Annotated in this window: 37 protein-coding genes, 1 tRNA gene and 1 pseudogene (1 of these 39 only partly in view); 11 read left to right on the top strand and 28 right to left on the bottom strand. The window is 35.9% G+C overall.

From position 1 onward, the window contains the following. Nucleotides 1–856: T9SS type A sorting domain-containing protein (locus FNW52_RS15685; protein ID WP_143378374.1), on the top strand; the 856-nt coding region annotated here is incomplete at its 5' end. A gap of 177 nt (nt 857–1,033) precedes the next feature. Here FNW52_RS15685 and FNW52_RS15680 read toward each other — a convergent pair. Together FNW52_RS15680 and FNW52_RS15675 are read right to left on the bottom strand one after the other, a co-directional pair. Then, nucleotides 1,034–8,365: a LamG-like jellyroll fold domain-containing protein gene (locus tag FNW52_RS15680; RefSeq protein WP_143378373.1), complete on the bottom strand. Its 7,332-nt coding sequence runs from the start codon at nt 8,363–8,365 to the stop codon at nt 1,034–1,036. A 368-nt stretch (nt 8,366–8,733) separates the two neighbouring features. Next, complete coding sequence (locus FNW52_RS15675; protein ID WP_143378372.1) at nt 8,734–12,063, bottom strand: T9SS sorting signal type C domain-containing protein; 3,330 nt, start codon at nt 12,061–12,063, stop codon at nt 8,734–8,736. Between the two features lie 693 nt (nt 12,064–12,756). Here FNW52_RS15675 and FNW52_RS15670 point away from each other — a divergent pair. Beyond that, nucleotides 12,757–13,230: a regulatory protein RecX gene (locus FNW52_RS15670; protein WP_143378371.1), complete on the top strand. Its 474-nt coding sequence runs from the start codon at nt 12,757–12,759 to the stop codon at nt 13,228–13,230. A gap of 150 nt (nt 13,231–13,380) precedes the next feature. Here FNW52_RS15670 and FNW52_RS15665 read toward each other — a convergent pair whose 3' ends face one another. The 9 genes from FNW52_RS15665 to FNW52_RS15625 form a co-directional block, all read right to left on the bottom strand. Beyond that, the gene (locus FNW52_RS15665; protein ID WP_143378370.1) at nt 13,381–14,565 is read right to left on the bottom strand and encodes a beta-ketoacyl synthase N-terminal-like domain-containing protein; all 1,185 of its coding nucleotides are present in this window, start codon (nt 14,563–14,565) and stop codon (nt 13,381–13,383) included. Between the two features lie 63 nt (nt 14,566–14,628). Next, on the bottom strand, nt 14,629–15,900 hold the full coding sequence (gene bioA, locus FNW52_RS15660; protein ID WP_143378369.1) for an adenosylmethionine--8-amino-7-oxononanoate transaminase: 1,272 nt from the start codon (nt 15,898–15,900) through the stop codon (nt 14,629–14,631). A 121-nt stretch (nt 15,901–16,021) separates the two neighbouring features. Beyond that, nucleotides 16,022–16,636 (bottom strand): dethiobiotin synthase, encoded by a 615-nt coding sequence (gene bioD, locus FNW52_RS15655; protein ID WP_143378368.1) that lies wholly within the window; start codon nt 16,634–16,636, stop codon nt 16,022–16,024. A gap of 238 nt (nt 16,637–16,874) precedes the next feature. After that, complete coding sequence (locus FNW52_RS15650) at nt 16,875–17,483, bottom strand: hypothetical protein (protein ID WP_143378367.1); 609 nt, start codon at nt 17,481–17,483, stop codon at nt 16,875–16,877. Then, entirely contained in the window at nt 17,473–17,973 is a 501-nt protein-coding gene (locus FNW52_RS15645) for an RNA polymerase sigma factor (protein ID WP_370511571.1), read from the bottom strand. The genes FNW52_RS15650 and FNW52_RS15645 overlap by 11 nt, the downstream gene beginning before the upstream one ends. Nucleotides 17,974–17,980: 7 nt before the next feature. Then, entirely contained in the window at nt 17,981–18,838 is an 858-nt protein-coding gene (locus tag FNW52_RS15640; RefSeq protein WP_143378365.1) for a TraB/GumN family protein, read from the bottom strand. Between the two features lie 95 nt (nt 18,839–18,933). After that, a complete protein-coding gene (locus tag FNW52_RS15635; RefSeq protein ID WP_143378364.1) occupies nt 18,934–20,154 on the bottom strand; it encodes a pyridoxal phosphate-dependent aminotransferase family protein in 1,221 nt (406 codons plus the stop codon). A gap of 483 nt (nt 20,155–20,637) precedes the next feature. Beyond that, nucleotides 20,638–21,249 (bottom strand): 50S ribosomal protein L25/general stress protein Ctc, encoded by a 612-nt coding sequence (locus FNW52_RS15630; protein WP_143378363.1) that lies wholly within the window; start codon nt 21,247–21,249, stop codon nt 20,638–20,640. Nucleotides 21,250–21,422: 173 nt separating this feature from the next. Further along, nucleotides 21,423–22,364: a ribose-phosphate pyrophosphokinase gene (locus FNW52_RS15625; protein ID WP_116760291.1), complete on the bottom strand. Its 942-nt coding sequence runs from the start codon at nt 22,362–22,364 to the stop codon at nt 21,423–21,425. Between the two features lie 289 nt (nt 22,365–22,653). Here FNW52_RS15625 and FNW52_RS15620 point away from each other — a divergent pair. Further along, nucleotides 22,654–22,733, top strand: a tRNA-Leu gene (locus FNW52_RS15620). 138 nt (nt 22,734–22,871) lie between these two features. Here FNW52_RS15620 and FNW52_RS15615 read toward each other — a convergent pair. The 6 genes from FNW52_RS15615 to FNW52_RS15590 form a co-directional block, all read right to left on the bottom strand. Then, nucleotides 22,872–23,447, bottom strand: a complete 576-nt coding sequence (locus FNW52_RS15615) for a hypothetical protein (protein WP_143378362.1) — start codon at nt 23,445–23,447, stop codon at nt 22,872–22,874. A 474-nt stretch (nt 23,448–23,921) separates the two neighbouring features. Beyond that, the gene (locus tag FNW52_RS15610; protein WP_143378361.1) at nt 23,922–25,934 is read right to left on the bottom strand and encodes a hypothetical protein; all 2,013 of its coding nucleotides are present in this window, start codon (nt 25,932–25,934) and stop codon (nt 23,922–23,924) included. 83 nt (nt 25,935–26,017) lie between these two features. Then, nucleotides 26,018–27,454 carry a hypothetical protein gene (locus tag FNW52_RS15605; protein WP_143378360.1) on the bottom strand — a complete coding sequence of 479 codons (1,437 nt, stop codon included), beginning with the start codon at nt 27,452–27,454 and terminating at the stop codon, nt 26,018–26,020. 248 nt (nt 27,455–27,702) lie between these two features. After that, the gene (locus FNW52_RS15600; RefSeq protein ID WP_143378359.1) at nt 27,703–29,403 is read right to left on the bottom strand and encodes a RagB/SusD family nutrient uptake outer membrane protein; all 1,701 of its coding nucleotides are present in this window, start codon (nt 29,401–29,403) and stop codon (nt 27,703–27,705) included. 46 nt (nt 29,404–29,449) lie between these two features. Beyond that, on the bottom strand, nt 29,450–32,701 hold the full coding sequence (locus FNW52_RS15595) for a TonB-dependent receptor (RefSeq protein ID WP_143378358.1): 3,252 nt from the start codon (nt 32,699–32,701) through the stop codon (nt 29,450–29,452). 1,050 nt (nt 32,702–33,751) lie between these two features. Further along, nucleotides 33,752–34,750, bottom strand: a complete 999-nt coding sequence (locus FNW52_RS15590; protein WP_143378357.1) for a GntR family transcriptional regulator — start codon at nt 34,748–34,750, stop codon at nt 33,752–33,754. Nucleotides 34,751–34,984: 234 nt separating this feature from the next. On the opposite strand from FNW52_RS15590, the gene FNW52_RS15585 reads away from it, so the two are divergent. The 6 genes from FNW52_RS15585 to FNW52_RS15560 all read left to right on the top strand — a co-directional run bounded on the left by FNW52_RS15585 (nt 34,985) and on the right by FNW52_RS15560 (nt 43,467). Then, entirely contained in the window at nt 34,985–36,034 is a 1,050-nt protein-coding gene (locus FNW52_RS15585; RefSeq protein WP_143378356.1) for an aldose epimerase family protein, read from the top strand. 35 nt (nt 36,035–36,069) lie between these two features. Beyond that, on the top strand, nt 36,070–38,268 hold the full coding sequence (locus tag FNW52_RS15580; protein ID WP_143378355.1) for an alpha-galactosidase: 2,199 nt from the start codon (nt 36,070–36,072) through the stop codon (nt 38,266–38,268). A gap of 219 nt (nt 38,269–38,487) precedes the next feature. Continuing rightward, nucleotides 38,488–39,660, top strand: coding sequence for a galactokinase (gene galK / locus FNW52_RS15575; RefSeq protein WP_143378354.1), 1,173 nt, complete (start codon nt 38,488–38,490; stop codon nt 39,658–39,660). After that, nucleotides 39,661–40,713 (top strand): UDP-glucose--hexose-1-phosphate uridylyltransferase, encoded by a 1,053-nt coding sequence (locus FNW52_RS15570; protein ID WP_143378353.1) that lies wholly within the window; start codon nt 39,661–39,663, stop codon nt 40,711–40,713. It begins immediately after the preceding gene. Beyond that, nucleotides 40,710–41,726: a UDP-glucose 4-epimerase GalE gene (gene galE, locus FNW52_RS15565; protein WP_143378352.1), complete on the top strand. Its 1,017-nt coding sequence runs from the start codon at nt 40,710–40,712 to the stop codon at nt 41,724–41,726. The genes FNW52_RS15570 and galE overlap by 4 nt, the downstream gene beginning before the upstream one ends. Nucleotides 41,727–41,778: 52 nt before the next feature. Beyond that, entirely contained in the window at nt 41,779–43,467 is a 1,689-nt protein-coding gene (locus tag FNW52_RS15560) for a sodium/sugar symporter (protein WP_143378351.1), read from the top strand. Between the two features lie 57 nt (nt 43,468–43,524). Here the strand turns inward: FNW52_RS15560 and FNW52_RS21325 are convergent. Continuing rightward, nucleotides 43,525–43,629 (bottom strand): annotated as a pseudogene (locus tag FNW52_RS21325) (LexA family protein); the annotation flags it as partial. Between the two features lie 350 nt (nt 43,630–43,979). Between FNW52_RS21325 and FNW52_RS15550 the strand changes: the two are divergent. After that, a complete protein-coding gene (locus tag FNW52_RS15550) occupies nt 43,980–45,395 on the top strand; it encodes an aminopeptidase P family protein (protein ID WP_143378350.1) in 1,416 nt (471 codons plus the stop codon). Between the two features lie 175 nt (nt 45,396–45,570). Next, a complete protein-coding gene (locus FNW52_RS15545) occupies nt 45,571–46,611 on the top strand; it encodes a M43 family zinc metalloprotease (protein ID WP_143378349.1) in 1,041 nt (346 codons plus the stop codon). A gap of 350 nt (nt 46,612–46,961) precedes the next feature. Here the strand turns inward: FNW52_RS15545 and FNW52_RS15540 are convergent, their stop codons facing one another. The 10 genes from FNW52_RS15540 to FNW52_RS15495 all read right to left on the bottom strand — a co-directional run. After that, nucleotides 46,962–47,300: a hypothetical protein gene (locus FNW52_RS15540; RefSeq protein ID WP_143378348.1), complete on the bottom strand. Its 339-nt coding sequence runs from the start codon at nt 47,298–47,300 to the stop codon at nt 46,962–46,964. Nucleotides 47,301–47,648: 348 nt separating this feature from the next. Beyond that, entirely contained in the window at nt 47,649–49,019 is a 1,371-nt protein-coding gene (locus FNW52_RS15535; RefSeq protein ID WP_143378347.1) for an NADH-quinone oxidoreductase subunit N, read from the bottom strand. A 192-nt stretch (nt 49,020–49,211) separates the two neighbouring features. Further along, the gene (locus FNW52_RS15530) at nt 49,212–50,651 is read right to left on the bottom strand and encodes a NuoM family protein (protein ID WP_143378346.1); all 1,440 of its coding nucleotides are present in this window, start codon (nt 50,649–50,651) and stop codon (nt 49,212–49,214) included. Nucleotides 50,652–50,659: 8 nt separating this feature from the next. Next, on the bottom strand, nt 50,660–52,549 hold the full coding sequence (gene nuoL, locus FNW52_RS15525; protein ID WP_143378345.1) for an NADH-quinone oxidoreductase subunit L: 1,890 nt from the start codon (nt 52,547–52,549) through the stop codon (nt 50,660–50,662). Nucleotides 52,550–52,555: 6 nt separating this feature from the next. Beyond that, a complete protein-coding gene (gene nuoK, locus FNW52_RS15520) occupies nt 52,556–52,876 on the bottom strand; it encodes an NADH-quinone oxidoreductase subunit NuoK (protein WP_116763998.1) in 321 nt (106 codons plus the stop codon). Continuing rightward, nucleotides 52,876–53,385, bottom strand: a complete 510-nt coding sequence (locus FNW52_RS15515) for an NADH-quinone oxidoreductase subunit J (RefSeq protein WP_116763997.1) — start codon at nt 53,383–53,385, stop codon at nt 52,876–52,878. The genes nuoK and FNW52_RS15515 overlap by 1 nt, the downstream gene beginning before the upstream one ends. Continuing rightward, a complete protein-coding gene (locus FNW52_RS15510; RefSeq protein WP_143378344.1) occupies nt 53,385–53,930 on the bottom strand; it encodes an NADH-quinone oxidoreductase subunit I in 546 nt (181 codons plus the stop codon). Before FNW52_RS15510 ends, FNW52_RS15515 begins: the two co-directional genes overlap by 1 nt. Before the next feature lie 201 nt (nt 53,931–54,131). Further along, entirely contained in the window at nt 54,132–54,653 is a 522-nt protein-coding gene (locus tag FNW52_RS15505; RefSeq protein ID WP_143378343.1) for an ORF6N domain-containing protein, read from the bottom strand. A gap of 347 nt (nt 54,654–55,000) precedes the next feature. Next, nucleotides 55,001–56,053: an NADH-quinone oxidoreductase subunit NuoH gene (nuoH, locus tag FNW52_RS15500; protein ID WP_143378342.1), complete on the bottom strand. Its 1,053-nt coding sequence runs from the start codon at nt 56,051–56,053 to the stop codon at nt 55,001–55,003. Nucleotides 56,054–56,056: 3 nt separating this feature from the next. Further along, nucleotides 56,057–56,195, bottom strand: partial view of a 2Fe-2S iron-sulfur cluster-binding protein gene (locus tag FNW52_RS15495; protein WP_143378341.1) — the final stretch only. Its footprint extends 887 nt past the window's final position; only the last 139 of its 1,026 coding nucleotides appear in the window; its start codon lies beyond the right edge, outside the window; the stop codon is at nt 56,057–56,059.

The following is a 56,195-nucleotide window of genomic DNA, read 5'->3' as shown; positions in this document are numbered from 1 at the left end:
AGTAGGCACACCAACTGGAATAAGAAGTGACGCAAAATTACTTACGGAACTTTATCCAGTGGGAATCACAACAATCACTTGGAATGTAAGTGATGCCAACGCAAATGCGGCGGTTGCAGTAACTCAAACGGTAACGGTTAGCGATAATGTATCGCCAACGGTTTTAACTCAAGACATCACAGTTGGCCTAGATCCTAATGGAAATGTATCGATAACAGCGGATCAAATCAATCACGGAAGTTCTGATGCTTGCGGAATTGCTTCGGTAATTGTTAGTCCAACTAATTTTGATTGCACCAATGTGGGGCCAAACACCGTTATTTTGACAGTAACAGATGTTCATGGAAATGTATCAACAGCGACTGCAATAGTTACTGTAAATTCATTAAGCATCAATACAATTACCCGTAATTTAGATACTTTAACAGCTGATGAAGCTGGTGCTACAACGTACCAATGGATGACTTATAATGGTGCTATTTATGCAAATATCCCTAACGAAACGAATCAATCTTTGAGTGTAAAAGCAGCAGGATCATACGCAGTAGACATTACCAAAAATGGTTGTACCCAAAGAAGTGTTGTTTTTGACATGACTACATTAGGGAACGCAGCTTTCGAATTTAAATCAAATCTAAGTGTATATCCTAATCCGTTTAACGATGACATTTCTATCACTATTGATTCTAATGCAAAAGTGGAGATTTATACGATTTTGGGAGAAACAATTTATGCCAAAAAAATTAATTCAGGCACTACCCAATTGGATTTAGGGAACCATGCAAGCGGCATGTATTTAATAAAAGCAACCAACGAAAACAACCAATCGAAGATGGTTAAAGTAATTAAAAAATAAGTTATATTATTAGCTTTTTATTGGATGAAACTTATAGAGATACATTTGCTGATCTTCCTTTATTTTCAAAACTGACACGTAATCTCCAATAAGTTCCACAAAAAGTTAGGCATAAAAAAATCCCATTCTGATGATTCAGAATGGGATTTATAAATTTAGGCTTGCTCTATTTTTTCCTTAAAAAACGATTTCTTTGGTAATCCACTTACCATTGATTAACTGAGTTAAAACTATTAAAAATTGATCGCTTGAATCCAAATTATAGATAACAAATTCATTTTTATTTACATGTTCATTTTGATAAAGCAATCTACCTCTCAAATCATAAACCATAACCGTTCCGATAGTTTCATCAAATGAATTAATTTTTATTTGATGATCCTTTACAGATACGACTACCGCTCTTCCTTTATTTTCAAAACCATCTATACCTAATGTAGTACCTCCTCCTATATTTGGATCCGTTACCACCGGAGTAGTCACAACCGGAGTAGTTACAACTGGAATAGTCACGATAGGATCTGTTACCACTGGAGTAGTCACTATTGGATCAGTTACAACTGGAGTAGTCACAACTGGATCGACCACTACAACTGAATTATCCGTATAACGTAACACAAAACGATCATTGAATACCCCTTTAAGAGTAGAAAAAGAGTAAGCGCCATTCTTCAAGTTGTGAATAACATTGGTAACCTTATCTTCAACAAAAACCGTTTGGCTAGCCAAAACTCCATCTACTTTATCGATACTTATCGCAAACGTTCCTTCAACAGTCGTTTTATATCCTAATGGTACTTTATCCGTTTTTTCAAAAGGCAAAGCACGCCCTTGAATTACTAAATTCTTACTGTCATTAATACTGTAAAAATCGATGTATTTATTGCCATCAAAACTTTCCCCATCAAAAGCAATATCATTTCCAAGAGTGGCTCCAGTAACGTAACCTACTAATGTTTGTTTGAAAGCTCCTTTGTCATTGGTTAAATTTAACCAAACTCGGTGTTTCACTATAGCTGTGTTTTTAGAGTTGGTTCCTTTAAAGAATTGGGCGTTACTATTGGCAACACCTACTCGCATGCTATTGTTAAAAGTAACATTCCCAGTAAAGCCTGCCCCTCTTTTTGTTACTGTAAAAAAAGATTGACCAGCTGCTATATTGCCACTTGGCGCTAGACCTCCACTAGCCGCTGGTAAAGTATTCACTCCACCAACTCCATTATAAGAAGCATAATCTGTAGAAGAATACACTAAATTTGAAATGGCTGTATTGTGCGTCCAGAAATAAATCGTTCCATCAATTTCTTTATTGTTTGCTGCTAAAAAGTCATCTGCGCTCATCGCGGAAGGATACGGATTCCCGATTAAGTTACCATCTCCATTAGTTGTGCCAATTGACAATGAATAAGCCCCATTATTAGGAACTCCTTTAAATTGTACTGGTTGTGCATAAGGAAAACTGACCATCTCACCATTAGGCCAAGGAAGACCTCCATTATCTTTTGGCGTTCTTATAATATATCCTTTTCCAACTACCATTGGCGTAACCCCTGGTTCTATTTTCCACGAATTATTTACATAACTAAAATATTTATCCCATAAAGTGTTTGGCGATAATACATTCAGTTTTTGTCCAACAACAGGCGAAGACCAATAGGTATAATCGAAGTTCTTCATGGCTTTCGCATTACGCTTATAGACAATATTACCCGTATTGCTAGCTGCATCATTGACCTGTACCAAACTTGCATTGTTCTCGAAAGTTAACGTGCTCGTAGGGTCTACATTCAGTCCGTTTTCAACCTTTAAAATAGCGGTGTCGTTTGTTCCACCTGGAACACCAACCACCACATTTACTCCTGGATTGATTTTACAAGAACAAGCGTTTAATTGTGTTGTTATGGTAAAAGGACCATTAAAAACAACTATATCAGTCGCTGTTGGCGGTGTAGTGTCTAACGTTTTAGACCATTTTGTTCCATCCCAAGTATTGGTAATTGGTGCATTGATTGAAACTGGAGTTCCCAATGAAATACATCCAGAACCGTTTTTTACCGTTACCGAATAAGCCCCAACTATCACTCCCGTAAATACTCCAGAAGAATTAGAGTAATCTAATCCATCTATACTATAATTCATTCCCGTTGGTACTGTAACCGTAATAGTTCCTGTTGGCACCACACAAGTAGGCTGAGCCGTAGCCGATGTTGTTGGAGCAGCTGGTAAAGATATAATCGTAACACTTACAGGATTTGAAGTAACTGGAGAGCCACAACTACCCGTAACTACTACAGTGTAACTACCTATATCTGTTGCGGTAGGATTTGTCAAAGTTAGAGTAGCAGTTCCTTGTCCGCTAATTACTCCTCCATTTAGGACCGCAGACCCGTCTTTTTGCCATGAATAAATCAATCCGTTTCCAGTAGCCGCAACAGTTATACTTTGCGTTCCTACTCCTGAACAAGTTGCTGCTGGAGCTACAATAGGACTGCTTATAGTAGCAGCATTTGCAGCATTTACTGTCCAAGACCCCGATTTTGGACATCCTTTTAAAGATGTTGTTAAATTATAAGTCCCAGGCAATAGTCCCGTTAAATTTATCGAACTAGAGCTAAATCCGGCAGGTACAGAGGTCCAACTGTACACATAAGGATCTGTCCAAACAGGCAGAGTGTCTCCTTTTAATGTACCTTGCGGAGCTGGAATTCCTACAGATGAAACCGTTGTTCCTACTCCCTCGCTTAAACTATAACCGGCAAGTAATCCAACTTGTTTTGTATTATATGCTACAAATCCTGTAGCTAATCCCTGTAACTCTTCAGCGGATAGCGCACGACTCCAAAAACCTAAATTAAAAACCTCTCCCGACAATCCTACTCCTCCAGCATCCATAACTCCCCAACCTATTTTAGTTGAATAATTTGTATCAGTACCGTAATTCCCAGTTGCTCCACCCCCTGTAGCCCGCAAAGCACCATCTATATAAAACTGCAAGTTTGTTCCATTCCCCACTACTGCAATATGATGCCAAGCATTATCCGTTGGGTAACTACTCAAAGGCATATCCACTTGTCCGCCACCTGCTGTCCAACATCTTAAATTATTTGCTTCAAAACCAAATTCTACTACATCGTTTTGTCCAAACAATGACATTCTGTTTATATACTTACTCTTGTCGAATTTTATCCAACCTTCGGCTGTAAATTGGGCTTTATTAGATAATAATGGTGTGCCAAAATCTACATGAGAATCTATTGGAGTGATAGAACCAGAATTAGCATTCGTATTAGTAAACTTTAATGAAGCTGGATTTAGCGCATTAGTAATTGTTATAGCACCTGTCGCATCAGTTGGACACAAAGCATCCGTAACAGTCGCAGTTGGATCTGGCGGCATACTATAAAATAACACACTCGTATAGGCAGCAGTGATAGTTGCAAGACAAGTATTAGCATCCGTTACCGAAACCAAAGTATAGGGGGTTGTCGTAGTTGGTGTTGGACTAATTAAAATAGACGAACCGCTGTTATAGTTAGTAACCACTGTATTTACTCCCGTTATCTCATTCTTGTAAACTACAGTAAATGGCCCTGTACCACCAGTAACAGTTACCACTAAGTTAACCGCTGCTGTTGTCGTATTACAAACACTATCACTACTACCAATTACAGCAGTATAAGAAGTACAAGCATTTGAGGCTACATTTATAATTCCAGTAACCCCAACTGTAGAAACAAAATAGGTAGCAGTTTTATTAGTTGCAGCCGAAGCTGTACCTCCCCAACTTCCAACTACCGCAATGGTATTCCCTAGAGTAAGTTTTTGTACTGTGTGGATAAAAGTTACCAAATTGGCAATCACTCCTGAACGAATAGTAAGATTATTAGTGACAGCAGTTCCAACTCCAAATGTCTTAGTGTTACCTCCTGAAAGCAGTAAATTGTAATAATTCAGGTTAATGGATCCTAAATTTTGTGGGTTAGTACTATTGAATTCAACTGTACTTGTACTAGCTGTGAATGTACCGCCAGCACCAGCAACATTACCGCCAATTTTTAACACACTAGACCCTCCGTCTAAAGTCCCGGCAGATCTAGTCCAATTTCCTGCAAACGTATGGGTTAATCCCGCACCTAAATTTAGTGTGCCTGAACCGTTTATAGTTAAACCCGTTCCAGAAATATTACCTACAAAAGTTGCTATTCCACTCGTTTTAGTCATAGAAACCGTACCTGTTGTGATAAATCCAGCAATATTTTGAGTTCCTGTACCCTCAACTGTTATATTTGAACTTCCAGCTGAAAAAGCACTTAAACTTCCACTTACAAAGCTGCCGCCTAAATTTAAATTTAAATTATTAGAATTTAAAGTAGCTCCATTACTAATAATTAGTGGCGCATTTAATCCCATTACTTTTGCCGTATTCATAGTAATGGCTCCTGTATTTGATATTGCTACCCCTCCTGTTGCAGAAAAAGTTGCTGGCCACTCTGGTCCTGCTGTTCTTACCGTAGTAGTATAATACCTCAAAAGAGCGGCTGCAGCATAAGTAGGCGCTGCAGTAGCCGTAGCTGTTTCCTCCATAGAAAGAACTTCATTAACCGTAACTCCTGTTGTTGTTTTTGCTCCACTTCCTGATAATGTTAAGTATGAGTAAGTAGTAGCTTTTACGGTTTGCGCTCCCGCTCTATTATAATTTACTATATTTCCAACTGATGTTGCAGTAAGCGTACTAATTAAACAAGTCCCTCCAATAGTTAGTGTCTTTCCTGCTGCATTCGTTAGTATTCCTGTTCCAGAAAGCGCGGTAGAAACAGAAAGGACTCCGTTATTAGTATAGCTACCAGTCACAGACATAGTAGGTATTGATATTGAACTAGATCCACTACCGCTAATGTTTTTTACGCCACCAGTAAAAGCATGAATACCTGTTGTATTGGTTGCCGCTGAATAGGTTCCGTTATTTATTAAATTTCCTGCAAAATTTATTGCAGCTATAGCCGTTTCATTCCAATTACCACCAGGATTAATAGTTACATCTCCAGTAAATGTTTTAGTACCACCATCCCCAAGGATTAGTGTTCCAGTAACAGAGGTCGTCCCTGTAAATGTTTTGGTGCCGGTACCTCCAAGCGTAAATGTTCCTACCACTGCTGTTGTACCTGTAACTACAAGTGTATTAGCCGCTGTTGTTGTCAAATTTGCTCCTATGGCAACATTAAGATTTCCACTAATGGTAACCCCAACGTTCATCGTTGTAGTGCCAGAATTGATATTCAAATTAGAAAATGTTGTTGCCGTAATCCCTCCAATAGCTTGCGCTCCAACTCCAACAAAACTAAGTGTACTAGCAGCTCCAGCTGTTAAGGTCCCGTTTTTTGTAAAATCTCCGCTTATGTTTAATAAAGTGGTTGCGCTATTTGCTAATGTTAAAGTAGCCAAAGCATTAATCGTTATATTTTTGCAAAGAGCTGTAGTTGCAGTAGCAATAGTTGGCTGGTTCGGCGTTCCTGTTGGTATCACAACATCTGTTGATGCTGTAGGGATTCCTCCACACCAGTTGGATGCTGTATTCCAATCTGTACTGGTAGTACCTGTCCAATATCCCGCTGTACAAGTAGTCGTAGAAACATTTATTACTCCTGTCGTTGCTGCAAAAAAAGTATTATTTTTATTTAAAGCTGTCGAAGTTGTACTTCCCCAAGTTCCTGAAGATGTAGTAGAAAGACCAAGAGTTAAAGAATTTGCTGGATGTATAAATCCAGTTCCTAAATTAGCACTTACTCCTGTAGCTATAGTCAAATTCCCTCCAATAATTGTTGTTCCGCCAAATGTTTTTATACCAGTCCCCGCAAGATTTAGGTTATTATAGGTGCCATCTGCAACAGTTTGTGCTCCACCACGATCGTACTGTACCGTTCCAGTACCAGCCCAATTTTTCCCCGAAGGAATTGGATTTGCAGTTGCATTTTGTGTTCGTATAGTTCCTGCATTCGCAATTGTAGTAAGCGAACCTAACAACTGATTCGTGCCCATATTTAAGGTTCCTCCCGCTGTCGTATTCAATGTTCCGTTTACCGTTAATATTCCAGCAGTTTGTATTCCGCTAGTATTACCAAAAGTAAGATTATTATAAGTACCTGTTACTATGGTCTGTGCTCCAATTGATTGATCATACTGTACTGTTCCTGACCATGTTAGTCCCGAAGGTAATGGAGTTCCAGTTGCATTTTGTGTTCGTATAGTTCCCGTATTGGTAATTATTGCAGTAGGCCCTACCAATAATTGATTGGCAGCCATATTCAAAGTCCCTCCCGCAGTAGTAGTCAATATACCGTTTACTGTTAAATTCCCAGCAGCAGTTTGTGTTCCGCTAGAATTACTCATAGTAAGATTACTATAACTATTACTCTTTATAGTTTGCGCTACACCATTATAATTTACTGTATTACCAGCAAATGTTGCAGTAAGCCCTGTAATAGGTACGGTTGCAGCACTAATATTCAACTGACTTGTAGCCGTTGCGTTATTAAAAGCTGTAATAGTCCCCGAACTGGCAAGATTAACCGTTCCTCCCGCATTATTGGTAATCCCGGCAAATGTCCCAGAGCCATTAAGATTAAGCGTCCCTGTATTGGTGAAATTTGCAGCCATAGTACTAATTGCTCCCACTCCATTTATAATTGCTGTTCCTGCATTTGTAAAAGTCGTAATTGAGGAAGTCCCACTAATAATAAGTGTCTTTCCTGCTGCGTTAGTCAACGTACCTGTACCAGCAAGTCCCGCCGAAACAGTAAGCGTGCCATTATTTGTAAGAACAGTAGGAACTGTAACTGTCAGATTTGGTATAACCAATGTTCCTGTTAACGATTGAACAAGAGTTGTGTTAAATAACTGTACTCCTATACCCGCATTAAAAGTGCCATTGTTTATAATTCCTCCTTTAAAAGTTATTCCAGAATTTCCTGTATTATTCCAAAGCCCCCCAGGATTTATCGTAACTGACCCTGTATATTGTTTAGCCCCTGTAAGATTATTATGGATCAAAGTCCCTGTTACTGAAGTAGCATTTGTAACTGTCATTGTAAAACCTCCCACTACCAAAGTTGCTCCTGATTCTATGTTCAATAATGTACATGTAGCACCATCAGCAGTTGTGGTAACAGTGTAACCGCTCTTAATGAAAACCGTATCACCCAACGGTCCCCCTGCGGGAACACTCGCGCCAGGAGCGCCTCCAGGAGTTGCAGACCAAGTTGCTGTGCTATTCCAATTACCACTCGCAACAGAATATCTATTAGCTGCAAATACCTGATTAAAAGAGCCAAGCATTAAAAACAAAACAATTAAAAGATGTTTTAATTTATCGTTCAACACACTTTCAAATCTAATAGTTGTATTCATCCTACAAACACGAATGTTTCTTTGTAAAAATCGCACTATTATTTCTTGCAAAGTATTCATCTGGGAAGAAAAAAAATCAACAACACTAAGTATAATTCTATTCATATTCTTGGGGGAATTTTGAGGTATTTAGTCGTATAATTTTAATAAAGTGAAAAGTTTATTTAAAAAAGCATACTATAATCTATGCGCTTTTTGTAAAAAATAATTCGCTTTTCTACACTATATCTTGTCATGCTAATGCAAAAACAGGTATTTATACGTGCCAAAAATAAACATTAAAAAATTATTTCATCTATAAGTTTCAAAAATCGCGCATTAATCTTCGCTAAATAACTGAAATTCATTCTTTTTGTAGGTTTTGGATTCTAAAAAAAAATCATCATAAATTGAACAGCCCCCAAAAAGTTAGATACTATTTGGAGGCTGTTCAAAAATTGAAAATTAGGTTTTTTTAAGGAACACCTAATTAGTTAAAAAACTATTTCAATGGTAAACCATTCATCATTTTTAAGCAAGGTTTGCACTATTAAAAATTGTTCGCTGGAATTAAAATCAGGAATGCTAAATTCATTGCTATTCACATTTTCTTTTTTATATAGTAGTCTTCCATTCAAATCATAAATCATAAGTTTATCCATTATTTCATTAAATGAATTGATTTTTATTTGGTGATTTTGAACAGAAACAATCACTGGTCTGTCTAAAATAGCAGTATTAAGAACACTTGCAAGAATAACATTATCTGTGAATCGCAATACAAAACGATCATTAAATGTTCCTATGGAGGTAGAAAAAGAATAAGGCCCTTTTTTAAGATCCACAACAACCCCTTTTACTTTGTCTTCCACAAATACGCTTTCATATGCCAAAATTCCATCTACTTGATCGATACTTATCTCAAAAGTTCCTTCGATAGTCGTTTTATATCCTAATGGCACTTTATCCGTTTTATCAAAAGGCAAAGCACGCCCTTGAATCACAAAATTCTTTTTATCATTAACACTATAAAAATCGATATATTTATTGCTATCCAAACTCACCCCATCAAAGGCAGAATCAAACCCATTGGTTGCTCCTGTAACGTACCCCACTAACATTTGCTTGAAAGCCCCTTCGGTATTGGTTAAGTTTAACCAAACACGATGCTTTTCTATGGGAACAGCTTTTGATTGAGTCCCTTTAAAAAATTGAGAGTTTTTATTTACTAGACTTACCCGCATACTGTTATTGAAAACTACAGGCCCAGCTCCGCCGGTACTTTCCGCGAAAAAAGATTGCCCGGCCGCTATATTTCCTGATGGAATATTATTATTTGCCCCTCCTGTACTACCACTTGGAGCGGCAAAGGTTCCAACTCCTCCTAAATAATTATAGGAAGCAAAATCTGTTCCAGAATATCTACCGTTGGCAATAGCCGTATTGTGCGTCCAAAAATAAATCGTCCCTCCTAATCTTGAATTATTGATACTGTTTTCTAATAAAAAGGCATCTGCACTCATGGCGCATGGATATGGATTTCCGATCAGATTGTTATATCCCACAGGGTCAATTGGCAACGAGTAAACTCCATTATTGGGAACTCCTACAAATTGAACGGATTGTATATAAGTTGCTCCTGTCCAATATTCCCCGTTAGGATACGTAATATCGGGCTTTGGAACTCTAATAATATACCCTTTCCCTGCAATCATTGTGCTTAGCCCGTCTAATTGAGTTACCCAATTATTTAGGGAATAACTAAAATACTTATCCCGTAAGGTGTTTGGAGATAAAGCTTGAAGCGTTTGCCCTGCGACCGGTGAGGACCAATAGGTATAGTCGTAGTTCTTCATGGGTGTTGTATTGCGTTTATAAATGATAGTTCCTGTATTGACAGCTGCATCATTTACCTGTACCAAACTCGCATTGTTCTCAAAAGTCAAAGTTCCAGTTCCTGCAACGGCCAATCCATTTTCTAATGTCATAACGGTACCAGAATCAACCTGAACAGCGATTCCTGAATTTATTTGACAAGAACAGGCGTTTAAACTAGAGGACAAAGTTGCATTTCCAGTAAAAATAATTTTTTTGCTACTATCAGGCATACCATTATCCCAACTACTACCATCTGAGGTTTTAGTAATAGTTACGGAAGCAGTTCCTACATTTGAGTTTGCGCTTACTGCACCACAGCCATTTACTGTTCTAGCTCTTACATAATAGGTTACTCCAGGAGTCAAGCCGTTTACAACCACTGAAGGAGTAGGTGTTGGGGCAACAGATATATCTTGATAACCTGATATAAAAGTTCCAAATAAAGGATCTAAAGAAACATCAAATTTATAATTGGCGGTATTCGCAACTGCAGCCCAAGTTCCAGTAACCACAGTTTGATTACACGCTAAAACAATATCGGTCAAAACTGGAGCAACAGGTATTCCGGATTCAACTATCATTGTCACAACATTTGCGGTTGCTGGACTTCCCGTTAAACAGGGAGTCGCATTCGATGTCATAACACAAGTTACATAATCACCGTTTGCTAAAGCTGAGTTTGTGTAAGTTGCTGAATCTGTTCCAACACTTCCTCCATTCAGTTTCCATTGATAGAACGGAGTTGTCCCGCCATTGCTTGGAGTAGCCGTAAAAATAACCGATGTTCCTGGGCAAATCGCTCCAGATGGAGAAGCATCAATACTTACACTGGCCGCTAAACTTGGATTCACTGCCATTATCACAACATTTGATGTAGCTGGATTTCCTGTTATACAAGGAGCATTTGATGTCATATCACAAGTTACATTAGCGCCGTTTGCTAAAGCTGAGTTTGTGTAAGTTGCTGAATTTGTTCCAACATTTCCACCATTCAATTTCCATTGATAAGCCGGAGTTGCCCCTCCATTGGTTGGAGTAGCTGTAAAAGTAACCGATGTTCCTGAGCAAATCGCTCCTGATGAGGAAGCCGCAATGCTTACACTCGCTGGTAAATTAGGATTTACCGTTGCTACAATTGCTTTTCTAGGTGTTGTATACCCAAAACTGTAAGTAGCTTCAACATAATATGTCGTAGTTGTAGATATTACGGAGGTAGTATATGGATTTGAGCTTGAAATTGATGAACCACCACTCGGAACTGTGTACCAATTAATAGCTGTTACTCCTGATGAGGGGAGGGGAGTTGCTGTAATCACAAAACTTCCAGATTCGCAAACAGCTGTTGGCGATATTGAAGCATTAACAACATAATAACCACCATTATTTATTAGATCACTAAAAGTATATTCTGCCGGTGGACTTCCTGTACCAGTACAATATGCTAAAGCAAGACCCCCAATCGAAATTTCAATATTATTATTACAGGTCCCACTTCCGGGTGTTGGTAGGCCACCTATTCCAACTTGAATAGTTGCATTTGCTGGCAATGCCAAAGTAACTTTATTATGAAAATCAATATTGGCATAAGGAGTAAGACCAGCAGTAACTATAATACTTTGTGTATTAATTGTAAAAAGACCACCGTCTTTTCCTCCGTCCAAAACTAATGTACCACTAATTGTAAGTGAGCTCATTGTAGTTGTCAAATCAGCCGTACCCATTGTTATAGTATCACCTGACTGAATAAGAACAGCACCCGTACCTACTATTTGTCCAGGATAATTTGTTGCAGGCACCCAAGCAGAACCATTATAATACAACCAACTAGAAATGCTGGTCCAGTTTCCAGTTGTATTTACATTGGATTGATAGTCCCCTAAAACTGACCCAAATGCAGTATTCGTAAAGAAGCCACATAAAAATATTGAAAGTAAGAGTGTTTTCATAAAGGAAATTTTACGTTAAATAAAGTAATTTTTCTTACAACAAAATAATAGTATCATGTTAAAGTTACATGATACTATTAAAAATGAACCATTAAATCGTCAAATTACTTTTATTTTCGTCAAATGGTATGTAGTCTGATTATCAGCATTTTAACACTGTCGAAAAGAAAAGAAATATACATCTTAATAAAAACACAACTGTAAGATTCTTCTCTTTTGAAATAATAATTTTTTTCTTTTTAAATAAAAAAACTTAAATTTCAATTTTCAGCAACAAAACCAATGTATGAAATGAGGATGTTCGTAAATTGGCCGCAATTGAAAATACTTCGTCAGTTCGCCCATTGGCTCGGGTCATAGAATACCAAAATAAAATAGTAGCCGATGAAACAAACACCAATGCTAATATGCGAAACGGAGTTCGATGACTGCAATAAAACATAAACGGTCATCAATTACATATGACCGATAAAAAAATATTAACATATGAAATCCCCATGACTGAAGTTGTCGCAAACACCAATGAAGATCTGGCGATACCATATTCCAACAAAAACAATATTATCTACATATGAAATCCCTATTAACAACAAGTTTGTGCATACAAACACCGATAAATAAAAAGGCGACCCGAACGATAGCGAACTGGCGAAGCATAACATATATGCCCTCTAATAAATAAATTTCACATATATGAAAGACATTTTCTCCATCAAAGAAGCCAAATTAAAAATAGAACATTTTTGTGCCTATCAAGAGCGGTGCCACGAAGAAGTGGTTTCTAAATTATGGAGTATGAAATTGGACCAAAACGAAATCGACGAAGTTATCGTGCATCTTATCGAGCACAATTTTCTCAACGAAGCCCGATTCGCCTGTAGTTTTGCCAGAGGAAAACACCGCATCAAGAATTGGGGTAAAATCCGAATTACCAATGAATTGAAAATGCGTAAAATTGGTCAAAACCTCATTAATCTTGCCCTAAAAGAAATCACTCCCGAAGAATACTTAGAAACATTTGAGAATTTAGCCGTAAGAAATTGGAAATCCATACCTGAGAATAACATACTCAAAAAACGAAAGAAATTTTGCGATTATATGTTAAGACGAGGATTTGAGAGCAATTTGATTTACGATAAAGTACGGGAATTGGAGAATGAGAAATAATCGATTCTTTTTTAGCCATATATGAAATGTAAGTTCATATAAAAGGATACTATAAAACTTCTATGTCTTTATATTTCTTACACTTGCACTGAGCGAAGTCGAAGTGTGGTTAAGCTTTAGACGATGTGTTTGCCTGCAACACCCCAACTTTTATAAACTTAAAAGCACACTTACTGCATTACCGCCAAAACCAACTGCATTGACTAAGACCTTCTTGATTACCTTGTCAGGGTTTGAAACCCTGACAGGGTAATCAAGAAAAGGAACTCCGATGAACTGATTGTGTTGCATCATCAAAATAGCCATTTCTATACTCAAAATTCCTGAGGCGCCAAAAGTGTGTCCAATTTTCCATTTATTGGTGGTCAATAAAGGCAAGCTTTCGCCAAAGACTTTCTGGATAGCTACATATTCTGTTAAATCTCCTTTTATCGTTCCGGGCGCATGCATTACGATGGCATCGACATCAGAAACATCTATATTTTGTAACGCCATTTTCATCGATTTCTGAAAACAAGTCGCTTCTGCCGAAATAGAAATGTTGTGTTCTAAAATCTCTGTAGCATAACCAATACCTTCAATAAAAGCGATAGCATTTTCTTTTTTTCCTATTTCGAGACAACACACTCCTGCTCCTTCTCCCAAAATCATCGAGCTTTGTTTTTTATCCAAATCCAAGGCTCTATTGGGATATTCATCAAGCTCAGGTTGATCCTTTTTTTTCTTGTAGTAAATTTTCAAGGCTCGCATTTGTCCGATGGTAAAATCGGTCAAGGGAGCTTCACTTCCTCCCACCAAAAACTTATCAGACATACCCGCTCTTAACCATGCTACCCCGTTGAGTACAGAGTGTAAAGCCGTAGAACAAGTGATAGAATGCGAAATTTCGGGTCCAGTGCTTTGCAAATCATGCGCTACCCACGAAGAAATATTTCCCAGAGTGGTGGTGGGCGAAGCCAAAGTTTGCGCCTTACCTGTTTCTAAGTATTCTTGATAATGTTTTTCGAATAAATCGGTTGCCCCACGAGAAGAACCTATGTTAATTCCAAAAACAGCGTCTTTTGTCCAACCTGCTTTTTCTATGGCTTTGCGAGAAGCGACCATCGCATACAGAACTGATTTGTCTAAGGCTTTGTATTTAATATCCGATTGCCGTAAAGCTTCAACTTCTGCGATGGAAAAAGAATCGAGAGTGGCAACCAAAGTAGTTGCATGATCTAAATAATGTTCCGAAAAACAAGTGTTTTCCGAAAGGTAATTTTCCCAAATGCTTTTTGATGAATTTCCTAATGGCGAAATAGAAGCTATGGCTGTTATGGAGATAGTTTGTGGCAATTTTATATTAATTACAAACCCGACTGGTTAAAAAAATCTGTCGGGTTTAATTTGTTAGCAAATTTAAACTATTTCAAGAGCGTTTAGCACTACTTCATACACTTTTTGCAATTGCTCATCGGTAATCACATAAGGTGGCAAAATATATACGATATTCCCAACAGGACGTAGAATCACTCCGTTTTCAATAAAAAAATCATAGAGGGTATTGCGCAAACTACCATAATAACTGGCAGAAGATGCGGTTTTTATTTCTAAAGCAAAAATAACACCCAGTACTCTTGTGGTCGTAACCATAGGATGATTCTCCACACGCTTTTTAAAATCCAAATGGTTGGAATTTATCCGAACCAAATTATGTTGCATTTCTTCTGTTTCCAGTAAAGTCAAACTGGCCAAAGCCGCCGCACAACCCGTAGGATTTGCCGTAAAAGTATGTCCGTGAAAAAGCGCTTTATTGACATCCTCATCATAAAAAGCATCAAAAAGATCTTGAGTAAAAGTCGTTATCGCCATAGGAATGGTTCCTCCGGTCAACGCTTTAGACAAACACATCATATCTGGCTTTTGGGTCAAATAATCACAGGCAAAATTTCTTCCTGTTTTACCAAAGCCCGTCATCACTTCATCGGCAATTGTGAGGACATTGTGCTCTTGACAAATCTTGAGCAACTCATCCAAAGCCTCAGGTTCATACATGACCATTCCCGCTGCGCCTTGCACCAGGGGCTCAAATATAAATCCGGCGCAATTCTCACTTTCAACAGCTTTATTCAAGGCGTCAAAACTCAGTTGTTCTTGCCCTTTTACAGGCACTGGAATCCGAATCACATCAATTAACATCCCTTGAAAGGATTCGGTAAAAAATGAAATTCCACTAGCGGCCATAGCTCCAAAAGTATCGCCATGAAATGCATTTTCGAAAGCAATTATCGTCGTTTTTTTGGTTCCTTTATTAAAAAAACTTTGCAAAGCGACCTTGATGGCAATTTCGACAGCGGTAGAACCATTATCCGAAAAAAAGAGTTTCTTTTGATTATTAGGCAAAATATCCATCAGTTTCTCCGCCAAAACTATAGCAGGTTCATGTGTGAATCCGCCAAACAAAACGTGCTCTAATGTAGTTAGTTGCTTGTAAATCGCATCGGCAATAAATTGGTTCGAATGCCCATAGGGATTAACCCACCAAGAAGCAATGGCGTCTATATATTCTTTTTGGTTTTCGTCCCAAAGCAAAGCGCCTTCTCCTCTTGTTATCGCAATAGGAAGCGCTGCCGTTTTATGTTGTGTATAAGGATGCCAAAGATATTGGCTGTCTCTTTCTGTTAATGTCATGAGATTTTAGATTGTTGATTAACGATTATTGATTTCAGATTTGATATTGGCATTACTATTGAATTAAAATTTTCTATTACCATTGAAATTGAAATTGTTATTGCAATTGCCATTGCAATTGCTATTGCAAAAGATGCTCTCGAAACCGATCCGCATATTCTTTAATCACATTTTTATCAAAATAAGGCTCTTGCTCAATTCGCCCAATGCATTTGATTCCTGTTTTATTCAAAATAATAGATTCCGTTGATTTGTTTTCATCGCCCGAAAAAATAATTCCAGCGATCTCTATTTTACGATTATGCAAGGCCTCAATAGTGAGCAACGTATGATTAATACTTCCCAAATAATGTCTTGAAACCACTATGACTTTATAATCGGGTTGGATTAAATCGATAACACAATCGGTATCATTCAGCGGAACAAAAACACCTCCTGCACCTTCTATAACCAAATGATTTTGGGTAGGTGGTTCTTTTATTTGATGCAAATCAATAACAACGCCATCCATTGACGCTGCAAGATGCGGACTAGCGGGTGTGTGAAGCAAATAAGCATTGGTGTGAATTATTGTTGCTGCATTAGAAATCAATGATTTGATTTTATGACTATCGGAATTCTCGACATCGCCAGCTTGAATGGGTTTCCAGTAATCAGCCTGCAAAGCTTCGACAATAATAGCGGAGGCAATGGTTTTACCCACATCGGTTCCAATTCCTGTAATAAATAGTTTCATATTTTGATAATATTGTTTTTGTTGGAATATGGTATCGCCAGATCTTCATTGGCATTTACGACAGCTTTTGTCATGGCGATTTCATATTTTTCATGTTTCAAAAAGATTCACAGTGTAAAAAGGAGTTTCACAAAAATTTAAAACTTTTGCTTTGTGAATCTTTGCGTAATAGCTAATTTCAAAACACAAAAATACCAATAAAAACAACAAACCCATCATTACGACGGGTTCTGTTTTATTACTCTTCTTTTAATTCGTCTAGAACTTTCCTGATTTCTTTGGCGTATTTCCCGTAGAAATAGTGTACCCACCATTCGAGAGCTACCCCCATAAATAAAATTGAAAATGTAACAATTGAAAATGTAGTTACCAAAAATGGAGTGCTATTTAGCCCTTTTGTAAAAAAATCTGGTGTTACATAATACATAAACCCTATTAAAAACAATATCACAAAGGGGATTAAAGCAAACCCGAAGGTTTTATACAGCTCCATATTCAACCGAATGTCAAAATAGGTTTCATACAAACTGTCTTTGGTGCTTAAAGTGGTCTTTCCTAATCTTCTGTAAAACACATATAATTTTACCAAATAATAGATGCAAACTGCCACAAATATGGAAAATAGCAAATAAAACGGAGGTATTGCATTGGCAGGAAAGCTATAAAAAAAAGGAACAAATCCGATGAGTATAATCGAAAGTATTTGATAGAAAAATTCATTTCTCAAATTTTTTTTGATTTTTTCCAAAGGCATATTTGCCGAATTTATTTTATCTAAATGGCTAGGAAGAATCACATTTTCTGTTTTTTCGTTCTTCCAAGCGGATTGTATATCGTTAAAGTCCATAACCTTGCTTTTTTATGATTTCTTTTAATTTTTCTTTTGCTCTGTTCAATTTAACCCTTGCATTTCCTTCTGAAATACCTAGATTGACTCCAATTTCTTTATGCGAAAATCCCTCGAGTTGATAAAATATAATTGCTTTGTCAATTTTATCCAATTCCTGTACGGCTTTATAAAAATGATTCAACTGATTTTCTTTGTGATCGGAATCGCTTTCTTCCTCTTTTATGTTTTCTGATGCTATTGCATACTTGTCAACTTTTCGTTTTTCTTTTCTCAAAAAAACGATCGAAGTATTAATAGCTACACGATACATCCAAGTCGAAAATTGGCTTTCCCCTTTAAAACTATCATAAGCTTTCCACAATTGCAGTACAATTTCTTGAAACAAATCCTGCTGATCGTCCGGATTATCCATATACATCTTAGAAACCTTGTAGAGTATTCCTTTGTGTTGCTCAATACGGTTTAAAAACTCTTGTTCTTTCGCTATCAAAATTTTAGTTCATTATAGGTTTTACAGTGTATCCTGATTTTTTTAATAAATTGACAACTCCAAGTTCTCCTGCTAGGTGTGCAGACCCTACCGCAAAGAAAACACTCTCTTTTTGCATCATAGCGGGCATAATTTTTGACCAATTTAGATTTCGATTATCCAATATTATTTTTTTAGTATCATCAGACATTAATTCTTTGTCTGTTATCTCTGCATAAATACTTTTTATATCTTCATTACTATAATCCTTAACCAGTTTAATACACATCTCCGAATTGATATGCTTCATATAGGAAATCAATTCATCATCTGTATATGATTTGCTTAAGAAATCCATTTGGTTAGCAGCTTTTTCGAGCCCTACAATTGGTTTGTTACTTTCTTTGGCTTTGTTTATAAATTCCATTTCAAAAAATTTCAAATCGGAACATCCAAACGATTTCACAAACAGTAAACTCATTACAGTCTCGAGCGTGTAATTATCGACTTGTGCCAATGAAACTCCACCACTTTTAGTCAATACTTCTTCTAATAGTACTAGTTGTTTTGCAGTTAGCTTTTTAGACAAGGGTTCTTTACCAACAGCCAATTGTTGCAGTATTGCTATTTCATCAGGATCAGCCATATTAACCTCTAAAGCCAATTTTGATGTTTTCGAGAAAGCTTCCAGAGCTTTTTGTTTCAATACAAAGTCTTTTCCGCATATCATGTGAACGGTTCCTAAAAGGTAAGAAGGCTTTGTCAATCCGTTTCCCGATACTTCCCATAATACTGAATTTTTACTTTTTGAAGTTTGTGCATTTGTCGAAAAACTAAATGCGAATACCGTAACTGCTACAATTGATTTGAATACATTTTTCATGATTTACTTGTTTTTTTTGATTGATGATTGAAGTGATTTTATTACGACACGTAAGTAATAAAACAATCAAAACGTTACAAAAAAAGTTGTTTTTTTTAAAGAAGTGAGGAAAAACAAGCTATCAGAGATGAAATTTCTTCTTTTGAATTGAAGCTATGAATACAAAAACGCAAACGTTCCTGACCTTCCGGAACTGTAGGAGAAAGTATCGCTTTGACGTCAAACCCTTTTTGCTGAAGAGAACTAGCAATGTTTTTTACTTTTTCATTTCCGGGAATGATGGCACTTTGGATAGCCGATTTACTACGTATAAAAAGTGGACTTACATACAACATCTTTTTGACCTGATTAAAAAAGACAATATTCTCCCGAAGCAATTCGAGTGCCTTTTTATCTTTTTCTAAATGATAATACCCCGTTAAAACAGTAGCTACCGAATGAGGCGAAAGTCCAGTGGTATAAATAAAACTTCGAGCAAAATTTACGAGATAAGACTTTAATTCATTCGAACCCAAAACCACTGCTCCATGACAACCCAAACCTTTTCCAAAAGTCATAATTCGGGCAAATATTTTGTCTTGCAATTGCAAATACTGAATTAGTCCTTCGCCTTTTTCTCCAAAAACTCCGAGAGCATGAGCTTCATCGACCACTAAATAGCAGTTGTATTTTTCTGAAACGGCAACCAATTCTCCCATATTCGGACAATCACCATCCATCGAGAAAACAGATTCAGTTACAATATAAATTACTCCAGCATTATTATTGCCATTGATATTGATATTGTTTTTGCTATTGTCATTGCTATTGAAATTGCTATTGAAATTGCCATTGAAATTGCCATTGAAATTGATTACCTTCTTTTCTAAATCTTCAAAATCATTGTGTTTGAATTTAAAAGCTTTGGCATTCGTCAATTGAATTCCGTCCCGAATAGAAGCGTGACACAACTCATCATACAAAATCAAATCGCCTTTTTGAGGAACAGCACTAAAGAAACCTACATTGGCATCATAGCCTGAATTAAACAACAAAGCCGACTCCGATTGATGAAATTCAGCAATATAATTTTCAGTTTCGGTATATAAAGAGTGATTGCCTGAGAGTAATCGCGATCCAGTAGCCCCATTCTTTTTTATATTATGATCTACTAAAAATTGATGGGTCTCATCGAAAATCACTTCCGATTTGGAAAAACCAATGTAATCATTCGAAGCAAAATCTACCAAGTTATTGGGCTGCGGAAGTGTCCTTAGCGCATTATTTTGCTTACGGGTTTTGAGTTTGTCGGAGAGGTTTTTGGGAAAATCTTTCATATAGTTCAAAAATAAGAAATAAAAATTCATTGCTAATGAAAATAAATTATTGTTATTTATACCATTTGGGCTTTAAATTTACTGTGATAAATTAATCTAACTGTATGAGTCAGTTCCGATCTATCGGAAGAGTGTTTTATTAAAAAAATGCAATAGCTTTTTTTAATAAAATGTATCGAAAACCCTAACACTGTAAGCTTCTCGGTACTCCCGAAAGCTTTCGGGATTGAATAGTAAAGCTTTCGTGTTACTATTCAAAACTACTCGAAGAGACGGGGTATTTTTTATACCAGTAAAATCGAAGATAAAATGGGATTAATCCTTTATTATCGTTTTGCGTTAATAGATTTATGCATTTGCATTGCATTAATTTAAAAATCATAAAAAAATTAAATTTAAAAAAATTAGCCACACAATTTATGATTGAACCAAAAAAAAGCACCAGTTGTGAAACTGATGCTTTTGATATAGATTGAAAAAGTATTATTTTTTCTTTTTTCCAGCAGGAGCTTTTGCTGCTTTTGCTGCTTCTTGAGCTGCTTTCATAGCCGCACGAGAGATCTTCACTTGACAAATTACTGTATTGTCTGGGTGCATGATTTTGAAGTTTTCAGCAGGCACTTTAGTAACGTATAATTTGTTACCCATGTCTAATGGAGTAATGTCAGCTTCAACGAAATCTGGAAGATTTTTTGGTAAAGCTCTTACTTTTAATTTACGGTTGTTCAAACGTAAATCTCCACCTGCCATAACTCCTTTTGAGTTACCAATGATTTTTACTGGAACTTCCATAGTGATTTCTTTGTCATCAAAAATTTGAAAGAAGTCAATATGTAAAATTTTGTCAGATACCGGGTGAACTTGAATATCTTGTAAAATTGCGTCGAATGTTTTACCGTTTCCAAGTTCAATCACAACTGTGTGCGCGTTTGGAGTGTAAACCAAGTTCTTGAAAGCCATAACTTCCGCTGAAAAATGAACTGCCTGACTTCCTCCGTATAATACGCAAGGAACCAATCCAGCATTACGTAAGGCTTTAGTTGCTACTTTACCTACGCTTTCTCTTTCTGATCCTTTAATTGTAATCGATTTCATTGTAAATATTTATTATAGTTATTAATTAAACTCTTGTTTATTAGTGATTAGTTATTGGCTGTTAGTGATTAGCTAGTGTCTCAATGATTAGCTAATGGCTAATGACTTTTTACTGGTCACTTAATAGTTTTTTAGTTAACCTTTCTAATTCCCCCTTAGGGGGTTAGGGGGCTCTACATCAAAAACTTTCCGCTAATGGAATTGTTGTGGTGCACCATGTGCATAACCTCAGCAAAAAGTGGTGCACAACTCACTACTTTTATTTTGTTAGATTGTTTCTTTAACGGAATTGAATCAGTTACGATTAATTCCAACAACTGTGAATTCTCTATTTTCTCGTAAGCCTCGCCGGATAAAATGGCGTGTGTACAAATGGCTCTTACGCTTAAGGCTCCTTTTTCGATCATTAAATCGGCGGCTTTCGCCAAAGTGCCTCCGGTATCAATCATGTCATCTACTAAGATTACATTTTTACCTCTTACTTCTCCGATAAGCTCCATTGTTTCGATAACATTGGCTGCTTTTCTTTGTTTGTAACAGATTACTACTTCAGAGTTTAAGAATTTAGAATAAGCATAAGCTCTCTTTGATCCTCCCATGTCTGGCGAAGCAATCATTAAATTGTCTAGACCTAAACTTTCTACATACGGTAAAAAGATAGTGGATGCAAAAAGGTGATCTACTGGTTTCTCGAAGAATCCTTGTATTTGATCTGCGTGCAAATCCATAGTCATTATTCTTGTAGCTCCAGCTGCGTCTAGTAAATTAGCTACTAGTTTCGCTCCTATCGGAACTCTTGGCTTGTCTTTTCTGTCTTGTCTTGCCCAACCAAAATAAGGGATTACTGCTGTAATGTGTCTTGCTGAAGCGCGTTTTGCTGCGTCAATCATTAACAACAATTCCATCAAATTATCTGCGCTTGGAAAAGTAGAGCAAACAATAAAAACACGTAAGCCTCTGATTGATTCTTCGTAAGAAGGTTGAAATTCGCCATCGCTATAAGTAGACATAGTAACTTTTCCCATCGGGATACCATACTCTTTTGCGATTTTCTCTGCAAGATACTCACTTTTTGAACAAGCAAAAATTTTAGCTTCTGGTTCTAGGTGTGACATTTTAATTTGTTGTTTTTATTCCGCTGCGCTCCATACAATTCGGCTTCATGATTTATTTAAAGTCGGAAGAGTATAAATACCTCGGGTGTAGTTAGTTGTGTATTCCGTTTTTAACGAGGTGCAAATTTAGAAAATAAAATTAACTCTGAAAGGAAAATTTTAAGTATTTTTATTAGAATATTTAAAAATGTTTTCTACATTTGCAGCGTGTTAAAGGAAAAGATAGCAATTAACATTTACTATCTCTTTATTGCGTTGAAATGACTGTCTGTCATTTCATGTCTGCTAAGCCCGGATGGCGGAATTGGTAGACGCGCTGGTCTCAAACACCTGTGGGAAACCGTGCCGGTTCGACTCCGGCTCCGGGTACGTAAAAAGTCTGTAATTACTTGTTTATCAAGTGTTACAGGCTTTTTTATTTTAGAGCTGCCCGACCATTGCCCAACCATTCAATTATTGTGAGGAAAAATTAATATTCTTTGAATTTATATCGGAAACTATTTTTTCTTAGTTACTAGATATTTTAGTTTTTATCAATTGATTGTGGTAATCATTCGAAAGCGAAGTGTCTAATTTGGAATTTGAATTGTTCTTTAGTAAATAGCAACTTGATTGGTCAAAAACAATATGTGTAAACTTTTCAGGAGAAAAGTATCTTTTTACATAAAGAGAATATATTCTATGTCTTTTAGTGTTTTTGATTGTCCTATCAGGATTTATATTTGCTTTGTTTTTTTTGGGATTTGATTCTTTCGAAGTTGGTGCGCCCATAAATCCAAAAGAAGCATTTGGGTTTTTACGATATATCTCTAAACAAATATTTGTAATAGTATTTAAAACGTATAAAACATGCTTATTATTCTTTTCTTTTGGATTGTCTAAAAGAAGATTAAATCTTTTGCCTGATAATCTGTGATTTTTAAGATAAAATTGGGCTACATATATGTCATGCTGAAGTATAAGTACTTCAACAATGTATTGTTGATTTACAATATCGGATTTAAATGTAAAGCGTTCTAGTGGAGTGTTATTTGAGTCAATATCGCTACCCTTAGGGGTATAGTGGTAGCCGTTTAATATCATTTATAAAAATAGCGATATTAAAAAGAAAGGTAGTTATACTTACTAGATCTATTTTTATTAATGTCACTTATAGTTAAGACGTGACCAACATGAACAATATTACAAGTAAAATCGATATTTTTGATATCTTTCCCTGTAGTATTGGTACTTGTTTGGGGCTTTGCCTTTTTCGAGAATTTTGAAATAATTTTCATCTTTCTGAATATAAAATGTGAATAAATAATACTAATTGTGAATAACTTTGATTGTGCAAATATAATTAGTTTGGATTTATAAATCACCTTACGATCAATAGATTTAATTTATGGCTAATTGTAATTTAATAGTGTTTAATAAATATTAGAGGATTTCATTGCAACAAATTGTCTTTTTTAGTGGAATAAAATCTAAAAAACCGCCTCGAAAAAAGCGATTTTTTGGGTTTTAGAAGGTTTTCGTTCTCTTTGTATATTTATTAATTTTCTTGTCGCTCTATTAAAGATTAACATTTACCTCATCTCCATCTTTAATAACTTTATTGATTACTACTTTTTTACCATCAGATACCGTTATTTTTAGTTTCTGATTCGCTCTTTCAACAGTAATGTCAAAATCATGTTCGAATGCATGAATATGACGCAGTTTCATTACGGGCCAAGATCTAGGAAGACGTGGTGTGAAACTAAAACTGTGTAAACCAGTAGGGCGAATACCAAACAGTCCTTCGGTAAAAACCCTGCAATACAATCCGCTTTCTGCCGAAAGGTGGCGTTGGTTTCCTTCCGGAAAAGCTTCCACAGGATAAGGAACATGGTCGCCCAATAAACGACGATTGGAATAATAATGTAAAAAATCCAGCGCTTTGTCTGTTTCTCCTGCTGCCAATACACCCCTTAAAGCATATAAAGTCGATCTGTCCCAAAATGTTTTATCACCGGCAGCACTGGCAAGGCCATCTTGAGTCCATAATCTTTGTGAAAATAAAGCTGCGATGGTTCCCTCTTTTCGATTGTAGATACCCATCGTAAGAGGCGTGCATATCCAGGCTCGTAAAATATCATTCTCTTTGTAGTATTTGTAGGTTTCAAATCCTTCTACTTTAGAACCAAAATAGTTGGAAATGGCTATTTTTAATTTTTCAGCCTGAGCTTTATACGTTTTAAGTTGCGACGCGTCTTTTCCTAAAGCTTGACCTAGATAAACAGCTGAATTAAGAGCGTCATAATATAAAGAAGAAGTATTGAGATTGGCATTTCCGGCAGGAAAACGCCCTTCCAGTTCATCAGAATCGGAAGTTACGACACCTTCAGCATTTAATTTTCTATGGCAGTATTCCAAACACCATTCAATCAATGGCCATAATTGTTTGGCTTCATTTGCATTTCCTCTGGAAAGGACATATCGGGCTGCTCCGTAGGCAATCATAGCGCCGTCACCACGATCACCAGCGCCATCCCACACATCCGTTCCTTCTGCAACGATTGAACTCGGAATGGGTTTGTACTCTTTGTTTATGAATCTTGCAAATTGTAGGTAGGCATTTAATGATGCATGGTTGCCATAATCATACCCTAAATAAGGAAAGAAAGGTCCAATGTACTCTGCTTGGTCATTGGCCCAAATGGCCGCATAATAGGCTTCTCCCCCTGGACCGTGCATGGGACCACCTTTGGTTTCGAAAATACTTTCGGAAGCTCTAATTTTAGCAAAAGCAAATTCAGTATTCAATACAGGATCGGGCGTTTCTAATACAAGTTTGTCCCATACGTCATGGATTAATTTTAGGCGTTTGTTTTTCTCCTCATCTGTATTCACTGATGGTACTTGTTCATTTGCCTTTACCCCAGAATAAAAAACAGAAAAGCTAATCGCATCATTTGCTTGAAGATTGAAATTGCCTTCATTAAAAAGATCTACATGCAAAGCATAACTGCCTTCGGTTCCTTTTGCGGGATCTGAAGTATATATAGCATTTGATTTTGGAATTTCTACGGCGCAGGTTTTTCCAGAGGTATTTTTAATAGTGTAGATTTCGCAATAGCCAGATAAGGTTGTTGATGGGAAATATTGTCTGGTTAGTTCGAGGGTGTTACCCGCTTTACTTTTGACAAGCAATGTCCCGTTGAGGGTTATTGAAACCACTTTTTCGGCAACGATGGGTTTGTAATTAACCGTTACCAGATCAAAGGCATCTTGTGCAAATTGGCGGGTAAGACTTGCATGGGTGTTATTGGGAATGGTTCTTAACATAGGCCACACCAAGCTGCGGGTGGCGTGAAAAGACCCGTCTGTTGCTACGCCATATCGGAGAATACAAGAGATTTTTTTGCCACTCATTTCGATATGATCGTCATGTGGAATGGTGTTATTTATTTGCCAAGAAATAGAACCGTCGGGATTGATTTGCCAGCGGTTATCCTCCTGCGAAAATGATTTGCCGGTTATAAAGCAAAGTGCAATAACGGCAAATAAAGAATGTATTCGTTTTTTCTTAAATGAACTGTTCATTAAATTTGTTTTTAATTTTTTTGTACCCATTAAATTAGTAGCATTCGAATGAGTTTTTTGCCAACTCTTTACTTATTTTATTATTATCTGCAAGTGACATTTACTTGTTGTTTGGAGTTAACTGGGATATCAACAAATGTAAATGAATTCCCGTTATCATCTTTATTATGGTGGGCAACAACTTTTTTATTATTTATAAATACCGCATCATAATTTCCGGAAAATATGGCTCTCCATTGTAGAGAAGTGTTGCCTTTGTTATGAAACGTTGTTTTTTGGCTCTCTTGTTTTATACTCAACACTGTGTTTAAAACAGGCAGATTGTCCACTTCGGATGCAGTTCCAATTTTTCCACGATACAAAGTAGTTACCATTTTTTTTGTGGCATCTGGTTCAATTCCCATATAGCCATGTACAATGCCTTCAATCACGCCATAAGAAACCTCTGGATATTCTCTTCTTTTGGTAGCAGGGTCAGTAAGATGCAAAATATAATCATAGGCTTTATCCTTAAATCCATATTTGAATAATAAAAAGGGAAGGTAAGATGAGCTTTCAACATTTCCTTTTTCTGAAATAATGTGTTCGATTGTTTTTTGAGTTCGGGTTGTATCTGTCAAAGCTTCAAACCATAATAAAAATAGCTCTCCTCCATCCTTGCTAAATTTTCCATCACTGGTATAGAGTGTGTTATAAGTCGAAGTTGTGCTGTCCCACCAAATTTGTTCTATTTTTTGGTGGTATTTCATTGCCTTTTTTTCGTATAATTCGCCTTTTTCAGTATAGCCGTTCAGTTTCAAAATAGAGGAGTAGGTCAACAATCCGCGGTAAATTGCGGCGACCAAATCCACGCTCATTTTTAAAGTTGGTATTCCTTCAGAATAAGAGGCCAGACCACGACAGCTGTGGAAAGCATCTTTCTTGTTAAACGGAACTGTAGCATTGGGGAATTCTGGTCTGGTCAATAATGAATCCGCATCCAGTACCCAACGGTCGATATATTTGGTAACCGATTTTTCAAAGAAATTTTCAAACTCAGAGCTCTTTATATAGGTTTCATCACCAGTCCATAAGTACAATCTCCAACAGGCAAACATGACATCAAAATTACTGTCAAGATTGTACCAAAATTCCTTGTCATTCCTGTAATCTTCGGGTGCTGGTTCTCCATATTTATTGATTTCCCAGTAGGAGCACCAGTCTTTGTTTTCTGAAATATTTTTGGCAAAGAGGGAAAGCATGTTTTTGTTTTCCTTGTTTAGCCCCAGTATTTCGGCACCAATGCTTTGGTGTGCTACATCGCGCATACAAAAAGCGGAGCGGCTGGGTAATGCCGCTTCATACCATGGACCAACTGGATCATTGGAATTTCCTTTGTAACTCAAAGCCATAGTCTTTGCACGGTTAAAAGCTGTTTCTATTGCAGTATCTGAAGACTTGAAGGTGATCGCTTCACTTTGTCCAAAGGCATTAAAAAATATGCAGCAATTTGCGACTATAATTATAAAACCATTTTTCATGTAATTATTTTATGTTTAAAATTCCTGGAATTACAGGCTACACTTGCCTGAAAACCAATAGTTGATTAATTAAATATGTTCGATACCTTGATATTGTGCGTCCTTTCTAGGTTATGGCTAAAATTTTAAAAAGCAAACCCACACAATTGAGATGGTGGGTTTACAAAACGCATCAGTTTTTTTGAAATTTCACTTCGCAACTGATACTAACAAAATACTTAAAAAATTGGGTGCTTAAAAATGAAACCTTAATTATAACCTAGGTTTTGAATAAGACTTGTTCTGTTTATTTCATCCCTTGGGATAGGTAATAAATAATGTTGAGGTTTGAAGATTCTATCTTGAACTTTTGTGTAAGTATAGCTCTTCGTTCCATCATTTTTTTTGGTGATAACCACACCCATCAATGGCTTGTTTTCTGTTACATCAGCTATTTTCCAACGACGTACATCATAATAACGATGTCCTTCCAAGCATAATTCAACTTGTCTTTCATTACGGATTTTATTTTCTAAGGCAGTACCGGTAAGACCTGCCAATGGAACTGTTATTCCAGCACGTTGTCTAATCATATTTAGATACTGAATAGCGGTACTTGCGTTTCCTGTTTTGAATTGAGCTTCGGCGTAATTTAGATAAATTTCGCCTAAACGAGAAATGATCCAAGCTTTGTTTGTTTGTGTATCATTGTTGAAATTATACGTAGTGTCACAATATTTACGGAAAGTATAGCGAGTTTCGCTATTGTTCCAAGTATCCCACCCTTGAGGAGAATCTAATCCGCCTTCATAAAATTCTGCTTTATTTGAACTTCCAGCGTCATAACGATCTTGACAAAATTCGGGTTTTCCATAGGCACGTCCATCGTATACAATGTTTTTGTAAAAACGAGGATCTCTGTTTACATAAGGTTTTTGAGGATCATACCCTGATGTTGGGTCTGTGATGTCTTTACCGTCTGCGGTTCCATAAGCGTCTATCAAACCTTGGCTTGGCGCAAATGATGCCCAACCGTGAAAACCACTTGGGGAATTGAACATTTCTACACCGTTAAAAGCATTCCACTGTGGGTCTTTGCTAGACAAACGGGAGCAAATAATCTCCGAATTATTAGTGGTAAAAAGATCAGGATAATTTTTGTTGTAAAGCTCATAGGCATTTAAATCAATTACAGCTTTTGCGGCATCGGATGCTTTTTTCCATTTGCTGATGTCATTAGACGGATTCCATTGTGGACTGGCGGCATAGAGTAATACTCTTGATTTTATGGCAAGAGCAGCACCTTTTGTGATTCTTCCAAGACTAGAAGTGGTTAATGGTAATAAATCTGCCGCTTTGTCTAACTCGGTTGCAATAAAATCTACCGATTGGTCGTAAGTGCTACGATCCACTTTAAAATCGCTGTTTAAATCAAAAGGTACAGTAACAATTGGCACACCTCCATAATCACTGGTCAGTTTAAAATAGGCATACGCTCTTAAAAAAAGCACTTCTCCTTTTAACCGATTGCGCCAAGCTTCATCTCCAGGGACTTTGTCAATTTTGGATAGAAATATGTTGCAATTTTGAATGATGGAATAAGTAGGTTTCCAAATATCAAAATCGCCTGCATTGTCTGGTGTGAGAGCCCCGGAATTAATGGTCGATGAATTATAATCGTCAAATTTATTATACGCTTCATCACAAGAAGTGGATAAAGCCCAGCTACGATTTGTTCTGGTGTTCCAATTGTGTTGGGTAGTTGGTAATACGTTATAAAGATTATTAGCGAAAGCTTCCGCCAGTTTCAAGTCATTCCATGTGGTTGTATCCGTATAAGAATCCAAAGGAGCTTTGTCTAAAGGATCCTCATTACAGGAGGTAAGGATTGCAATTGTCATAAAAAAGGAGGCGACGATGAATGCCTTATTTCTTATATTCATTAGTTTATTGGTTTTATAATTTTTCATGTCTAGATGTTTTTTTTTAAAGGATCATAATTTTTTTATCGCATTGTTACAATTCAATATTTACACCGATTCTGTAAATACGGGTTTGCGGATAATTAATTCCTGTTTTGTTGTTGGTTTCTGGATCTAGGTTGTACTGTTTCATATGATCGATAGAAAATAAATTAGTTCCTCCAGCATAAAATCTCATGTTTAATATTCCATATTTAGAAAGTAAATTTTCCGGTAAAACGTACGATACTTCTAAAGATTTCAATCGAAAGAAGGATGCGTCTCTTAGCCAAAAGTCAGCTTCAATATTGTTTCTAGTATCGGTGTCATTGAATGCTACAGGATACTGAGCATTTGGATTATCTACGGTGTATCTGTCGTTGTATAACCATGTTGGAGGGGCTACGATAGATCCTTGTGCTTGCGGAAGTATCATTTGCTTAGCCATAGATTGTCCTGTCCAAAGTAAGTCTATCGATATTCTTTTGTATTCAGCTCTCATAGGAATACCGTAAGCAATTTTTGGTGTAGCCGATTCTGGAATTCTAACCTTATCATTAGAAGTAATACTACCATCATTGTCTGTGTCTTTTACCCAAAGATCACCAGGTTTTGCTCCTGCAAAATGAGGTGAATTGTCAACATCTGCTTGTGTGCGGTAAATGCCGTTTGTTTCGTAAACTAACCATGATTCGATTGATTTCCCGGTTGATTTTTGCCATTCTGGAATATTTGCAGCTTCATCACGGAAGAGTACTTCACTTTGGGCATAAGTAAGATTGAAACCAAGATTATATTTAAAATCATTACTTGTTTCTGCAAAATTTAAGGACCAATCACAACCTCTGTTAACAGTTTCTCCAATGTTTTCTTTTGGGAGTGTCATTCCAGTGTATAAAGGAATAGATGCACTTCTTGCAACCAATATGTCAGACCTTTTATTGCTGAAATAATCAAAGGTAGCTGTCAACCTGTTGTTTAAGAAACCAATGTCAAATCCAATGTTTTTTGAATCTTGAACCTCCCAAGTAATATTAGGATTAGGGGTAGAAGATTGATAGATGCTGTTGTTTAATATGTAATCTGAGCCAAAGTAAGTGTAGTCCTGTTGATTCGTAGTTAACTGGTATCTTGTCAAGTAAAGATATTGGTTCGGATAAAACACTCCATTAATCCATTCGCCCAAGTCATCATTACCCATTTTCCCCCAAGAAGCTCTTATCTTAAGTTGGTCAATTCCTTTTATATTGTCCTTAAAAAAGTTCTCCTCGGATATTTTCCATCCTGCTGATATTGCAGGAAACATACCCCAAGCTTTAGAGCTAGTTTGTGGGAAATTGAATGATCCGTTATAACGTGCAGAAACCTCGGCTAGATACTTATTGTCATAGTTATATGCCACCCTGCCTAAGTAACTTGCTCTTCCGTCTTGGTACGCACTACCTGTTGCATTTTGCCCTTTAGTGCTACCTGTGAAAATTTGATCCAATTGATCACTCAATAGATCTCTTCTATAGGCTGTAGTTTGTGTTTTGTCTTTTGTTGTTTGTTCGTATCCCATAAAAGCATTAAATCCGTGCTTTTCGAATTTGCGATCGTAGGCTAATTTTATGAAGTAAGTGTTCTGATTTGTAATTTGTTCGTCTTGCAAAACACTTGTTACGCTGGTGCTATTTTTTACGTTATTGTAAGTGTCATTTGTTTTGTCATAAGAATACGCATCCCAAGGTTTTGTGAATTTCTTTTGGCTACGCACATTGTAATCAAATGCCGCATATCCATTTACCGATAATCCTTCGGTGATGCTAGGTAATTTTAAATCAAATCCTACTTTTGGATTTACGATAAGATTAACGACTTTATCGTAACCTGCGGCAGATGAAGTCATTATCGCTGGATTTCTGCCGTTTGCAACGCCAGAAGATGGCAGTCCATTTGACCAATAGGCAGGAATAAATGGGTACATACTAACGGTTTCGTGCATAATAGTTCCAATGCCAATTACAGGGTACACTCTGTCTTCTTTTCGCGTAGCAATATCCAGATTTACTTTTAAGTTCGATGATATATTAACATCAATGTTTGATCTTAAATTAAACTGCTTGTATCTTTCATCGCTATTTCTAAGATTACTTTCTTGATTTAAATATTGGCCAGAAAAAAAATACTTAACTTGTTCCGTACCTCCATTTACAGAAAGGGAATGATTGGTTTGAGGTGCGTCTTTTCGGTACACTTCTTTAAGCCAGTCTGTACTGGTGTAATTAGGATCATTACCTGCTTTGTATTTGTCTATCTCAGATTGTGCGTAAGGAAGGGACGTTCCTTTGTTTGCATTGAGTTCATTGTAGTAGGTCATGTATTGCCAAGAGTTAACTTTTTCGTCCATTCGGGTTAATTGTTGAATGCCGTAAGATCCATCATATTTGATGGTTGGCGCACTAACTTTACCTCTTTTTGTGGTAACTAAGATTACACCATTGGCGGATCGCACACCGTAAATTGCCGCCGAAGCATCTTTCAAAATGGTAACCGACTCAATGTCGTCAGGGTTTATTCTATTTAAATCGCGGTCAGGAATACCATCAACCACTACAAGAGGAGAACTACCTCCGCCAAACGTATTGAATCCACGTATTAAAAGGGTAGAGTTGTCATCACCCGGTCTTCCGGAACGATTAGTGGCTATTACACCCGAAACACGCCCTGCTAACCCATTTGAAACGTTTGCAGATGCGTTTTGTGTTAAGACTGCCCCTTTAACAGCTGCGATAGCTCCTGTTGAAGATGCTTTTTTCTGTGTGCCATATCCCACAACAATCACTTCGTTTAAAGCTTGATTTTCTTCCTGCAACTGAATATTCATAGAACCTGCTGCATCAGTAGTAGTTACTTCCTTGGTAAGAAATCCTGCAAATGAAACGATAAGAATGCTATTTGAATCAGATACATCAATTGTAAAATTACCAATGAAGTCTGCGGTTACGGCATTTCTTGTTCCTTTTTCAAGTACAGTGGCACCAGGTAGTGGCTCCCCTTTTGCATTTGTTACTTTACCCTTTATTGTTTTTTGTGTTGAGGATAAAATATTTGCATATTTTGTTATTGGTAGTCCAGAAAAAAACGAATTACTTCCAGTGGTTGGTGGGTTGTTTGACTTCCCGGAGAAGTTCATGTCTTTTGATTCTGTTGCAGCCGAAACTTGTAATGTCACAGCTAATAGCAACCCAGATGTTAGTTTGGCAACTTTCCAGGTTTTAGAATTAAGCCGACAATTGTCTGGCTTGTTTTCAATTAATAATTTCATGGTTTTGTAATGGTTTTGGTTAGTAATGTACTCTCTATTGTATCTGTTTTTATTTTCTGCTTTCCTTTTTGGAGAACAGCTAAAAATGCGTTAATAGTTGCAGATCGTTTGTGAAGAACAGATAAATGTGAAATCCAAAATTAGAAACGTTTCTTTCTAAAACACACCAGTACCTACCAGTTATTTCATGGTAAGTGTGAAGGATCGATATAATTTAATTGAATATGAAAAGGCAAGTGGGTAATATATGAATATAAACTACGGGGATGAAAATCATCATTTATGCTGAAATATGCTGAATTTTTTAGAGTTAAGAATAGAGATTTTGTACTTAATGCTAGGAATAAAAGAGGGTGGTTTTGTTTATTCGGTTTTTAGAGTATATTGAAGAAAAAATATGGGAATGGCAATAAAACAAAGACAATTTTCGATGTGCCAAATGCTATATTTTACATATGTATTTTGTAATTCATTCCTGAAAAAATGGATAAAACATGAAGATTTGGTAGTTATTTTTGTGTGTTATTGTATTAAAAATCATTGCTCTATAAAAGCTTTTAAGTGGGTAATATAGTATCATTAATTATTATTGTTAAAGCTTTGTTATTGTCTAGAATATTTAGGCGTTTAAAACCATACCAGTAAATGAATTAGATTTTGGTGTAAGACTAAGCTTGTTTAAATTTAAATCTACTTTACGGTTAGTCTAATTTTTTACGATTAATTATAAGGATGTTACAAAAAAACACATACTTTTAGAGTGTATTAATTTTGAAATGGATTATTTTTTTGTTTAAAAAAAGAGATTAATGCGAATCAAGGGTTGAAAATCTGTTTTTGTGCCGTTAGGGACTAAATATTGGTAGTGAATTAAATTAGCAATAAGCACATGTCCCGTAGGGACTATACATTTAGTGCAATTAGATATGAAAAGAGATTGTTTAGTCCCTAACGGGACAAAAAATGCGGGTGAAATTATTTTTCTACCAATGTTTAGTGCCTAACGGCACATTTGAACTCTTGATTCGCATGATCAACAGTTTTTATCTGCTACAGTGAATTTCTAATGATCAAAGTGCATTTGTTTTCTATTTGCTCCTTTTTGCCATTTAGAATCATTTCGGCCAATATTCTTCCCATCGCCTCAAAATCGGTTGAAATGGTGGTAATGCCGTTTCCTACAATCTTTTTGAGAACAGTTTCATTGTATGAAATAATTCCAAAATCTTCACTCAATTTTAAATTTTGGAGTTTTGATTGCTCTATGATATCGACCAAGTCCCTATCATTGGGAATAATATAAGTTTCTCCCGTCTTGATTTCTCTACCTTTAAATTTTGTTATCACTTCATATTCGAAAGAATAATCATGGCAAAAATTCTCAAAACCCTTTTTCATTCCCACGGGTTCTCTGAAACCCGGAAAAATTAAAATTAGTTTTTTGTATTTGTTTAAATGGGATTTTCCCTTTAGCAAGGCATCATAAATGTCTTTCTTGTGATTTTGATATACAGCGGGATACGATTCTAGTTCCGAATTGGTTTGATCTAATATAAATACCTCATTCACTGGTAGGGTTTTTATAACTTCGGCAGTATTGGGTAAATTCGTAGGCATTATTATGTACTTCGTATAATTACCATTGCTTTCGGTTATTAATTTTTTGAACATCTCATAATTAAAGTGGTGGAAAAAAATATCGACTTGAACATTTTCGCCTATATTTTCCAGAAACGAATTATAGATGTCTTCTTTAAAGATATTCAATTCGTCAAACAATAAGAAGATCCTTTGTTTTATGGTGACTTCCAGACTTTTTATATAATAGCCTTTCCCAAGAATGGCATAAATGATGCCTCTCTTTTTTAGCTCTTCATAGGCCTGTAATACGGTGTCCCTTGACAAGGAAAAGGCAATACAGACTTTATTTATCGAAGGTAATTTTTCGTCTTTTTTTAATTTTTTCTCCTCGATGGCCTTTTCAACAGAATAAACAATCTGTTTGTATTTAGGTATTCCTAGGTTGTTTTGAATTGAGATGATTTTCATATGGAGATATTTATTATTTTTTTATAGGTCTCCCGATAGCTATCGGGAGTAATTGCTTCGCCTGTTCGCTATCGCTCGAGTCGCATATCATCATTGGTGTTTGCGACCAATTTACGGTCATGCTCATTTCATAAAACTGTATTTTTTTGCAAGATATAAAAAAAACTGGTAGGCACTGGTATGTTGATAAATAGGATTGTTCTATTTTTGGATTTCATTTTTCACAACTAAACAATGGAAATAAAAAAGATACCGCATTTTATTATGGATTTCGCATCAGAATTATTTGGGATAATGCCTAATGGCGCCGCTGTTTATTCTTGTGTATTGATCAATAGAAATGGAATGCAATTAAAGGTTATTAATTATGGGGCGACTATAACATCCTTAAAAATTCCTTTAGATAAAGATAAAATAGTTGATGTTGTTTTAGGATTTGACAATTTAGAGGGGTATCTAAAATCATTTGATTTAGAAAGCGCACCATATCTGGGTGCAACGATTGGTCGATTTGCGGGTCGCATCAATAATGGCACTTTTGAATTGAATGGAAAAATATTTGGTTTGAATATCAATAACAATATTCATTCTCTTCATGGCGGAAATTTGGGTTTCAGTAAAGTAGTTTGGGATATTAAGAGCATCAATCACGGAGATAATCCATCGATTACTTTAGTGTATTCCAGTCAAAATAATGATGAAAATTATCCAGGAGATTTATCGGTAGAACTAACCTATACTTTATCCGAAGAAAATGAATTGATTATTGAATACCATGCAACATCTACTGAAGATACAATTGTAAACCTAACCCATCACAGCTATTTTAATTTGGATGGACACTATTCAGATGTTTCTAACTTAGAAATGAGCATTAATTCTAAAGAAATTTTAGAAACGACAAATGAGAATATTCCAACTGGTAAGTTTTTAGATGTTGCTAATTCTTCTTTTGATTTTTTATCATTCAAAAAATGTCCAGCCAAAATCGATACTACTTTTATCTTGAACAAAGATAAAAAACTGGCAGCTTCGCTTTTTAGCGAAAAAAACAAGGTGAAAATGTCGGTTTATACAGATCAACCAGCCGTTCATATTTATGTGGGCGGTAATTGTGAAGCCATTAAAGGAAAAGAAAATATGCTTTACCATTCTTTAAGCGGTATTTGTTTTGAAACCCAAAATTTTCCTGACGCTCCCAATCACAAACATTTTCCGAGTTCGGTTCTAAAGAAGAACGCAATCTATGGGCAAAAAACCATATATAAATTTGAAATTTTTTAAATAAAACAACCACTTACTATTACTGACAAATTTCTATGAAAAAAATAATACTTCTATTGGCATTTACAACCTTGTTTTGTGAAGCTAATGCGCAAGATGGACAAATTCAGATTGAAACCCAAAGTACAGCTTTGATTTTAAAAGCAGGAAAGAATGGCTTGCTTTATCAAGCATATTTAGGAACAAAGCTTAAAGGTAATTATGGATACAATACACTTTCAAAGGAAAACACAAAATCATTTGTGATAAATGACGGAAACCCGTTGGTTAATTTAAGACACCAAGCGTATCCAACATATGGAACGGACAATTTATTTGAGTCGGCAATCCGAATGACTCATAATGATGGCAATCCATCTTTGGAATTAACTTATGTGAGTCATCGTACAGAAAAAATTGATGGTAACACCAGTGAAACGATTATAAAATTAAAAGATCCTGTATATCCGGTAGAAGTGACGCTTCATTATAAAGCTTTTTATAATGAAAACGTAATTGAGCAATGGACTGAAATTCAGCATCACGAAAAGAAACCCGTTATGCTCTACAATTATGCGTCTTCGATGTTGCATTTTGATGCCGATCAGTATTGGTTAACCCAATTTCATGGAGATTGGGCCAAGGAAGTTCGCATGCAGGAAAGCGAATTGACAAGTGGCACTAAGGTTATTGACTCGAAACTAGGAGTTCGTAACAATATGTATCAAACGCCAGTTTTCTTTCTGTCGCTTAATTCAAAAGCGGATGAAAATTCGGGAGAACTTGTAGCAGGAACTATTGCCTGGTCAGGGAATTTTAAACTCGCTTTCGAATTGGATAATAAGAACTCACTTCGAGTAACTTCTGGAATCAATCCATTTGCTTCCGAATACAGTCTTCAGCCTGGGAAAATATTTACCACGCCTTCGTTTATTTATACTTTTTCAAATAAAGGAAAAGGGCAGGCGAGTAGAAGCTTGCATTCATGGGCTAGAAAATACGGAATTAAAGATGGAGAAAAACCCCGCTTGACGTTATTAAATAATTGGGAAACGACCTTCTTCAACTTTGATGAAAAGAAATTGACAGACATGTTTACGGACTCAAAGACATTAGGAGTTGATATGTTTTTGTTGGATGACGGTTGGTTTGGCAACAAGTATCCTAGAAGCGGCGACAAATCAGGTTTGGGAGACTGGCAAGCTACCAAAACAAAATTGCCGAATGGTTTAGGTTTCTTGATGCAAGAAGCAGAGAAAACAGGGGTGAAATTCGGAATTTGGATCGAGCCGGAGATGGTAAATCCCAAAAGTGAATTATACGAGAAACATCCTGATTGGGTTTTGAAACTGCCTAATAGAGCGGAGAGTTATTACCGTACCCAATTGGTGTTGGACTTATGCAATCCAGAAGTGCAAGATTTTGTATTTAAAACCGTAGATGACATTATGCAAACCAATTCGGGTGTGGCCTTTTTTAAATGGGATTGTAACCGAATGATGACCAATGCTTATTCAACCTATCTAAAGAATCAACAATCACATTTGTTTATTGATTACACCAACGGTTTGTACAAAGTTTTAGACCGAATTAAAACAAAATATCCCAATCTGCCGATGATGCTTTGCTCAGGTGGAGGGGGTAGAACGGATTATGCATTTCTTAAGTATTTCACTGAGTTTTGGGCAAGTGACAATACAGATCCATTCAATCGTGTATTCATACAATGGGGGTATTCACAGTTTTTCCCAGCCTTTTCAATTTGTAATCACGTTACCTCTTGGGGTAATCAATCCATTAAATTCAAAACAGATGTGGCTATGATGGGTAAATTAGGGTTTGATATTAATGTGAGAGAACTTAAAGAAAAAGAATTGAAATATTGTCAGGATGCAGTTGCCAATTATAAGAGATTAAGCCCTGTAATTTGGCAAGGCGACATGTACCGACTTATTTCTCCTTATGAGGAAAGCCGTGCGGTATTGATGTATGTTAACGAGACCAAAAGTAAGGCGGTGTTATTCTCTTATACCCTTCATCCGCTTTACGACCCGCAGTACAATTCAGTTCGTTTTCAAGGTTTAGACCCTAATAAAACCTACAAAGTAGAGGAGATAAATGTAATGCCAGAAGGAAAGAAATATCTTGAAGAATCCGGGGAATCTTTTACGGGAGATTACTTGATGAATGTTGGTTTGCGAGTTTCTTCATCAAAGGTTGAAACGAGTGTAGTTCTAGAAATTACGGAAATATAGTTCGGTATATTTTAAACACACTTCAACATCGTTCAGTGCGGGTATAAGTTATATAAGTTCACTTTTTTTCTTGAATGAACTCATATCGTTTATAAGTTCATTTAAGCTTTCTTATATGACTTATATGGTTGAAAATTTATGCTGTTTATTTTAGAATACAGCCATAAAAAGCAAGAACTAATAGGGTTTTGCCGAGTATGCTGATTAAACTTAAAAAGAATGAATGATATATTAATAAAAAAAACGACTGCCTTTTTTGAAGAAGCTTTTGGTTCCTCGCCCGAAAAAACGGTGCTTTCCCCAGGGAGAATCAACATTATAGGCGAGCATATTGATTATAACGACGGCTATGTTTTGCCAGCTGCAATTGATAAAGTAATTTGTTTTGCTTTCGAGAAAAACAACTCCAAAAAATCGAGAATTATCGCCATCGATTTAGACGAAGAATTTGAAGTTGATTTGACTAAAGATATTCAATTAAGCGATGTCGTTTGGACGAATTATATTTTGGGGGTAATCAAGCAACTGCAAGATAATGGCTTTTTATTCGAAGGTTTCAATTGTGTTTTTAGCAGTAATATTCCTGTTGGTTCTGGATTGTCCTCTTCGGCAGCTCTGGAATGTGGAACCATTTTTGGAATCAAGGAACTCTTTAATCTTTCGATTCCCAAAGTGGATATTGCATTAATGGGACAAAAAGCCGAACATTGGGTGGGTATCAATTGTGGTATCATGGATCAGTTTTCTAGCGTTCATGGATTAACAGATAAAGTGATCAAATTAGACTGTAACACTTTAGAATTTGAATATCATAATGCTGATTTTAAAGATTATTCTTTGGTTTTGTTTGATAGTAATGTAAAACATTCTCTTTTTACCTCTGAATATAATACGAGAAGAGTGGAGTGCGAGGAAGGACTTTCGATCATCAAAACTCATTTCCCAGAAGTACAAAGTTTCAGAGATTGTACCGAAGAACAGCTTTTGAGTATTCAAGATAAAATGAGTGATACTATTTTTAAAAGAGTCCATTTTGTGGTAAAAGAAATCAATCGTGTTACACAAGCTTGCAAGGCTTTGGATAACGGAAATATTGAATATTTAGGGCAATTGCTTTTTGAAACGCACGATGGTTTATCAAAAGAATACGAAGTAAGTTGTGTCGAATTAGACTTTTTAGTAGCGTTGGCGAAAAATGAAGAAACCGTAATTGGTTCCCGATTAATGGGTGGTGGTTTTGGTGGTTGTACCATTAATTTAATTAAAAAAGGAAATGAAGAAGCTGTTAAAGAAAAATTTGCAGCACTTTATTTTGATGAATTGGGAATAGAATTAAAAATTTATGATGTAAAAATCGGAAACGGAACATCACTTTATAACAACCAGAATTAAATGAAAAATTTTGACATCAACGAAGATCCACACAGACGTTTTAACCCGTTAATCAACGAATGGGTTTTGGTTTCGCCACATCGTGCCAAACGTCCTTGGCAAGGTCAGAACGAAACTATTTCTGTCGAAAAATTACCAGAATATGATCCAACTTGTTATTTGTGCCCAGGAAATGTTCGTGCCAATGGAATGAACAATCCAGACTACGAAAGTTCTTTTGTTTTCGAAAATGATTTTGCCGCCATGAAGCAAGACGAAATAGCATTTGAAGACGACATCAAACAAACTTTTTTTAAGGCACAACCCGAAAGAGGAATTTCTAGAGTGGTTTGCTTTTCGCCAAGACACGACCTTACATTACCAGAAATGGAAGTTGATGGGATTGAAAATATTATTCGAACTTGGCAAAAAGAATATACTGATTTAGGCAAAATTGATTATATCAATCACGTTCAGATTTTTGAAAACAAAGGAAGTGTCATGGGGTGCAGTAATCCACATCCGCACGGACAAATCTGGGCGCAATCGTCCTTGCCAACCGAAGTCGAAAAAACGCAACACAATCTAAAAGAATATTTCGAAAAAAACGGAAGTAATCTGTTACAGGATTATCTTCAAGCCGAATTAAAAAAAAGCGAACGCATTGTAATCGAAAATGAACATTTTGCCGCATTGGTTCCGTTTTGGGCGATTTGGCCATACGAAACCATGATTATTAGCAAAAGACATATTACTAAAATTACCGATTTTACGACGAATGAAGTGACTGCATTCGCAACCATTTTGAAACAGTTGACAACGAAATACGATAATCTTTTTAGTACGTCTTTCCCTTATTCGTCAGGAATTCATCAAGCCCCTACCGATGGAGAGGAACATACAGAATGGCAATTTCACATGCATTTTTACCCGCCTTTATTGCGTTCGGCAACGGTCAAAAAATTTATGGTTGGTTACGAAATGATGGGAGAAGCACAAAGGGATATTACAGCAGAGAAAAGTGCGACATTATTAAAAGAACAATCGGATATTCATTATAAAAAGAAATTATGAAAATTTTAGTTACAGGCGGTTTAGGTTTTATTGGTTCTCATACGGTAGTTGAGTTGCAAAACGAAGGTTTTGAAGTTGTAATTATCGATAATCTTTCTAATTCATCCGAAGAAGTTCTAAAAGGAATAGTGGCTATAACAGGTAAAACACCTGTTTTTGAAAAGCTAGATTTGAGGGAGAAAACATCGGTTCAAGATTTTTTCAAAAGGCATACTGATGTTGCCAGTATCATTCATTTTGCTGCCTCAAAAGCAGTGGGAGAAAGTGTAGAGAAACCCTTACTGTATTATGAAAACAACATTAATACCTTAATCTATCTGCTTCAGGAGTTGGAGCAAAAACCAGAGGCTCATTTTATTTTTAGCTCTTCTTGTACGGTTTATGGACAAGCTGAAACAATGCCAATTAACGAAAATGCACCGATTAAGCCAGCCATGTCGCCGTATGGAAATACAAAGCAAATTGGCGAAGAAATCATAACTGATGTGGCCAAAGTAAGCAATATAAATGCTATTTTGCTTCGCTATTTTAATCCGATTGGTTCACATCCATCAGCTGAAATAGGAGAATTACCTATTGGAGTGCCCCAAAACTTAGTGCCGTTTATTACTCAAACGGCAATTGGTTTGCGAAAAGAACTGTCGGTTTACGGAGGAGATTACCCAACAAATGATGGGACTTGCATACGGGATTACATTCATGTTGTCGATTTGGCTAAGGCGCATGTGGTTGCTTTGCAACGATTATTAAACTGCCAAAATGTAGACAAAATAGAAACGTTTAATCTTGGGACAGGTACGGGAAGTTCGGTTTTGGAAGTTATTAATGCTTTCGAAAAAGTAAGCGAACAAAAATTAGCCTATAAAATTGTCGATAGAAGAGAGGGAGACATCACTTCGGCTTTTGCCAATACAGACAAAGCGAGCAATATTCTCGGTTGGAAAACACAATCAACTTTAGAAGAAGCCATAGCTAGTGCATGGAAATGGGAGCAGAAGGTTAGGAATGTATAATGATGTTAAACAGTTAGAATAATTTAAAAATTAACCAAAAAAGAATAAACCAATGAAAACATTGCAATTGTATGATTACCTAGTTTTTTTAATCTATTTTTTTATAGTGGCAGGATACGGGTATTCGGTTTATAGACGAAAGAAAAGTGCTAATTTAACCGCTTCCCACGACTATTTTTTGGCCGAGGGGTCTTTGACTTGGTGGGCAATAGGAACCTCATTGATAGCCTCAAACATTTCTTCTGAACAGTTTATAGCGATGTCCGGAAATGGTTTCAAAATGGGACTTGCCATCGCAACCTACGAGTGGATGGCCGCTGCTACACTGATAATTGTTGCTGTTTTTTTTATTCCAGTTTACTTAAAGAATAAAATTTATACCATGCCTCAGTTTTTGAGCGAAAGATACAATGGAAACGTTGCTATGATTATGGCTGTTTTTTGGTTGTTGCTCTATGTAATTGTAAACTTAACTTCTATCCTTTATTTGGGAGCATTGGCCATTAATGGGATTTCTGGTATTCAGGTTGATCTATGCATGTACGGATTAGCATTTTTTGCCATTGTAATTGCCCTTGGTGGAATGAAAGTAATTGGGTACACTGATGTTATTCAGGTTGTGTTTTTGATTTTCGGAGGTTTGGTGACCACTTATTTAGCCTTAGACAAGGTAGCCGAATTAAACGGACAAAGCGGAATGGTAAGTGGGTTTAACTATATGATGAGTCAATCGGGAGATCATTTTCACATGATATTCAAAAAAGACAACGCAAATTTTCCTAGTTTACCAGGATTAACGGTATTGTTTGGTGGTATGTGGATTGTGAATTTAAATTATTGGGGTTGTAATCAATATATTACTCAAAGGGCTTTGGGTGCCGACTTAAAAACGGCGCGTAGCGGAATTTTATTTGCTGCTTTCTTAAAATTATTAATGCCAGTGATTGTCGTTTTGCCTGGTATTGCTGCTTATGTGATTCACATGAAAGGGGGACTACAGACGGAATTGTTGGGAGCGGATGGTGTTTTGAACCCAGATAGAGCTTATCCTGTATTACTGAATTTGTTGCCAGTTGGATTAAAAGGACTTTCTTTTGCGGCATTAACCGCGGCAGTTGTTGCGTCTTTGGCAGGAAAAGTAAATAGTATTGCGACCATTTTTACTTTGGATATTTTCAAGAAAAAAATTCAAGTTGACGCCAGTGAAAAGAAAATGGTACAAGTAGGGAAAATAACCGTTGTTGCGGCGATGTTAATTGCGGTGATAATCGCTCCGTTTTTAGGAATTGATAAAAAAGGGGGTTTCGAGTTTATTCAGGAGTACACTGGATTTGTGAGCCCTGGTATTTTTGCAATGTTTATTCTGGGGTTCTTCTGGAAAAAGACTAGTTCAAATGCAGCAATGTTTGCTACAATTGGAGGTTTTGTATTATCGGTAATTTTTAAATTCTTGCCTAGAGTAATGAATTTAGAATTCTTGAATAGCACCGGATTTGCTGTTTTGGTAGAGCAAAAAGATAAAACATTGGCTTATGAAATTCCTTTTATAGACAGAATGGGGTTTGTATTCGGGATATGTGTTTTGTTAATGATTGTCATTAGTTTAATAGACAACAAAAGAGGAGTTGTTGTAAAAGGATTAGAAGTTGACACTAAAATGTTTAAGGTCAACAACGGTTTTGCCGTAGGTTGTATGATTATAGGCGGGATTCTAGTGGCACTATATTCAATTTTTTGGTAAGAGATAATTTTGTTAGTTAAAATTATTTTATAAGTGTAAAGCGGATTTATTTCTGCTTTACACTTTTTTTATAACGTACGTCACAATTCCCCAAATGATTAATTCATTTTCTTCTGTCACCTTTATGGGTTGATAATTTGAGTTTTCCGGCATTAGATAAAGAAATTAGATTCAATTTTGATCCTGAATTCGTGTTAATTCTTGAATCCCGATAACCATCGGGACGTGTAGAATTTTTGTTAGGCTGAATAGTTACCACTGTTTTTGTTTTAGGTTTTTATTGGGAATCTGATTTTTAAGAATAAGCCTTTGTTTGTATTTGAGCCTATATTTCACTAGTTTCAGATAATTTTATATTGATTTTTATTGATTGGTTGTTCTAAATTTGACTTTTACTTTATGGTTTTTTTGAAAGGAAAACTATTTTTCCTGTTGAAGAGACCGTGTTTTAGACAAAAAGATAAAAATGTTATCCGTAAAGTGCGGATTACAGTAATTATAAAAAAGATAGGATGCAATTTAGATTATTTGAAAAATCAGTTTACGTAAACAGACGTTCCGTTTTAAAAAAAAATGTTGGTTCAGGTTTGATCGTTTTAATGGGGAATGAGGAAAGTAGTATGAACTACGAACACAATTGGTACCCATACATGCAAGACAGCAACTTTCTTTATTATTTCGGGTTAAACACTACGGGACTTGTTGCTGTTATTGATATTGAAAGCGGAGAGGAAATTATTTTCGGTAACGAACTAACGATTGACGATATCGTCTGGACAGGATCTTTGCCTTCCATTAGTGAAATGGCGCTAGAAGTTGGTGTAACGGTTACTCGCCCTTATAATGCTATCGAACAGAAGATAAAATCAGCTTTGGCTTTAGGCAGAAAAGTACATATTCTTCCTCCTTATAGACCTGAGAACAAAATCAAATTATCAGAATGGTTTGGCGTACCAATTCGTGGTTTAGCGGAATTGGTTTCGGTTACTTTGATTAAGGCAATCGTAAGTCAGCGTTCCTATAAAGAAGCTCGTGAAGTTGCCGAAATGCATCAGGCGACATTGACTAGCGGAAAAATGCATTTGGCTGCTATGCGTTATGCAAAACCCGGGATGAAAGAATATGAGGTTATGGCCAAAGTAAAAGAAGTGGCGTATGCGAATAATAGCGCTATTTCATTCAATCCCATAGTTACCATACATGGGGAAACGTTGCATAATTTGTACAGTGGCAACACCATTCGTGAAGGACAAATGATTTTATGCGACGCGGGTGCCAGCAATGATATGAATTATGCGGGAGATCTTACGTGTACTTTTCCAGTAGGCGAAAAATTTACTTCCAAGCAAAGAGAGGTGTACGAGATAGTATTGAACTCCCATAATGCCGCAATTGACATGTTGAAGCCAGGCGTACTTTATAAAGACGTCTATCTAACCGCTTGCCTAAAAATAGTAGAGGGAATGCAGTCGCTTGGTTTGATGAAAGGGAATGCTCAAGACGCTGTTGCTGCAGGAGCTCATGCTTTGTTTTTTCAATGCGGGCTGGGTCACATGATAGGCTTAGACGTGCATGACATGGAAGATTTAGGTGAACAATATGTTGGTTATACCGATACTTTGAAAAAAAGTACTCAGTTTGGTATGAAATCATTGCGTTTGGGACGTACTCTTGAACCTGGATTTACCTTAACGGTAGAACCCGGAATTTATATGATTCCACAACTTATGGATCAATGGAAAGCAGAGAATAAGTTTGTCGAATTTATCAATTATGATGCTCTAGATGGATACCGTGATTTTAGCGGTATTCGTGTCGAAGAAGATTTCTTAATCACAGAAGATGGATATCAACAAATCGGAGAGCGTTTACCGATAACTGTTGATGAAGTAGAAGCGGTTAGAACGGAATGTTTCGAAACAGTTTAGTTGGATGAAAGTGGATGTATTATTTTTTATAGGCATCCTTTTTTATTTTTGGGGAGTGAGTTGTATTTGTTTTCAAGTATTAATTTAGGCTCGTTATGTGAGTATGTTTTTCAATGTTTATTATACTATTCTAATTTTTGAATATTTTTTATTAACTACCAAAAACCACAAAAAAATGAAAAAAATCCTTTTTTATTCGGTCCTTGCGCTTATGGCTTTAAGCTGTGAGCAAGAAAAGGCGTCCTCTAATCTCGAAGCGGGAAATGACCAGCCTAGCGGTAAATGTCTTTCTGATGAAATGATGACGCAGTATTATGCTAAAAATCCCGTGGCTCTTGCACAAATGCAAAGTTTTGATGTTTTTACACAAAATCGAATCAAGAGACTTTCTACCAGTAAGGCTCTTGCAGGGAGCTATGCGATACCTGTTGTCTTTCATGTTTATGGGACTGACTTTGCAGGTAAAACGGTAAATGACCAAACTATTATAACAGCATTGCAAAAAGTGAATGATGATTTTCACGGGCTAAATCCGGATTACGGTTCTGTTGATCCATTCTTTCAGGCTATCCGTTCCACATTCAATGTTACTTTTAAATTAGCCCAAAAGGATCCAAATGGAAATCCTACGACAGGGATTATTTACCATCCTAATGCTAAGGGTTTTGGTGGCACAAAGCCAACTGCCATAAAAGCAATTCAGGCTGATGCATGGGATAATTACAAATACTGTAATGTATATATTCAATTGGATTTATATGCAAACAATCAACTGAACAATTCTGGGGTTGCCTGGTATCCGGACAAGGCTATGTCTGATAGTAAAATTGCCCGTATAGTTTATAACGGAAGATATTTATATGGCAATACTGATCCTGAATTTGCATCAACACTTTCCCACGAATTTGGACATTGGTTAAATTTAATTCACTCTTTCCAAGATGGATGTTCTGTAGGTAATGAAAGTTTATGTTCAACTACAGGAGACAAAGTTTGTGATACACCTCAAGCCACAAGTGCCGATAATTGTTCTACTCAAACCAATTGCGCAGCGAAACGCGTGAATGTTGAAAATTATATGGGCTATGCCGGTGCTGGAGGTTGTTATAAAATGTTTACTGTAGGGCAATCCAATCGCATGGATGCAGCGATGCAACATGTGGCAAGACAAACTATTTGGCAATCATCTAACCTTACTGTGACTGGCATTCAGTGATTTTTAATTTAAGTTAGAATAGTGTATAAAAAAAAGAGGTTGTTTTAAATTTTTGAAACAACCTCTTTTTAGATAGTATCTAGGAAGTTAAAGAATGTTTGCTTGTAGGATGCTTTGGTTATTAGAGAGGAAATAGTATAAATATAAAAGTCTATCTCAAAATTTTGAGATAGACTTTTTTTATTTGTCTAAATGGTATGCTTCTTTGTTCAACTTGCAGCAAGCAATCTATTCTCTGGATTAGATGCTAGTTGGGCAATAGTGTAAATTTAATTTTTTGAGCAAATAAATAATTTGTTTGTAACGGTTGTTTTTAGTTACAGAACTGTATTTGCTTTTTTTAATTTAGCTTACACAACTTCCGCATTCTTTGCAACGTCTGGTCCCATTTCTTTACTAGTTATTGACTGTACTACATAGGCATAAGGACCGTTTGAAGGCTTTTCTGCAATGTATGCACAATACCAATTTGTTCCCCACGGTAAACCAGTGTTCCAGTTATGATTATTTTGATCATCCCATGACCATTTTTTAGTATCATCCTGTGGATTTGTAGGGAAGTGCTCTGTGTCGTAAACGTGAATTTGCCCTTGTTGAGCTCTAAAAGGAGCATTGGTACTCCATTTTATCCACAGATTTCCTTGTGCTTCATATGGTTCTAATGTCCATTTAAATGTAGCTGTTGCCATAATTTTTAGGTTTTAATTTTTCTTACTCTATTTGTTATTAGGATTTTCAGATTACTCCATTTTGTAAATGCATTTGTTTTAAAAAATAAATGTCAAACAAATTTAGTAAGTGAATTTCTATTTTTAGCGAGTATATCTACTTGTTTTTTTTTATCTAGATTTTATACTTTCCGTACTGTTTTTTACGTGAGTGAATATTTAGATTTAATAATTGATACCGTTTAGTATTCCAAATTAGGCAAGAAAAACAGCTAAAATGAAATATACAACGGCATAAATACAGAGAAACCCATCAATTTTGATCGCAATCAAAATTGATGGGTTTCTGTATATAAGAGTTTTGTGCTTTTATGCCAATAAATCCAATACCAATGAAGGAAACATTCCCAAAATGATATTCAAAACAATAGCTATTACAGCAACAGCATAAATTAAGAAAGGTTTTCCTTTACGTTCTTCGTTTGGCTCTTTGGTGTACATCGCCAAAATCAATTTAAAGTAGTAACCAACGCTTATGATGGAGTTGATAACAGCAAATATAACCACTACTAAATAACCCGCCTGAATTGTTTGACTGAACAAAACTAATTTGGCAAAGAAACCTGCAAAAATAGGTATACCTGCCATAGAAAGTAAAGAAGCAGTTAGGATAGCCGCCAACAATGGATTTGTTTTTCCCAATCCATGAAAGTTGACAATGTCTTCGTTTTCTTTGTTTTTACAAACGTATAAGATTACACTAAAAGCAGCGATACCAGCTAATGAATATGCAGTTGTATAGTACAACAAACTTCCAGCAGATGTTGATAAGCTTAATAATGTCATCAACATAAAACCAGCATGCGAGATTCCTGAAAAAGCCAACATACGTTTAACATTAGTCTGTCTTAATGCCATAATATTACCCACAGTCATAGAGGCAATTGAAATAACAACTATAACTATTTGAAAGGAATAATTAACATCAGCATGTAATGCCGTTAATAATTTGTATAAAGTGGCAATAGCAACAACTTTTGCTAAGGTACTCATTAATGCAGTTGTCAATGTAGGAGAACCTTCGTAAACATCGGGAGCCCAAAAGTGAAAAGGTACAGCGGCAATTTTAAATAACATTCCAATAGTAACCAATACAATTCCAATTGGGAACCAAATTGGTAACTCAGCAGATTGTGACATTTCACTAATTTCTACGATGTCAAATGATCCCATGGCACCATAAATCAAACAAATCCCAAAAAGGATAATTCCCGATGCAAATGATCCCATCAAGAAATATTTCATTCCCGCTTCGTTACTTTTTATATTCATTCGGCTGCTTGCTGCAAGAACATAAAGAGAAATAGATAGTACTTCGATTCCTAAAAAGAACATCGCTAGATTTCCAAAAGATACCATTGCAACAGCTCCTGATAAAAGGAATATTTTTATGGCAATAAAATCGGAAAGTTTGGATTGATGGTTTTCGTAGAAATTATGACTCAAGGCTACCAAGAACAAGGTAAGCACGATGAATAAAGAGGAAAAAGAAACCGAGAATTTGTTTACTATAATCATATTGTTATAGTAACTCGCAGGAGAATTAAATTCGGAAACCGTAAGACCCAGAATGGCCAATAAACCAATAATCGTTATTGGAATAATTGCTTTTCTGAAATCGAAAATTTCAAATATAAGGCATAAAACACCTAATCCTATTATAGCTATTAATGTTGTCATTTTTAAATTTTTGATTTAGGATTTTAGATTTTAGATTCAGCATTAATAATTTGCGACATCGTAAAGTTCGTATTTGCCTAATTTTTATTATATTTTTACTGTATTTAATTTTTTATAACTGAATGATTTGTTTTTAATGCGATGTAAAATCTCAAATCAAAAATCGTTAATCTTCATTCTAAAATCAAATTCTTAAACTCTGTTGATTACTTTTAAGATCTCTACAAGACTTGGTGTTATCAAATCATTGATTGGTTTTGGATACATCCCAAAAAAGAACAATACTGCTATAATGATTACCATGGTTAACCCCTCATTAAACGTAACGTCTTTAAATATTTTAGTATTGGTTTCACCAAGCATTACATGTTGAAACATTTTCAACATATAGTAAGCTCCTAAAATAATAGTAGTACCTCCCAAAACAGCGAACCAAACGTTAATTTGTGAAAGGCTGTATAAAACCGTGAATTCTCCAACAAAGTTAAAAGTAGTTGGTAAAGCCACAGAAGCCAATACCAAAAGCAAAAACATAGAAGTGAATTTTGGCGATTGTGAACGAATTCCGCCCATCTCCGCAATAACTCTAGTTTCGTATCTTCTAAAAATAATTTCAGCAGCAAAGAACAATCCTACTACCACAAATCCGTGAGCAATCATTTGCAAAACCGCTCCTCTAAAACCATCAAGAGTAAGAGTGTAGGTTCCAGCAGCGATTAATCCAACGTGAGCAAGGGAAGAATAAGCCAATAGTTTTTTCAAATCTTTTTGTCTCAAAGCCACTATAGAACCATAGATAACACCTGCAATTCCTATTCCGATGAATACAAACATATAGTCTTTGGCTGCTAATGGCGCAAGAGGTAATTGCCAACGAATAACGCTATACAATCCCATTTTTAACATAATACCTGACAAAAGCATGGTTCCAACAGTTGGTGCTTTTTGGTACACATTTGCTTGCCAAGTATGAAAAGGGATTAATGGAATCTTAATAGCATATGCTAAAAAGAAAGCAGTAAAAATCCATTTTTGTTCGGCTAGGGTTAAGTTTAGTTTGTATAAATCTTCAATTAAGAAGCTTCCCGCTTTTTGGTACAAATAAACAAATGCAATAAGCATGAATAAAGAACCGGCAAGGGTGTAGATAAAGAATTTAACCACAGCTTTTTTACGTTCTTCGGCATCTCCGTTACCCCAAATCAAGGCAATGAAATAAATTGGTATTAATGATAATTCCCAGAAGATGTAGTATAAAAGACCATCGCTGGCTAAAAATGTTCCTACCATGGCAAAAGACATAAACAAAATCAAGGCATAAAATGCTTTTGAGTTTTTATAGTCATTCCCGAAAGAAGAAAATATAATTATAGAAGTTAATGCTGTCGTCAATAAAAGCATTGCTATCGATATACCATCCGCTTTTAATGCAAATGAAACTTTAGGCAGTGTAATCCATTGGCTTATATAGCTGATGTTTTCACCCAAATTAAAATGATTCAACAAAACAATAGAGCAACCCAATGCCGCTAATCCAAAAAACAACGCCACTTTTGAAGCGAGTTTGTCACCAGCTAAATAAGTTGCAAATGCGCCAACTAAAAGGATGATTAATATGAGAGATACATTCATAGTATAAATTATTGAGCGAGAAATAAAAATGAAACAATGGCACACATGCCTAAAACAAAAGCAAATAGGTATAGTCCAACACTTCCATTCTGCAATTTTTTGCCTTGAAAACTAAGTTCACTGGTTACTTTTCCTAATCCAAAAACTAGGGATGAAATTCCTGTTTCTACATAGTCTCTAAAGAATCTTGATAAACCGTTTGTAGTGTTTACAAATAAGGCATCATAGATTTCGTCGACATAATATTTATTGTAAAGTACTTTTGAAAGTCCAGTTATCTGAGCATCTTCGGTTGGTACTGTATTTTGTTTGATGTATTTTCTATAAGCAATCAAAATTCCTAAGAAAGCGCCAATAACCGCAATTCCCATTAATGAATATTCTGTGAAACCTAAACCGTGTTCTTCTGTAGTTGCTTTCGCAAAAAGTGGAGCCAAATAGCCATTCAACCAATTGTATTCAGCGAAAGGCAAACTGATTAAACCTCCAATAGTTGCCAAAATAGCCAAAACAATCAAAGGGAAAGTGATTAAAGCTGGGCTTTCGTGTAAATGATGCTTTTGTTCTTCAGTTCCTCTAAAGTCATTATAGAAAGTTAAGAACATCAATCTAAACATATAGAAAGCGGTCATTACAGAAGCAATAGTTCCAATAAACCAAAGTGGAATATTATGTTTGAAAGCCACCATTAAAATCTCATCCTTAGAGAAAAATCCAGAAAAGAAAGGAACTCCAGAAATCGCTAGTGAAGCAATAAGCATAGTCCAAAACGTAATTGGCATCGCTTTTTTCAAACCGCCCATTTTACGCATGTCTTGTTCTCCATGCAAACCATGAATTACAGATCCTGATCCCAAGAATAAACAAGCTTTGAAGAAAGCGTGTGTGATTACGTGAAAAACAGCTACTTCATAAGCCCCTAATCCCAAAGCCAAAAACATTAATCCCAATTGAGAAACAGTAGAGTAGGCCAGCACTTTTTTAATATCATTTTGAAGCAAACCAATCGTTGCAGCAACCAATGCCGTTACAGCTCCTATTATGGCTATTATGTTTTGAACGTATGGTGTTAAGTCGAAGATAAAGTTCAATCGGGTAACCATAAAGATACCAGCAGTTACCATCGTAGCAGCGTGGATCAATGCCGAAACTGGCGTAGGTCCAGCCATCGCATCAGGTAGCCATGTATATAAAGGAATTTGTGCAGATTTTCCACAAGCCCCGATGAATAATGCAAAAGCAGCGATGCTCAACCAAAAAGTATCTAGATTTGTAGCTCCGGCAATTGCTGTTTTCAAAGTAGCAAAATCCAAAGTGGAGAACATACTACCAAGGATGAAAATCCCAATTAGCAAACCTAAATCTCCAATTCTGTTCATAATGAATGCCTTTTTTGCAGCATCATTAAAATCTTGGTTTTTATACCAAAATCCAATTAATAGGTAAGAACAAAGTCCAACACCTTCCCAACCAATGAACATTACCAATAAGTTGTTTCCAACTACAAGTGTGATCATAAAGAAGATAAAGAGATTCAAATAAGCAAAGAAAGAATGTACTTTCTCATCGTCATGCATATAACTGATAGAGTATAGATGAATCAAAGACCCAATACCTGTTACAAACATCAACCACAAAAGAGACAATTGGTCCAATAAGAATCCAAAGTTTACCTTGAAATTGCTAATTTGTATCCAATCAAATAAATCAATTTGAATAGGCTGTTTGGTTTGGTTGATTTGCAAGAAAAAGCAAATAGTAACCACAAATGAAACAACTACAGATAATGTTCCTATAATTCCCGAAAGGGACTTTCCTAAGTTTTTACCGAAAAAAACATTGATTAAAAATCCTAAAAAAGGAGCTAATACTAAGACTAAAGCTAAATTGGTATCCATTGCCATTTATCCTTTTAAGTTTTTTAAATTATCGATACTAATTGATCCTATGTTTCTAAATATCGATACTAATATTGCCAATCCTACAGCAACTTCAGCAGCGGCAACAGCCATCGAAAAGAATACAAATACTTGTCCTTGTGCATCCTGATGGTAGGTTGAGAATGCAACAAACAATAAGTTTACGGCATTCAACATAATTTCAATAGACATAAAAACAATAATGGCATTTCGTCTGTACAAAACTCCAAAAATACCGATACAAAAAAGCGTTACGCTTAGGAAGATATAGTTTTCTATACCTATCTGAGTTAAAATATTGTTCATTATTTTTCTAGTTTTTCTTTTTTAGACAATAATACCGCTCCAATCATGGCAACCAAAAGTAAGATAGAAGCAAATTCAAATGGAACCATATATTCGTTCAATAGTACTTTACCCAAAACTTTAATTGATTGGTAATCTTCACCGGTATAATCGTATTCTACAATAGGTTTAGAATCGATAAAGATTTTTATCAAAACCAAACAAACTAAACAAAAGGAAACGATCGCCCCCAATCTGGTAAATCTCGGTTTATGCACTTCATCTTGTTCGTTTAGATTCATCAACATGATCGTAAATAGAAACAAAATCATGATGGCTCCAGAATAAACAATGACGTGTACAATGGCCAAAAATTCAGCATTCAACAATAAATAATGTCCAGCTATTGAGAAAAAACAAATCACTAAATAAATAGCGCTGTGTATTGGGTTTCTACTAAAAATGGTTAAAAAGGCAGTAGATAAAGTGATGGCTGCCAATACGCAAAATATAATAAGTACTGTTGACATTAGTTATCGTTTTTAAGTTGAGCGTTTTTCATAGCCATTTCCAATGGCATAACTAGTTTGTCTTTTCCGAAAATAAAATCTTCTCTATCGTAACTAGATGGAACCAATTCTTTTGAAATCGTTAGGTAAATTGCGTCTTTTGGACAGGCTTCTTCACACAATCCACAGAAAATACAACGCAACATATTGATTTCATATATTTCGGCATATTTCTCTTCTCGGTATAAGAGCTCTTCACCAGGTTTGCGTTCCGCAGCCTTCATAGTGATGGCTTCGGCAGGACAGGATAGAGCACATAATCCACAGGCAGTACAATTTTCCCTGCCTAGTTCGTCACGTTTCAACATGTGTTGACCACGATAAACCGGACTCATTTCACGTACTTGTTCTGGGTATTGAATGGTCACTTTTCTTCTAAACAAATGCTTTAATGTGATCATCAAGCCTTTGAAAATTGCTACAAGATACAAGCGTTCCAAAAAAGTCATCTCTTTGTTGGAGACCACTTTTTTTCTTCCCGATAAGGATATGGTTTCTATACTCATTTTTTAGTCATTGCGAGGAACGAAACATTCGTATCCTCTATTTTAATCCCTTGTTTATAATTTTTTATTTGAAGCTATCCCGATAACTATCGGGACTGCTTATCCGCTGTATCTTTTATTTTTTAAAGGAAAAAATAAAAGGATGCCGCTTCTCCCGATAACTATCGGGACAGGGCTAGGGCATTCGGGAACTAATTAACTTTAGTTTTTATACCCAATTCTATTTCTTTCAATCTTATTGTCTTGTTTCTCCATCAACTCATCCAAATACGAAAAAACCAATTCTATGTTTTTGTCGTGATTCGTCAACTTCTTCTTTATTTCTTCAATTTCTAATTTTACACTCAAATTGTTATTTATAAACTCCCGCAAACTTACAAATATCTCTATTATTTTAATGCTCATTTGAGTGGCTCTTTCACTTTTTACCACATTAGACAATTGCAATATTCCATGTTCGGTAAAAACATACGGAAGAGAACCGCCAAGAGATTGTCTTGAAGGTATCGCATTTTGCGATACCATAATGTCCACTTCATTTTGATTTAATTGAAACATAAAGTGTTCTGGAAATTTTTCAATATTTCTATTTGCTGATTCCCTTAATCTAAAAGGCTTTACTTCGTAAAGTTCTGCCAAGTCTCTATCTAACATCACTTTTTGATTTCTGATTAAATAAATTTTATTAGAAATTATTTCGTCAGGAATGATGATTTTATCCATAATCACAAGTTTTTTAGCGCTTTATAATTTGTAATCTTTTACATAAGGTATCGCAATTTGCGATACCTTTAGTCGTGCTTTAAGATATGTTAGTTAGTCTGCTGTTTACTTGAAAGTTAGATATTAATTACGGGGTTGAATTTTAAACAAAAACCCTTTCTTTTTACTTTAAGGTATCACAATTTGTGATACCTTTTTTTTATTTGAAGTCGCAAATTGCGACTTCAAGATTTGAAATTCATTTTATTTGTTATTTCTAACTAGTCACAATTCGCGACCACCTCATATTTAGTAAGAATTCAAAAAAACAATATTCATTAACTTTTTCAACTTTAAAAAAGAAAAGACTAAAATCCTAAATAAGCTGCTATTTCACTTCTCAAAAGCACAATTCCAGTAATCATAATATTAACTATGGAAAGCGGAATTAGTATTCTCCAACCCAAATGCATTAATTGATCGTATCTAAATCTCGGAATAGTCCAACGAACCCACATGTATAGGAAAATGAAGCCACATAATTTTATAAACAAAGCCATCATTCCAATTACATTGGCAATATTTACACCCCAGTTTTCAACTGCCCATGCCATTCCTGGATAATTGTATCCTCCAAAGAATAAAACCGCAAGAATAGTAGAGGAGATAAACATATTCGCATATTCAGCAAACAAATAGAATCCCATTTTCATGGATGAATATTCCGTATGGTATCCACCAATTAATTCAGATTCACATTCCGCTAAGTCAAAAGGAGTTCGGTTTGTTTCTGCAAAAGCACAAATCAAAAAGATTAAAAAGGATAATGGTTGGTAAAAAACATTCCAATTCATCCCCGCTTGTTGTGCAGATATTTCTCTTAAACTCAAAGTACCGGTCATCATCAATAATGCAATTACAGACAATCCCATAGCCACTTCATAAGAAACCATTTGAGAAGCTGCTCTAATGGCGCCTAACAAAGAGAATTTATTGTTTGATGCCCATCCACCAATCATGATGCCGTAAACACCAAGTGAAATTACTCCGAAAACATACAATAAGGCAACGTCAATGTCAGTAGCCTGCAAAATAATATCTCTACCAAATAAATGTAATTTGTCTCCCCAAGGAATAACGGCACTGGTCATCAAAGCAGTACTCATGGCAATGGCAGGTCCTACTACAAATAAAAATTTATTAGGAGTATTTGGTTCAAATTCTTCTTTCGAAAATAATTTCAATCCATCGGCAAGAGGTTGAAATAAACCCCATGGTCCAGCTCTGTTAGGTCCAATTCTATCTTGTAGCCAAGCTGCCACTTTACGTTCTGCCCAGGTAGAATACATTGCCATTAACATCGTAAGAGCAAAAACAACTACGATAACAACACTTTTTTCTATAATAAATGCACTTTCCATTTCTTAAGAATTTTTGTTGTTAGTATCTAATGGATTACTTACCATACTGATTTTTTTTCTGTCTTGATCTCTACCCAAAAGAATGTTTTTCTCAGTAGCGATTTCTACTTTTTCTAATTTTTGAGTGTAGTTATTTTGATTA

Source organism: Flavobacterium sp. ZT3R18, from assembly GCF_007097385.1.
Lineage (GTDB): Bacteria > Bacteroidota > Bacteroidia > Flavobacteriales > Flavobacteriaceae > Flavobacterium.
This window is presented reverse-complemented; position numbering and strand designations above follow the sequence as displayed.

What these genes read in the sequence shown, in the direction of transcription:
- FNW52_RS15680 (WP_143378373.1), bottom strand. Translation starts at nt 8,365, where the DNA reads ATGAATAGAATTATACTTAGTGTTGTTGATTTTTTTTCTTCCCAGATG.
- FNW52_RS15675 (WP_143378372.1), bottom strand. Translation starts at nt 12,063, where the DNA reads ATGAAAACACTCTTACTTTCAATATTTTTATGTGGCTTCTTTACGAAT.
- FNW52_RS15670 (WP_143378371.1), top strand. Translation starts at nt 12,757, where the DNA reads ATGAAAGACATTTTCTCCATCAAAGAAGCCAAATTAAAAATAGAACAT.
- bioA (WP_143378369.1), bottom strand. Translation starts at nt 15,900, where the DNA reads ATGACATTAACAGAAAGAGACAGCCAATATCTTTGGCATCCTTATACA.
- bioD (WP_143378368.1), bottom strand. Translation starts at nt 16,636, where the DNA reads ATGAAACTATTTATTACAGGAATTGGAACCGATGTGGGTAAAACCATT.
- FNW52_RS15650 (WP_143378367.1), bottom strand. Translation starts at nt 17,483, where the DNA reads ATGGACTTTAACGATATACAATCCGCTTGGAAGAACGAAAAAACAGAA.
- FNW52_RS15640 (WP_143378365.1), bottom strand. Translation starts at nt 18,838, where the DNA reads ATGAAAAATGTATTCAAATCAATTGTAGCAGTTACGGTATTCGCATTT.
- FNW52_RS15635 (WP_143378364.1), bottom strand. Translation starts at nt 20,154, where the DNA reads ATGAAAGATTTTCCCAAAAACCTCTCCGACAAACTCAAAACCCGTAAG.
- FNW52_RS15630 (WP_143378363.1), bottom strand. Translation starts at nt 21,249, where the DNA reads ATGAAATCGATTACAATTAAAGGATCAGAAAGAGAAAGCGTAGGTAAA.
- FNW52_RS15625 (WP_116760291.1), bottom strand. Translation starts at nt 22,364, where the DNA reads ATGTCACACCTAGAACCAGAAGCTAAAATTTTTGCTTGTTCAAAAAGT.
- FNW52_RS15615 (WP_143378362.1), bottom strand. Translation starts at nt 23,447, where the DNA reads ATGATATTAAACGGCTACCACTATACCCCTAAGGGTAGCGATATTGAC.
- FNW52_RS15610 (WP_143378361.1), bottom strand. Translation starts at nt 25,934, where the DNA reads ATGAACAGTTCATTTAAGAAAAAACGAATACATTCTTTATTTGCCGTT.
- FNW52_RS15605 (WP_143378360.1), bottom strand. Translation starts at nt 27,454, where the DNA reads ATGAAAAATGGTTTTATAATTATAGTCGCAAATTGCTGCATATTTTTT.
- FNW52_RS15600 (WP_143378359.1), bottom strand. Translation starts at nt 29,403, where the DNA reads ATGAAAAATTATAAAACCAATAAACTAATGAATATAAGAAATAAGGCA.
- FNW52_RS15595 (WP_143378358.1), bottom strand. Translation starts at nt 32,701, where the DNA reads ATGAAATTATTAATTGAAAACAAGCCAGACAATTGTCGGCTTAATTCT.
- FNW52_RS15590 (WP_143378357.1), bottom strand. Translation starts at nt 34,750, where the DNA reads ATGAAAATCATCTCAATTCAAAACAACCTAGGAATACCTAAATACAAA.
- FNW52_RS15585 (WP_143378356.1), top strand. Translation starts at nt 34,985, where the DNA reads ATGGAAATAAAAAAGATACCGCATTTTATTATGGATTTCGCATCAGAA.
- FNW52_RS15580 (WP_143378355.1), top strand. Translation starts at nt 36,070, where the DNA reads ATGAAAAAAATAATACTTCTATTGGCATTTACAACCTTGTTTTGTGAA.
- galK (WP_143378354.1), top strand. Translation starts at nt 38,488, where the DNA reads ATGAATGATATATTAATAAAAAAAACGACTGCCTTTTTTGAAGAAGCT.
- FNW52_RS15570 (WP_143378353.1), top strand. Translation starts at nt 39,661, where the DNA reads ATGAAAAATTTTGACATCAACGAAGATCCACACAGACGTTTTAACCCG.
- galE (WP_143378352.1), top strand. Translation starts at nt 40,710, where the DNA reads ATGAAAATTTTAGTTACAGGCGGTTTAGGTTTTATTGGTTCTCATACG.
- FNW52_RS15560 (WP_143378351.1), top strand. Translation starts at nt 41,779, where the DNA reads ATGAAAACATTGCAATTGTATGATTACCTAGTTTTTTTAATCTATTTT.
- FNW52_RS15550 (WP_143378350.1), top strand. Translation starts at nt 43,980, where the DNA reads ATGCAATTTAGATTATTTGAAAAATCAGTTTACGTAAACAGACGTTCC.
- FNW52_RS15545 (WP_143378349.1), top strand. Translation starts at nt 45,571, where the DNA reads ATGAAAAAAATCCTTTTTTATTCGGTCCTTGCGCTTATGGCTTTAAGC.
- FNW52_RS15540 (WP_143378348.1), bottom strand. Translation starts at nt 47,300, where the DNA reads ATGGCAACAGCTACATTTAAATGGACATTAGAACCATATGAAGCACAA.
- FNW52_RS15535 (WP_143378347.1), bottom strand. Translation starts at nt 49,019, where the DNA reads ATGACAACATTAATAGCTATAATAGGATTAGGTGTTTTATGCCTTATA.
- FNW52_RS15530 (WP_143378346.1), bottom strand. Translation starts at nt 50,651, where the DNA reads ATGAATGTATCTCTCATATTAATCATCCTTTTAGTTGGCGCATTTGCA.
- nuoL (WP_143378345.1), bottom strand. Translation starts at nt 52,549, where the DNA reads ATGGATACCAATTTAGCTTTAGTCTTAGTATTAGCTCCTTTTTTAGGA.
- nuoK (WP_116763998.1), bottom strand. Translation starts at nt 52,876, where the DNA reads ATGAACAATATTTTAACTCAGATAGGTATAGAAAACTATATCTTCCTA.
- FNW52_RS15515 (WP_116763997.1), bottom strand. Translation starts at nt 53,385, where the DNA reads ATGTCAACAGTACTTATTATATTTTGCGTATTGGCAGCCATCACTTTA.
- FNW52_RS15510 (WP_143378344.1), bottom strand. Translation starts at nt 53,930, where the DNA reads ATGAGTATAGAAACCATATCCTTATCGGGAAGAAAAAAAGTGGTCTCC.
- FNW52_RS15505 (WP_143378343.1), bottom strand. Translation starts at nt 54,653, where the DNA reads ATGGATAAAATCATCATTCCTGACGAAATAATTTCTAATAAAATTTAT.
- nuoH (WP_143378342.1), bottom strand. Translation starts at nt 56,053, where the DNA reads ATGGAAAGTGCATTTATTATAGAAAAAAGTGTTGTTATCGTAGTTGTT.